Consider the following 57,671-nt stretch of genomic DNA (forward strand, 5'->3'; position numbering starts at 1 on the left):
CGTTCGAGGACTTAACCAAGTCATAGCAATATGAACAAGGTGAACTCGTTTTTACAAACTTCTTCTGGATTATCTAGTTTTGAGGGAATGAAATTTTTTAAAATTACCTCTTGAAAAATATTAAAAAGACATTATAATAAAATAGTGTCGTATAAATGGTCTGGTAATAATGGCGAGAAGGTCACACCCGTTCCCATACCGAACACGGAAGTTAAGCTTCTCAGCGCCGATGGTAGTTGGGGCATGCGCCCCTGTGAGAGTAGGACGTTGCCAGGCTGTTACACTATAATTATTCCGCAGTAGCTCAGTGGTAGAGCTATCGGCTGTTAACCGATCGGTCGTAGGTTCGAGTCCTACCTGCGGAGCCATTTATATGGAGAGCTGTCCGAGTGGCCGAAGGAGCACGATTGGAAATCGTGTAGGCGGGTAACCCTGTCTCAAGGGTTCAAATCCCTTGCTCTCCGCCATTTAAATTACTGATATGGCCCCTTGGTCAAGCGGTTAAGACACCGCCCTTTCACGGCGGTAACACGGGTTCGAATCCCGTAGGGGTCACCAAATAACTTTCATAAATTTGGAGGATTAGCTCAGCTGGGAGAGCATCTGCCTTACAAGCAGAGGGTCGGCGGTTCGATCCCGTCATCCTCCACCATAATTCATAAAATATTTTAATCGTCGCGGGGTGGAGCAGTCCGGTAGCTCGTCGGGCTCATAACCCGAAGGTCGCAGGTTCAAATCCTGTCCCCGCAATACGGTCTGGTAGTTCAGTTGGTTAGAATGCCTGCCTGTCACGCAGGAGGTCGCGGGTTCGAGTCCCGTCCAGACCGCCATTTTAAATGGAAATGGCTCAATAGAATTTATTAATATGGCTCAGTAGCTCAGTCGGTAGAGCAGATTGCTTACATCATCGATTAAGCTTCAGAGGCAATCTGCGAGAAAGAACGAGAGTTCTTTTGAGCAAAGGCCTTACCTCATATTAATTGTAGGAAATTGATTTAATATGGCTCAGTAGCTCAGTCGGTAGAGCAAAGGACTGAAAATCCTTGTGTCGGCGGTTCGATTCCGTCCTGAGCCACCATTTGATTCTATATTGCTGGCACCATAAATTGTATTGTGTATATTATATGTGGAGGGGTAGCGAAGTGGCTAAACGCGGCGGACTGTAAATCCGCTCCCTCCGGGTTCGGCGGTTCGAATCCGTCCCCCTCCACCATTTATAGGGGTATAGTTTAAAGGTAGAACGAAGGTCTCCAAAACCTTTGGTGTGGGTTCAATTCCTACTACCCCTGCCAATTATATTGTGGCGATTGTGGCGAAGTGGTTAACGCACCTGATTGTGGTTCAGGCATTCGTGGGTTCGATTCCCATCAGTCGCCCCATAATATTTTCAATAAAAATATTTCTAATTTGTTTTAACATTGGGCTATAGCCAAGCGGTAAGGCATCGCACTTTGACTGCGACATGCGTTGGTTCAAATCCAGCTAGCCCAGCCATTTTCGCGGAAGTAGTTCAGTGGTAGAACACCACCTTGCCAAGGTGGGGGTCGCGGGTTCGAATCCCGTCTTCCGCTCCAATAATTATATGGCGGCATAGCCAAGTGGTAAGGCAGAGGTCTGCAAAACCTTTACCACCGGTTCGAATCCGGTTGCCGCCTCCATAATTTTTATGTTTAGTTTAGTTTAGAACAGGTTATTATATTTAGCCGGGGTGGCGGAACTGGCAGACGCACAGGACTTAAAATCCTGCGGTAGGTGACTACCGTACCGGTTCGATTCCGGTCCTCGGCATTAGCTTTATTAAAACAATTTCATTACGCCGGTGTGGCGGAATTGGCAGACGCGCACGACTCAAAATCGTGTTCCTCTGGAGTGTCGGTTCGACCCCGACCACCGGTATCACAAAAACGTTTCTCATTTTTATGAGAAGCGTTTTTTATTTTGGATTGTATCTAAATTTCAAAAGTAATTGACAATTTTTTATCCCTCTTTTATATTCAGGTTAAGTTTATTAATGTTTAAGAGAAAACGAGACTCACACAATGTTCTTTATAATGAGCAAATGCGGGAGTTTTTTTCTATAATAAACACTCGTATAAAGGATGGGTGCCATGAAATCATTTACCTTTAAATCAGATGATGGTGTTGAAATTTTTACGAGAAAATGGGATTCAGAAAGTAAAACAAGGCCAAATGCAATTATTCAAATTGCTCATGGAATGGCCGAGCATATAGAGCGTTATGATAATTTTGCAAACGAATTAGTTTCCCATAACTTCATTGTATATGGCAATGATCATCGTGGACATGGAATAACTGCTCAATTAAATAATTGCAGCGGCTATTTTGCAGATGAGCAGGGATTTGAAAAAGTAGTACGCGATATGCATCTACTCACCACCAGAATAGAAAAAGAATATCCCGATGTCCCAATTATTTTATTTGGGCATAGTATGGGTTCATTTTTATCAAGACGGTATATTCAGTTATATGGGGATAATCTAGCTGGTGTAATATTGAGTGGGACTGGTGGTAATCCTGGAATCATGGGGAAAATCGGCCAGCTAATTGCTGCAAGGGAAATGAGAAAGAAGGGACCTCAGACACCTAGCTCACTGTTAAATAATTTGACGTTTGGAAGTTATAATAAAGGTTTCAAACCCACCCGTACAGAATTTGATTGGTTAAGTAGGGAAGACCGAGAAGTTGATAAGTATATTGAGGATCCTATGTGTGGTGGAATATTCACTTCAGGTTTCTTTAATGATTTACTTACAGGAATTGAATCCATTAATAAACCAGAAAACCTTAAGATGATTCCTACTAAATTACCAATCTTCTTAATTTCTGGCAGGGAAGATCCTGTTGGAAGTAATGCCAAAGGTGTTTTGAAAACATTTAAGGCATATCAACAGGCAGGAATTGAAGATGTAACTTATCAGTTGTATGAAGGTGCTCGTCATGAGATATTGAATGAAACGAATAAAGAAGATGTTTATGCTGATATTATCAATTGGATTGGGAGACATGTTTGAGTACAGCACCGGGCACTCTGAGCCATTGATAGTGCCCGGAGGATTACTTTTTAGTAAGTCCTGGGCACTATGAACGCATGTTGTTTCCCATAAATTATGTTTTTCTATTTTATTCGACAAAAACTGCAGATATCACTTGACTTTATGAAGAATTGGGTTTAATATTATAAAAGTCAACACGATATTTAAATCTTGTATATAAATGCGGGTGTAGTTTAGTGGTAAAACCTCAGCCTTCCAAGCTGATGTTGTGAGTTCGATTCTCATCACCCGCTCCATACATATTAACTAACGCAGTGTACCGTTTCAATGGAGAACGATGCATTGCGTTTTTTTATTATCAACCCAAAACTCGAAACGTACCTTCTCCGCCGTGTATTTGAATAAACATATTCATTAACGATTCCGTCAGTCTATTAGCATTTTCCAAATCTGTTGATGGTCTCAAATAAATAATTTGAAGAGCATTTTTGGTATCTAAGGTTACTGGTGTTCTTACAGAATCAACGAAAGGACTCCCAAACGGTCCAATCAAATCAGATGCTATTATAAGCCGGTCCAATGAATTAGAGCGACCATTTAATCCAATGTACTCCTGGCCCTCCACACCTACCCGAACCTCCACAGGTCCTTCCAAACAATCCAGATCGTAAATACCGATAGGAACTTGATATTGTAACGAGAAAAAATTATTAATATCAATTGCACTTTGAACAGATGAAAGATAATTTTGCTTTTGAATCCTCTTGAAAAGAGCCTCCGCAGAAGGACGGTACCGATTTGGATCCTTGCCAAGCTTTTTAAAAATAGAACGCCATTCTTTAATGCCGGGAAAATCCGTTACCGTTTTATCCTCTAATTCAAAAAATATAGACTCCTGAAACATCTGGAGTCGTCCCTTAAGCATTTGTGGTGAATCACCAACCGTAATCCCCTTATATTCGATAACGCCTAATTTAAAATTAGGAATCTCCATGAAAAGGTCTGATGAAACTTGAATTTCCAACATTCCCACCTCCAAAAATCATTGAAAATAGTTTATCATAAAGTGATGTCCTAACAATAATTAAACGACCTCTAAAATAGATCAATATTCGGGAAGGGTGGGGAAAAAAGTGGAGATTAACAAATTGAAAGAGGAACTTATTGCTTACAGTAAAGAAATCGGTATTGATAAAATCGGTTTTACTAGCGCTGACCCATTCACTGAGTTGAAAAATCGACTAACAAAACAACAAGAACTTGGATACCAATCTGGTTTTGAAGAGCCTGATATTGAGAAACGAGTTAATCCATCTAATCTTCTGGAAGAACCTAGATCCATTATTTCGATTGCCCTCGCATATCCTTCCAAAATGAATGAACGGGTTGAAAGTAAAAAGGGAGAAAGAAGAGGGATTTTTAGCAGGGCTTCATGGGGCCTGGATTATCATCATATTCTCAAAGACAGGCTCCAAAAGCTGGAAGAGTTTATTTTATCAAAGGTACCGGAAGCTCGTTTAAAATCAATGGTCGATACAGGCGAGCTCTCAGATCGTGCGGTTGCAGAAAGAGCAGGAATTGGCTGGAGCGGGAAAAACTGCGCCATTATCACCCCTGAATTTGGCTCCTATGTTTATTTAGGTGAAATGATTACCAGCATCCCATTTGTGCCAGATACACCAATAGAAGATCAATGTGGGACCTGCACAAAATGTTTGGAAGCCTGCCCAACAGGTGCATTGATCCAGGGAGGGCAAATTAATGCACAACGTTGTATTTCATTTTTAACGCAAACAAAAGGAATTATTCCAGATGAGTTTAGAGAAAAGATTGGAAATCGCATTTATGGCTGTGACTCCTGCCAAACAGCTTGTCCTCATAATAAGGGAAAAAACTTTCATTTTCATAAAGAAATGGAGCCAGACCTTGAGATTGCAAAACCATTATTAAGACCGATATTAAAATTAAGTAACCGTGAATTTAAAAATCAGTTTGGTTCTGTAGCAGGATCGTGGAGAGGGAAAAAGCCAATTCAACGGAATGCCATTATCGCTCTTGCCCATTTTAAGGATGAAACGGCAGTCCCCGATTTAATTACCATTTTAGAAAATGAACCAAGCGCTGCAATAAAAGGGACGACAGCCTGGGCACTTGGTAAAATTGGCGGTGAAACCGCAAATGCAGCATTGAAAAAGGCAAAAGAGCAGGAAACCGACATAGAAGTGCAAATTGAGATTGAAAAAGGATTAAGCTTTAAAAATTGATCTATCGGAGCGGCCAAAGGGTTTCGCTCTTTTTTTTCATCTTCTTTCATATGTATGAAAGGAAAGGGGTGAAGAAAATGCGTGAAATTCTTCAGGAACTATTTGAAAAAAGGGCACAGCAATTTGTTGCGAACCATAGAAGTCCTAAGGATTATTTTTCAAAAGCAGAGAGGAAACTAGAATCATTAGCAAAAAGGTCTGCAGAAATCGTGAAAGTGAAGGCAGCTGGAAGGATTATCGAAAAAACGAATGAAGAGGAATTCCAATCTATAAGATACAATGCACATTATCAATATTTAATTAAACAAAAAGGCAATCTTTACATGGAGGAAGAAGTTGAAGAAAGATTAGCCAAATTTTATAAGGAAACATTAATAATGGATGGGGAGATAAAGCCTGTAGAAAATGGATCCCTACATGTGGGGGATTCTCAGCCTTTCATTGCTGATAACCATGACCGCTTAAGTTTTCAATATAACCGCTTAAAAGCAATTCAATATGCTGAACGCTGGTGGAATAGCTATAATCCTGCCTATAAAAAGTTTGAAAATGATTGTACGAATTTTATCTCCCAATGTCTCCATGTAGGCGGAGCGCCTATGAGAGGCTACCCGAGCCGTGGTGCTGGATGGTGGATGCAAAATCATAACTGGAGTTTTAGTTGGGCCATTGCTAACTCATTAAGATTGTATTTATCTAACTCAACAATCGGTTTAAGGGCAAAGCAAGTTAGTAGTCCTGACCAATTGGTATTAGGAGATGTAATTTGCTATGATTTTGAAGGGGATGGCAGGTTCAACCACAATACGATTATCACGGCTAAGGATGCAAATGGAATGCCGTTAGTTAATGCACACACGTACAATAGCCGAATGAGATATTGGGCATATGAGGATTCTTCAGCCTATACACCGAATATTAAATATAAGTTTTACCATATCCTCGATTGAGGCACTAATGTTGAAAGCAGTCAACATAGTGGTATAATTTTTTATAGAGTTATTTATCTGAGGTGAAATTCGTGTCCATACATGTAGTACTATATCAACCACAAATCCCATCTAATACAGGAAATATTGCCAGAACTTGTGCAGGAACCGATACCAATTTACATTTGATTCGGCCACTCGGCTTTTCAACAGATGATAAGATGTTAAAAAGAGCGGGCTTGGATTATTGGGAGCATGTAAATATTGTATATTATGATTCATTAGAGGAGTTTTACGAAAAAAATGCTGGCGGGGAATTTTTCTACCTAACAAAATTTGGACAAAAGCCGCATAGTAGTTTTGATTACAGCAATCCAGAGAAAGATTATTATTTTATCTTTGGGCGTGAAACGACGGGTCTTCCAAAGGACGTTATTGAAAAAAATAAAGAGGTTAGTTTAAGGATTCCAATGAATGAAAACATTCGCTCACTAAACCTCTCCAATACAGCAGCAATACTAATTTATGAAGCACTGCGCCAGCAAGACTATGCCCATTTAAAGTAAACAAAGGAGGCCTATTATTAGGGACCTCCTTTCGTTTATAGAAAGGAACAAAGATATGAACAACGTTATTGAAACCATTCTTAATCATCGCTCACTCCGGCACTTTGAGGACAAGCCTTTAACTAACGAGCAAATCAGGACAATTGTATCGTGTGCCCAATCAGCATCAACCTCAAGCTTTATTCAAGCTTACTCAATCATTGGTGTAAAGGATAAGGAGAAGAAAAGAAAGTTAGCTGAACTAGCAGGCAACCAAGAATATGTAGAGAAAAACGGACATTTTTTTGTTTTTTGTGCAGACCTGTTTCGCCATACCCTTATTGGAGAAAAAGAACAAAAAGATGTGAGCCTATCGATTGAAAGTACGGAGAAATTTATGGTTTCTCTCATCGATGCTTCGCTAGCAGCACAAAATGCCGCTATTGCTGCGGAATCTCTGGGACTAGGAATTTGTTACATAGGTGGTATTCGCAATCAGCTGGAAGAGGTTCAAAAGGTATTAAAAACACCAGAGCGTGTAATTCCTTTGTTTGGACTAGCTGTTGGATATCCCACAAAACAGACAGACCGAAAACCAAGGCTTCCGTTTGAACATATTTACCATGAGGACGAATATGAACAAGATCCAGAAATTTATGACCGTCAGCTTGAAGAATATGATGATCTGATTTCTAACTACTATAATCAAAGAACAGGCGGAAAAAGAAGAGACCGCTGGACAGAGCAGATGGGCAAAATGCTTGAAAAACAAAATAGAATGTATATGAAGGAGTTTATTCAAAAGAATAAATTGGACTTACGATGAAAAAAGGGCTGCTAGAAAAATTAGCAGCCCTTTTGTATGGAAGGATTAATTTATTTTGTTCCTGGTTTGTCATTATATCCTGCAGTGAAGATTGCTGCTAAAAATACAACAAAAACTAAAATTACGATGAAAGTGTTCATGTTATGTATTGCCCCCTTCGTCATACATTTTATCATTTTTAATTCATATAGCTTTATTATAGCCTAACTTTTAAAAATGAAAAGTGCAATATTCCTTTTATCGAAACAAAAAAGATAGACAGTATCTCATCTTGGGTACGCATGTTCAATAGACAACGTGCATAGAGTATATTAATCGTCTCTGATTAAGCTACAGGGGGAGGGCCTTATGGATATTTTAAAAAAAATCGAGATGTATCGAGAAGAAGAGGAAAAACTGCGTTGGGAAGGATCATTCGCTGATTATCTATTGATGTTGAAGGAAAAGCCATGGGTAGCACAATCTGCACATTCTCGAGTTTATAATATGATTAAGGATGCAGGAATTGAAGAAGAAAAAGGGACGAAGAAGTACAATTTCTTTAGTAATCAATTATTTGGCTTAGAAGAAGCATTAGAGCGACTTGTTGAAGAATACTTCCACCCAGCCGCCAAAAGGCTAGACGTTAGAAAACGTATTTTATTATTAATGGGTCCAGTGAGTGGAGGAAAATCCACACTTGTAACAATGCTGAAAAGAGGTTTAGAAAGCTACTCTCATACAGCAAGAGGGTCTGTATTTGCCATTAAGGGCTGCCCGATGCATGAGGATCCACTGCATTTAATTCCACATCATTTGCGGGCGGATTTCTATGAAGAGTATGGAATTCGAATTGAAGGAAACCTTTCGCCATTAAATATGATGCGGCTTGAACAGGAATATGGCGGAAGAATTGAAGACGTGCTAGTCGAGAGAATCTTTTTCTCAGAAGACAAACGGACAGGAATTGGAACCTTTAGTCCATCTGACCCGAAATCACAGGATATTGCGGATTTAACAGGTAGTATTGATTTTTCAACGATTGCTGAATTTGGTTCAGAATCAGATCCGCGAGCCTACCGCTTTGACGGTGAACTGAATAAAGCAAACCGTGGGATGATGGAATTTCAGGAGATGCTGAAATGTGATGAAAAATTCCTCTGGCATTTGTTGTCCTTAACTCAGGAAGGTAATTTTAAGGCAGGCAGATTTGCACTCATCAGTGCTGATGAGTTAATAGTAGCGCACACGAACGAGACTGAATATCGTTCCTTTATCTCCAATAAGAAGAATGAAGCCTTGCATTCTAGGATCATTGTCATGCCGATACCTTATAATTTAAAGGTCTCCCAAGAAGAGCGAATCTATGAAAAAATGATTCGAGAAAGTGATGTTTCGGATGTTCATATTGCACCGCATACCTTAAGAGTTGCTGCGATGTTTACGATACTTACCAGGTTAAAGGACCCTAAAAAAGGTGATATTGATTTGGTTAAGAAAATGCGCCTTTATGATGGTGAAAGTGTGGAAGGCTTTAATAGGGCAGATGTAGAAGAGCTTAAGAAAGAATATCCGGATGAAGGGATGAGCGGTATCGATCCGCGTTATGTAATTAACAGGATTTCTTCCACTATCATTCGTAAAGAAGTTCCTTCGATAAATGCCCTTGACGTTTTACGGTCATTAAAGGATGGTCTCGATCAACACCCATCTATCACGGCAGAACTCCGTGAACGATATATGAATTATATCTCCCTAGCACGGAAAGAGTATGACAATATTGCTAAGAATGAAGTGCAAAAAGCCTTTGTGTATTCTTATGAAGAATCAGCTAAAACACTTATGGACAATTACCTTGATAACGTCGAAGCGTATTGCAATAAAGCGAAGCTACGTGATCCGTTAACAGGAGAAGAAATCAATCCAGATGAAAAATTAATGCGTTCTATTGAAGAACAAATTGGTATTTCTGAAAATGCAAAGAAAGCCTTCAGGGAGGAAATTTTAATTAGAATCTCTGCTTTTGCAAGAAAAGGCAAGCGTTTTGATTATAATTCCCATGATCGACTCCGTGAAGCGATTCAGAAAAAGTTGTTTGCTGATTTGAAAGACGTTGTCAAAATAACAACTTCTACAAAAACCCCAGATGAGCAGCAGTTGAAAAAAATCAATAATGTGGTGGAACGCTTAATTGATGAACATGGCTATAATTCGACATCAGCCAATGAATTGCTCCGCTATGTTGGAAGTTTATTAAACAGATAAAAGATCTTGGACTGGTAGAATGACTGCCAGTCCGTTTTTTTCCTATTTTTATAGGCAAATACCCAATTGTCAAAATTATTTGTAAATTATTCGAGGTTTCTGCATAGGATAAAGTAATCCATATTTTATCTGATTTTTTTATTCGGGATATTGTATGTATTTGATAAAAAATGTGTGCATTTTGAAAAAATTTATAATTTCATAAGGAGGGGTTTACATTGTCAGATAATAACCATCAATTTGTCATTTCAAGAGAAGATTGGTCCCTCCACCGTAAAGGCCACGATGACCAGCAGCGGCATCAGGAAAAAGTCCAGGAGGCAATTCGAAACAATCTTCCAGACTTAATTACAGAAGAGAGCATAATTATGTCTAATGGTCGAGATGTAGTAAAAATCCCGATTCGTTCATTGGACGAATATAAAATTCGGTATAATTATGACAAAAACAAACACGTGGGCCAAGGTGACGGTGACAGTCAAGTCGGTGACGTAGTAGCACGTGACGGTTCCAGCGGGCAAAAAGCTCCCGGTAAAGGGCAGGGAGCAGGGGATCAGGCAGGCGAGGATTATTTTGAAGCTGAGGTATCTTTAATGGAACTAGAGGAAGCTTTATTTAAACAGCTAGAGCTTCCAAATCTTAAGAAAAAAGAAGAGCAGGAACATCTTGTTGAAAACATTGAATTCAATGATATCCGTAAAACAGGGCTGATGGGGAACATCGATAAGAAACGGACGATGATGTCTGCTTTTAAGCGGAATGCCATGAGCGGAAAGCCAGCATTCCATCCGATTTACCAGGATGATTTGAAATTTAAGACCTGGAATGAAGTGGTCAAACCAGATTCAAAAGCGGTAGTTATCGCGATGATGGATACGAGTGGATCCATGGGAATATGGGAAAAATATATGGCCCGGAGTTTCTTCTTCTGGATGACCAGGTTTTTACGAACCAAGTATGAAACAGTTGAAATTGAATTTATCGCCCATCATACTGAAGCAAAAGTAGTTTCTGAAGAAGACTTCTTCTCGAAAGGAGAAAGCGGTGGAACGATTTGTTCATCCGCATACCGCAAAGCCCTGGAGATTATTGACGCCAAATACAATCCGCGTAAGTTCAACATTTACCCATTCCACTTTTCAGACGGTGATAATCTTACATCGGATAATGCCCGATGTGTAAAGCTAGTTGAAGAATTAATGAAAGTATCCAATATGTTTGGGTACGGAGAAGTAAATCAATACAATCGCCATTCGACCTTAATGTCCGCCTACAAAAACATCAAGGATGAGCGTTTCCGCTACTATATCCTAAAACAAAAAGCAGACGTATTTCATGCCATGAAAAGCTTTTTTCAAAAAGAAGAATCAAAACAATATGCATAACAAAAACGACAGGTGCCTGACACCTGTCGTTTTTCATCCTATTCGATTGATAGAATGCCGCTTTCGCCTTGGGAAGAGTGTCCTTGTTTCTTTACATTTAATTTGCTTAAATTAGTAAAGATAACTGGCGTTACAGCGGATGGTACTGATTTCTTAATGAATTCTAGATCAAAGTTCAGGATTTCCTGCCCTTTAGTTACTTGCTGCCCTTCTTTTACAAGTACTTTAAAGCCTTCACCTTTTAAATTGACCGTATCCAAGCCAATATGAATCAGGATTTCATGGCCTTGCTTAGATTTGATTCCGATTGCATGCTTTGTAGGGAAAACGTTCATGATTTCACCGTCAACTGGAGAAACAACTGTACCTTTTGAAGGGACAATACCAAATCCATCTCCCATCATTTTTTGCGAGAAAACTTGGTCTGGCACTTCAGTTATCGGGATAATTTCCCCTTCGATTGGCATTACAAAGTCCTTTTCAGAAAGTGGTGCGAGTCCATTAACTTCCACCGGAACTACGAAATGATCTTTGTTTGTATCAATTTTCTTCATAGCATTTGGATTATGACGAAGTTTTGAAATTTCGTCTGCGACAAATTGGACATTGGTTCCTACGATAACTTGAATACTTTGCTTCCCGACTATATTAATTCCAGGTACACCAGTCGCTTTTATTTTTTGTTGATCGACGGTGTTCATGTCTTTGACTTCCATTCTTAAGCGGGTTACACAATTGTCGACAGAAGTAACATTAGCGTCTCCGCCTAATCCTTCATAAATCTGTGCTGCCATTACGGCAAACTTGCTATCACCTGTTGGAACGTTAACATCAGAAGATTCCTCATCATCTTCTTCGCGTCCCGGAGTCATTAAGTTAAATTTCGTAATGATAAATCTGAATAAGAAATAATAGATAACGGCAAACACTAAACCTTGAACTAGCAACATATAAGGATGGTTTGCTAACGGCAATCTTGAACTTAAAACAAAGTCAACTAAACCTGCACTAAAACCAAACCCTGCTGTCCAGTGGAATGCAGCAGCAATTGCTAATGAAATACCTGTTAAAACAGCATGTACTACATATAGCATTGGAGCAACAAACATAAAGGCAAATTCAATTGGCTCTGTTACGCCAGTAAAGAATGCTGCGAAACCTGCTGCCAACATTAAGGATGCAACAGTCTTTTTCTTTTTGTCTTTAGCAGTATGGTACATCGCTAATGCTGCAGCTGGTAAACCAAACATCATGACAGGGAAGAATCCTGCTTGGTACATACCAGTAACGCCCTTTGTTCCTTTTCCAGCCCAGAAATTACCGATATCATTAATTCCCGCTACGTCAAACCAGAATACAGAGTTTAAGGCATGGTGCAGACCTGTCGGAATCAATAGACGGTTAAAAAATCCATATAAACCTGCGCCAAAAGCACCTAAATGAGAAATTCCTTTACCGAATGATACAAGTCCTGTAAAAATCACAGGCCATAAGAAGAATAAAATTGCTGAAACTATAAGCATAGATACTGCAGTCATGATTGGCACAAGGCGTTTACCAGAGAAGAAGGCTAAAGCATCTGGTAATTTAACATGGCTAAAGCGATTGTACATCATGGAAGCAACAATACCGGAAAGAATACCAACAAATGCATTTCCGATTTTTGCAAATGCAGGATCAACCTCTTCCGGTTTAATCCCCTCAAGCAATGCAACTGACCCTGTGGAAAGTAAGGTTGTCACAACCAGGTAGGCAACCAAACCACTTAACGCTGAAGAACCATCTTTTTCTTTCGCCATTCCAAGTGCTACACCAACAGCAAAAAGGATTGGGATATTATCAATAATGGATGCACCCGCTTTAATTAAGAAAGCTGCAAGCGGACTATCCGCACCCCAACCAGTAGGGTCGATCCAATAACCAATACCCATCAAAATAGCAGCAGCAGGCAAAACAGCTACAGGTAACATTAATGAGCGACCAATTCTTTGTAAATATTTCTTCATGATAATACCTCCTATAAAAATTTTTAAAAAACAAACAATAAAATCAATAATTTCATCAAATTGTTGAAGCAAGGTGTAAGCGCTTTTCCAAAGTAAATATACCATTAAATATCTATAGACGTCTATACCAATTTTAAAAATTTTATTATCAGATGATATCGTTTTAAAGAAAATTACCTTAATTTTAGGGAAAATAATTATTTTTTCCAATTTACATTGTTAAAATTGGTATAGACAACTATATAATGGTGATGCTAACATTTAGGTATAACCTGAAAGGAAGTATTGAAGATGAGTCTAAAAGTTAATCTTATTTTACTTAAGGGTATACGGGTTTATTCAGATAACCAAATAATTGAAGATGGCTATATAAAAATAGAAGACCAAAAAATCATCGAAATGGGACCCATAAGCGAGCTAACTATTGAAGAAAGCTATCACGTTATTGACTTGCCTAGTCATTTTAATGCAGTTCCAGGCTTCATCGATGTCCATATTCATGGAGTAGCAGGTGCTGATACCATGGATGCAACACAGGAAGCACTGGATACAATGGTTAGGGCGCTTCCACAGGAGGGAACAACGAGTTTTTTGGCTACTACAATGACACAAGAAGGAAAACAAATTGAACAGGCATTACAAACTGCTGGAAAATATATCAGAGATCAGCATTCTCCAGGAACGGCTGAAATACTGGGCATTCACCTGGAAGGACCATTTGTAAATGCAAAAATGGCAGGGGCACAGCCGATACAGCATATTGTTGACCCTAATCTTGAATTATTTAAAGAGTGGCAGAAGCTATCAAATGGAACGATAAAACTTGTTACATTAGCTCCTGAGCAACCAGGCGGACTTGAAATGATAAGCTACTTAAAGGAAAACGGTGTAATTGCATCCCTTGGCCATACGGATGCAACCTATGAACAGGTTGTGGATGCAATGGAAGCAGGGGCGAACCACGTTACCCATCTCTTCAATCAAATGAGGGGGCTTCATCACCGTGAACCAGGTGTAGTCGGGGCTGCATTTTTACATGATGAATTAAAAGCAGAAATAATTGTTGATGGAGTACATGTTCGCCCAGAAATGGTCCATCTTGCTTATAAACAAAAGCGGAGTGATGGTTTAATTTTAATTACTGATTCAATGAGGGCAAAATGTTTAAAAAACGGCATGTACGATCTTGGCGGTCAAGAAGTTACGGTTAAAGATGGAAAGGCAGTTCTGGCAAACGGAACACTAGCCGGAAGCATTTTAAAATTAGGGCATGCCGTTAAAAATATCCTAACCTATACGGGATGTTCACTAGAAGAAGCCATTGAAATGGCTTCTGTAAATCCTGCCAAGCAGTTAAATATTTTTGAGCGAAAAGGCAGTATCGCCGTCGGCAAAGATGCAGATATAGTCATCCTTGATGGTAATATGGAGGTTTATATGACTTTTTGCCGCGGAACTCTTGCCTTTAATAAGGAGGGTCCTACCAATGAAAATTATTGAAGTGAAAGATTATACAGAAATGAGTCGAAAAGCGGCTGAATATATAATTGATAAGGTTTGTCATAATCCAAAGATCAAACTAGGACTTGCGACAGGTGGCACACCTATTGGAACTTATAAGAATTTAATTGAAGACCATAAAAAGAAAGGGACTTCCTATCAAGATGTAACAACTTTTAACTTAGATGAATACGTTGGTCTTTCAGGCGACAACAAGAATAGCTACCGCTATTTTATGGATGAGCAACTGTTTAATCATATTGATATTAATAAAAGTAAAACAAATGTCCCTAGAGGGGATATTATAAACTTTGAAGCCGAATGCCTGCGTTATGAGGATTTAATCGAGAAACATGGCGGCATTGATTTGCAAATTCTTGGGATTGGCAGTAACGGACATATAGGGTTTAATGAACCTGGAACCTCATTTAATTCGAATACCCATATGGTCGAATTAGCACAGTCAACGATTAATGCCAATGCCAGGTTTTTTAATCGTATTGAAGAAGTGCCGACAAAAGCAATAACGATGGGGATATCCTCTATTTTAAAAAGTAAAGAAATTCTTCTTTTGGTTTCTGGTGAAAACAAAAAAGAGGCATTATTTAAGCTTTTAAATGGAGAAATAAATGAAAGTTTCCCTGCATCTGTGTTGAAAAAACATCCATGTGTTACAATTATTGCAGATAAAGCGGCGGTTGCGGGATTAAAGGTTCATTGTTAAGTTTTTTAATAATAAAGTGCGAAACTGTAATTGCCCTAGTTTAAACGAGAAAGGTGTAAGTAGGAGATGATTAATAAAAACTCCCCCATTCCACTTTATTATCAATTGGAAGAACATATTAAAGAGTTAATTGAAAATGGTGAATTAATGCCAGGTGATGCTCTGCCACCTGAAAGAGAGTATGCTGAAAAATATCAAATTAGCCGGATGACAGTAAGACAGGCCTTTACTCAGTTAGTGAACGAAGGATACTTACATCGTTTGCAGGGAAAAGGAACCTTTGTGGCTGAACGGAAAATTGAACAGCCATTACAAGGGTTAACGAGCTTTACGGAGGATATGAAATCAAGAGGCCTGACCCCTGGAAGCCAATTGATTCATTTTGAAATCATTCCTGCATCGATTCAAGTCGCTGGTCAGTTATCCATTCAAGAACATGGGCCCGTTTATGAAATTAAGCGGATTCGGCTTGCAGATGGAGTCCCAATGGCTTTAGAAACCAATTATATTTCAGCAAATTTGATTAAAGGGCTTACCGATGAGATTGTAAATCAATCTTTATACGCCTACATTGAAGATCAATTGAATTTGAGGATCGACAGTGCTTCTCAGGTTATTGAGTCGTCGATTGCTAATCAAAAAGAAGCTAATTTTTTAAAAATCAGCAAAGGGGCTCCGGTGCTGCTGATTCAACGAAATACTTATCTGCAAAATGACACCCCTGTTGAATATGTAAAATCGGTATACCGGGCCGATCGGTATAAATTTATGATACAAATGAAACGTTAAACAAAAACTTCATGGAGATAATCAACATGTTTAATCTTTATTTTCAAAAGCTGAAGGATCTTTTAAACACGATAGAAACGGCTGAAAGTGGGAATATTCAACTAGCGGCTCATAAAATCGCTCGGTCTATTCAAAAGGATGGAATTGTCCACGTTTTTGGCTGCGGCCACTCCCATATGTTTGGCGAAGAACTCTTTTATCGTGCAGGAGGCCTTGTGCCTATTAACCCGATTCTAATTGAAGATGTTATGCTCCATAAAGGGGCAGTAAGATCCTCTCAATTCGAGAAAAAAAATGATTTTGCAGACCAATTTATGGGGAATGTGGATATTCAACCAGATGATGTGATTATTGTGATTTCCACCTCAGGGAGAAACCCTGTTCCAATTGATGTGGCTGAATTTGCCAAGAAAAAAGGCGCCTATGTTATTGCAATTACCTCGATTGTTTATACAAAGAGTGTATCATCAAGGCATAAGAGAGGGATTTATTTAGCAGATACTGCAGATGTTGTCATTGATAATCATATAATGGTCGGTGATACGCTTATGGACCTTGAAGCGTTGCAGGTATCCTTTGGATCAGGGTCAACAGTTGTAGGAGCAGCAATTGTAAATGGGATCATGGTAGAAGCCATTGAATTAATGGTAAAAAACAACTTTTATCCGCCCATCTTTAAAAGCAGCAATGCTGATGGAGCAGACGAACATAATCTTGAACTTATCAATAAATACAAACGAAGAATTCCTTTATTAAATAATTAACATCAACAGTTGCATTTTTGCACCTGTTTTTTTTTATTGCTAAAACCATGTGATTAAGACGATTATTACCATTAATACTTTCCTTAAAAAAATCAAAAATAAGGAGGCAAGAGAATTTTTGCATAGAGGAGGTATTTCAATTGATAAAAAAACCAGTGGGGTTACTTGTATCAGCTTTCCTGACAATGGGACTTGCTGCTTGTAATAACAATGATAAAAATGATATTAATGATCGAACTTCAAATCGGGTTGGAATGAATGTTACCGACCAGAATAATCGGATAATCGATGTCCGTAATGGCAGGGATGATGGAATCGACCATAATGGACCGCTTACCGAGGATTACACAAATAGAAATAACAATGACCGCGATGATGTAAATCTGTTTACTGATAATCGGAAAATCAGACGAAATAATGACGACATGATTTCGGCTTACCAAACTAATCTCGATAGCAGTCAATATCCACATACAAGAGCGGTTTTAATGAGAGATGCAAAATATCAATTTGTTCGCCTCGATCCAAGCCAGGCTACCAATTGGTCGGGAATGATGCAGCAAATTCAGCCGTATATTCAACCATTTCTAAATCAGCAGGGTCCAACTGGAATGGCACCTGGACAGCCGGCACCAAATGTAACAACGCCAACACCAAATGTAACAACGCCAACACCAAAGGTAACCACACCTGCTCCTAGCCAAACAGCACCTGCACCTGTGCCGGCACAACCAGTTCCTAAGCAAACTGCTCCGACACCGGCACCTAAGCAGCCTGCACAAACCCATGTTCCAGCACCAACTACTGGGGCAGTCAGCCAATATGTGCAGCAGGTTATTGATTTAACGAATGCACAAAGAAGTAAAAATGGATTATCTGCATTAAAGGCAGATAATCAATTAAGCGGAGTAGCTCAAAAGAAAGCGCTCGATATGCAGCAAAACAATTATTTTTCTCATACAAGCCCAACATATGGGTCCCCATTTGACATGATGAGAGATTTTGGAGTGACATACAAATCAGCTGGTGAAAATATTGCCCAAGGGCAGCGCACACCGCAAGAAGTCGTAACTGCCTGGATGAACAGTCCTGGACATCGCGCCAACATTTTAAGCTCCAAATTTACTCATATTGGCGTCGGCTATGAAGGAACCGGTAAACATTGGTCACAAATGTTTATTGGAAAGTAAACACAAAAAACGACGGGCGTACTTAATCCCGTCGTTTTTTCATTCACTTTTTATAATGGAAGAAATAGTAGGAAACTCAAAATGATAGGTCGTACCCAATCCAAGTTCACTTTCGACCCATATGCTTCCATCCATGGCACGTACAATACTATAGACAACCATCATTCCAAGACCCGTACCATTTTTCCCTTTTGTCGAATAAAAGGGTTCTCCTAATCGTTCGAGCTGTTCACTTGTCATTCCAATTCCAGTATCTTTCACACGGATGGTTACATTGCTTTGAGAGTACTCTGTTGTGATTGTTAAATATCCGCCATTTTGCATTGCTTCTATTCCATTTTTGAACACATTCACAAAGCATTGGCGAAATTTCTGCTGATCTCCCTTTATGAAACCTATTACGGAAAAATCGGTCAAAATTTCCACAGAATTTTGATTTGCTAATGGCTGAAGAATGTTAATAATTTGTTTAAGTTCACTTTTTACATTAAGTTCTTCAAACGTTTCTAATGAAGGCTTGGCAAAGGTTAAGTAGTCTTGTATAACTCTTTCCACTGAAATTAATTCTTCTTTAACAATCATTAGATATTCTTTTCTTTTTTGCCTTGAGAGGTAATCATCCTGTAGTAGTTGAACAAATCCACTTGCGGCAGTTAGCGGGTTTCGTATTTCATGTGATATTGCGGCACCCATTTGTTCAACAGCTTTTAATTTTTCCGCTTTAATCAACTGTTGCCTCATTTCAATATTTCTTTGGACAAATTCAATAGAGTAAGAAATAATCCCAATACCAAGAGGGGGGATCACTAAGTAAGCAAACAGTGCATCAAATAAATTGGATTGAGTATTTTCAAATTCCATTCCAAAAACTGTTAAGGCTCCAAGGATTATACCCATAACCACTGATATCAGGATTCGGCGAGCAGGAACTTGTTTTGAGAACCAAGGATAAAGCCTCCATAAAACGATACTAAGTGGAATATAAAGCAGTAATGTTTGATAAAACCCTAAATTGACTCCATAGAAAAACCTTAAAACAATAACGGCAGCAACAAGAATTGGACCAATGCCAACATACAATCCACCAATAACCAACGGAATAATTCTTAAATCATATCTAGCAAAGGGAACAGGATTATAAGAAAATTGAATAAATAACCAGAGGATAAAAATAGAAAGAAATATAATATATGGTTTCGATAAATTTGTTTTTTTACTTTTTTCAAAAAAAATGACACAAAAAAATAGAAGAATGATCAAAATGGTGAGATTTAAGAAAAAGTGTTTCGTAATTTCCATTTACTTCACCGTCCCATAAAAGGCTCATAGGAAAATTTTACAGGTATTTTCCACAAGTTACAACAAAATTTGCATAATATTTTGAAAAAACACACCCAAAGCTTTACATCGAAGATAAATAAAAGGAGATTTGCATTTGCAAACCTCCTAATGAACAGATGAAACGGTGTTTCTACCCTTAGTTTTGGATAAATATAGTGCTGAATCCGCCTTTTCAATTAATGCATGCGGTCTAGATGAAGAATTTGGAACCATTGTTGCAGTACCGATACTTATTGTGACAATATTTTCAATCTCCGAACTAGAATGAGGAATACGAAGTGAATGGACAATTTCCTGAATACGCTGTGCCATTTTTTTAGCTTTCTCCTCAACGGTTGAAGGCAAAATAAGTGCAAATTCTTCACCGCCATATCGACAAAATGAATAGCCAGAATCAGATGGAAACAGCTGTTGAATTGCTTGGGCTATTGATTGTAAACAAAAATCACCAGATAAATGACCATATGTGTCATTGTACTTTTTAAAATAATCAATATCGAACATGAGCAATGTAATAGGTGATTTCATAGAAATAGATTTGGACCATTCGTTTTCTAATGTTTGGTCAAAAAATCTTCGATTGGCGATTCCTGTTAGACCGTCCATAAATGATAGGCGATTAAGGAGCTCATTCGCCTCGTGTAATTTTTGCTCTGTTAGTTTTCGGTCAGTTATATTCCTTGAGACAATAATGACTCTTTGTTTGCTGCCATCTTCTTGAAAATGGACACTTTTCAAGGTAGACTCAATCCACACATAATCTCCTAATTTTGAGCGGTAACGATAGGTGGCTTGAGCAACACCTTCATTTAGTGCTTTGTTAAATAATTCATGAGTTTGACCTAGATCATCAGGATGGATAAATTCGTCAAAATTCTTTCCTAGCAGCTCGGGATATTCAAATTTAATGATTTCTTTAACTGCTGGTGATATATAGATAAATTCACCATTTTCATTATGCATCGTTATCATATCACTAGAATATTCAGCTATTAAACGAAATCTTTCCTCTGTTTCCTTCAGTTTAATCACACTAATCTGCAATTCTCTTTGCACCGTGTTTGACTTTGCTACAAACTCCAAAAAATGATAGGCAATAAAGCCGCCGATAAAAGAAAATGTATAATGCACAAGTAATACATCTTTTAAAATGTTTAAATCATCTATTCTAATAATAAAAATGATTGAAATGATTAATAATCCAATCAGGTTCATAACAAATGCTTTAGTTTTCGGATGATATTTTAATTTGGAGATCCCACCACAAAGCAGGCCAGTTAAGAGCGCCCCAAAAGATGGCAGCAATGAAGCTTGATTAAAGCCAAAAAATACGATTCTACCGATAGCAATTAGCAAAGATGTAATTAAAGCAGGTATAAATCCTCCAAAAGCAGCTGCTATGACTATTGCAATGTGCCTTAAATCAGCAATAATATTGGTGTTTATTTGAATACCAAACAACATTAATATGTTCCCAAGAATTCCAAAGGAAAGTCCCCAATTAAGCTTCGTTGAAAAAGGAGATTTGAGATTTAACGGTTTATTTTTAAATATCTGCCCCATTAGTGAGAAGGATGCAATTAATAGTGCAGCATTCGTAAAAAAATCTTTGAACATGTATATAATCTCCTGGAAGGTAAATGATGAATTTCAGTTAATCCTTCCAATTATACTATAAATTAACTATTTTCGACAAAATTTGATATGAATGATTTGGAAAATAAAGAAAGAAACTCCATAAGATCTGGAGTTTCTTTTATTAACTAGTATACCTCAATCTTTTTTTGGGGCAATTCCTTTGCTGCGATAATTGCTTTTTGTTTAGCTGCATTGATAATTTCAGGGACCCTTTGTGGATATAAATCCAATCCTTCAGCAATGATAGTCTCCATTACCTCAATGCCAAGGAAGCGAAGCGCTATTTTTAAATAACGATCGCCAGATTCTATATCCTGCATAGGGGTTCCTGTATAATGCCCGCCTCGGGTTTGAATATGGATGGCTTTTTTATTTACTAGAAGCCCTTTAGGACCATTCGGTGTGTGGGCAAAGGTCTTGCCGGCAATAAACAAATTGTCCAAGAAGGCTTTCAAGACCGCTGGTGAGTTTAGGTTCCACATGGGGGAAACAAAAGCATAATAGTCATAGCTTATAAACTCATCGGCAAGAGCATGCATCTTAAGGATTTTCTTTCTTTCAATTTCCGATAGCTGGTCTAATGTGTAACCATATCCTGCTAACTTCCCACGTGCAAAGACTAAATCAGCATCCATTTGAGCAAAGTCTAATGTAAATAAATCTAGCCTTTTTATTTCCACATCCGGATATTCTTCATGAAAGGATTGAAGAAACGCTTCGCCAATTTGAAGGCCCTTTGATTTCTCCAGCCCTTTAGGATTTGCCGTAATATACAGTAATTTTTCCATAGGAACACGCCCCAATAAATAGTATTTATTACATTTATTATAAAGAAAATATCTTTGTTCAATATTGAACAATAGGTGAATTTCTTGACCAAAAAGTGTCTAAAAACAAGCTTTTTCTGAAAACGATTTCCAACTTTTAAAAATTTTCTATAATAGCGTTATTGACGAAAAAAAATTTCTTATATATTGTAATTAATAGAAATAAATTTTTAAAACAGCTAAGAAAGAAGGGCTTGTATGTCACGCAAAGAATTCTATTTAGGTGTAGACCTTGGAACAACTAGTACAAAAGCAGTCTTATTTAAAAGAAATGGTGAGGTTATTTGCAGTCACCATGTAGAATACCCTCTTTATAGCCCAACACCTGCAACTGCTGAACAGGACCCAGAAGAAATCTTTCGGGCAGTTGTAGAAACGATTAAAGTCACCATTGAAAAAAGCAAAATCAATAAAGATGAGCTTGCATTAGTGTCATTCAGTTCAGCGATGCATAGTGTCATCGCAGTTGATAGAGATGGAAAAGCATTGACTCCCTGTATAACATGGGCAGATAGCCGAGCAACAAAATGGGCGGAGAAAATTAAAAATGAGTTAAATGGGCATGAAATCTATATGCGGACGGGAACACCGATACACCCAATGGCGCCACTAGCTAAATTAGCGTGGTTAAAGGAAGAAAACTCTGATTTATTCTCAAAAACTAGCAAGTTTATCGGCATAAAAGAATATGTTTTCCATAAATTTTTCAATCAATTTGTGGTAGACCATTCAATCGCTTCTGCCACTGGCATGTTTAACTTGAAAAAGCTTGCATGGGATGAGGAAGCATTAACAGTAGCCGGTATATCAGAGGAACAATTATCAACACCGGTACCAACAACTTATTATTTACAAGATTTGCAGGAAAACTATGCAGCCGAAATGGGGGTATCCACTGAAACTCCGTTTATCGTCGGGGCAAGTGATGGGGTTTTATCCAATCTTGGCGTAAATGCTATTGACCCAGGTGTTGTCGCTGTGACGATTGGGACAAGCGGTGCTATTCGAACTGTAACGGATCATCCGGTTACCGATCCGAAGGGCAGGATTTTTTGCTATGCCTTAACAGAAAACCACTGGGTCGTTGGTGGACCGGTTAATAACGGAGGCATGACGTTCAGGTGGGTCAAAGATCAGCTTGCCTCATCCGAAGTGGAAACAGCTAAACGGTTGGGTATTGACCCCTATGAGGTGCTTACGAAGATTGCCTCCCGTGTATCTCCTGGCTCGGATGGACTTATTTTTCATCCGTATCTAGCTGGAGAAAGAGCACCGCTTTGGAATGCGAATGCGAGAGGGTCATTCTTTGGACTTGGGCTGCATCATAAAAAAGAGCATATGATTCGTTCGGTTTTAGAGGGGGTTATCCTCAATCTTTATACAGTCCTGCTTGCCCTTCAAGAAGTGATTGGGACGCCTAATAAGATACAAGCAACTGGAGGGTTCGCACGTTCAGAACTATGGCGCCAAATGATGTCAGATATATTTAATCAAGATGTAGTGGTACCAGAGAGCTATGAGAGTTCTTGTCTTGGAGCAGTAGTTTTGGGAATGTACGCGTTAGGGGAAATTGAGGATTTTTCCATCATGTCAGAGATGGTAGGCTCAACACATTCGCATGCACCAATTGACCAAAATGTTGAAATCTATGAAGAACTTATTCCAATCTATATCCGACTTTCAAGAAAACTTCAAGATGAGTATGAAGGAATTGCCGCCTTTCAGGAGAAGTGGGTTAGATAACATTTATGAAAGCTTCCTATTTAGTGGGAAGCTTTTTATTGTTCCAATAAATTGCAGAAAATTTCAAATGGAAAATTTTTTTTATTAGCGCTTTCAAAATGTTGTTGACGGTAATAAACAGAGGATGATAATATACATATATGTTAATTAGTTCACTAAACTAATTAATTAATTATCGAGATAATTTTTTTTAAAGGAAAATGAAAAGGGTTTCAAATTATTAAAAAGTCAGTCAAATGTTTTGGGGTCAAAAAGTTTTGGTATTATTTATTTCTTTTTTCAAAATAATTTAGTATGGAGGGTTAAAAATGGCACTAGCAAAAAAACAAGAATTCTCACCAAATAATTCTGCAGTCACAGCACGTCCTTTTGGTTTCAAGGATAAACTAGGTTATTTATTTGGTGATTTTGGAAACGATTTCTTTTTTATTTTAGTAGCCGCATTCTTAATGGTTTACTACACAGACGTATATGGCCTTAATCCAGCTTTTGTAGGAACTCTCTTTTTAATCGCAAGACTATGGGATGCAGTAGCAGACGTTTCATGGGGTCGTTTTATTGATACAAGAAAACCAGGCAAAAATGGAAAGTTTAGACCATGGATCTTTAGAATGTCTTTCCCGCTTGTTATTACAGGGGTGTTAATGTTCGTTCACATTCCAGGCATGTCCACAGGATTTTATGAAGCATATGCTTTTGTAACTTATATTTTATGGGGAACTTTATATAGTACTGTTAATATTCCATATGGTTCCATGGCATCAGTTATTACAAGTGATCCTGTTGAACGTACAAGCTTATCAAGTTTCCGTGCGTTAGGTGGCACTTTAGCTGGTTTAATCATTAACGTTGTTGGTCCAATGATCTTGTTCGTAAATAATAAAGCGGATGCAAATCACTTTTTAGTAGGAGCTATTATTTTTGCGGTTCTTTCTATTGCTTGTTATATGGCCTGTTATAAATTGTCAGTTGAACGTATCGTAATGGATAAAACTGATAAACCGAATGTTAATATGGGTCAAACAATAAAAGGTCTAGTAAAGAATAAGCCATTAATTTGGATTTTAGTCGCTTCGTTAACCTTTATGATTTGTTTTATGTTAATCGGTACAGTAAATGTGTATTTATTTAAAGATTATTTTGGCAATGCAAAAGCATTAAGTATGGTGGGACTAATCCAATCGATTGCTGTATTTATTGGTATGCCTTTAGTCAAACCATTGGTAGCTAAATTCGGTAAAAAAGAAATTGCCTCTGCGGGTATTCTCCTTTCAGCAGTTGTTTATGGTGCATTATATTTATTACCTAACTTAACTGCAACGCAATTTATTGGAGTTTTATCAATTGCCATGTTTGGTTATGGAATATTTAACTTAGTTGTTTGGGCATTTGTAACCGACGTAATTGACTATCATGAATATTTAACAGGTTTACGAGAAGATGGAACCGTTTACTCTATCTATTCCTTCTCTCGTAAAGTGGGCCAGGCTATTGCTGGTGGTCTTGGAGGTTATGCCATTGCATCTGTTGGTTATAATCAAACTCTCAAAGCTCAAGCTCAAAGCACATTAGATGGAATCCATACTTTGGGCACATTGGTTCCTGCAATTGTTATGGTAGTTATTTTCTTAATCTTGGTATTCTTATATCCATTAAACAAGAATAAAACAAAACAGCTTGCTATTGATTTAGCTGAAAAAAGAAAATCTAAATAATAAATAAAATTAGTATAATTAATGGAAGAGCTCCGATGACCAAAAAAGGTGATCGGAGCTCTTTTTGTTGAAAGTTTGACAAACTTTTATGTAACGCTTTCATTGACGATTAAAAACGAAAGTGATATTATACAAACAGAAGTAATTTGTAAGTTTATTAAACAAATTAAAAAAATAAAAGAATTTTAGATTATTTTTTTATCTATCTTTGAAAAGGGTTTCAGGAGAGCTGCACACAAGAAAGGAAGCGAAGCAAGATGGAGACAACAGGCACAAAGAAACTAACTTTAAAAGAAAAAGTGTCCTACGGTTTAGGTGATGTTGGAAACGGTTTTATGTTTGATATGGGGCAATTATACTTGCTCAAATTTTATACGGACGTGTTAGGAATCTCAGCTTATTGGGGCGGTTTAGTCTTTTTAATTTCTAAAATATTTGATGCATTTGCGGATTCGTCTGTCGGAGCTTTTGTGGATAGAAGGAAAATAGGTAAACGTGGAAAATTCAGGCCATTCATCTTGTTTGGATCGATTCCATTAGCGGTTATGACGGTGATTTCCTTCATAGCACCTGATTTCTCTAGTACAGGAAAAATTGTCTTTGCATTTGTAACCTATATGCTTTTCGGACTTGCCTATTCGTTTGTAAATATTCCATACGGATCCCTTGCAGCCTCGATGACTCAAGATTCTGTAGACCGTGCCTCCTTGGGCTCATTCAGAGCCATTGGGAGTCAGTTCGCGATGCTGGTTTCCGGGATGACCGTTATACCAATTGTTGCCCACTTTCCAAATCAAAAAATCGGATTTGCTGTTGGAATCGGAGTTATGGCAGTGATAGGGACGATTTTCCATTATATTTGCTATCGTAATACGAGCGAAAATATTGTAAGAGAACCTAAAGCAGATAATGAAAAGATTCCTATGTCCCGTTTATTTAAATTATTGTTAAGTAATCGTCCGCTAATTGCCCTTTGTTTTGTCTGTTTGTTTATGGTTGCAGGAAGTAATCTTCGTACCGCAGTACAGCTTTACTATTTACAGTATAATTTAAACAATCCAGGTCTAATTACAATGCTTTCTTTTACTAGTGTAGGTATTGCGGTTATTGGCTCATTTTTCATCCCAACACTAGTAAAAAGATTTGGTAAGAAAAAGACATTTATTATTGGACTTTTAATTGGGGTTGTTGCAGATGCTGCAAACTTTGTATTACCTGCTAGTGTCCCAACATTCCTGGCATTGCTGTCAATCGGCAGCCTAGGCTTAAGTTTTGCGCTTGGATTGCCATGGGTAATGGTAGCGGATACAATCGACTATCATGAATGGAAAACTGGAGAACGAACTGAAGGCGTTGTATACTCTTCATACAGTTTCTTCCGTAAACTAGCACAGGCACTAGCTGGATTTATTCCAGGGGTTGCACTTGGATTAATCGGATATGTACCGAATGTCCAACAAACAGCGAATACTCTGTTAGGAATTAAAGGATTAATGTTCCTTGCCCCAGCATTATTTAACTTAATTGCTTGTGCGATTTTAATTGTTGTTTATAATTTAACTGATGAAAAATACAAAAAGATTGTTGAAGAATTAAAAACAAAGAATTCAAAAGAACAATTAAAAAGCGCTTAATACAAAAAACCTTTTAGCCTAAAAAGCTAAAAGGTTTTTTTATTTTATTGAATGTGTGCGCTTTCAATTATTGTTGCTTGTTGATCAAACGCCAAGTTTAGCATTGGGACTTCTAAAAAATGTTTAATAGCTAAGGCACATGCACCGAGAACGCATGATTTTTTTCCAATCATGGATAATGACAACTCCCGATAATGACTGATAGAGGAATTGAGCTTTTCCTTAATTTTCGCCAAAGCATCTGGATACATTCTCAGTAATTCACTATCAAGGACGAGCACTTCTGGATTATACATATTAATCATATTATTTAATCCGATGGCAAGGTAATAAATAAATTTCTCCATCATATCGTGAACTTCCTGATCTCCCTCATCCAGCCATTTCTGAATTTGGTCGTAGGTTAGATTCTTAATGCCCCTTGTCTCTGTTAAATATTCAAAAATCCTTGATTCAGAGGAATATTTTTCCCAGCAACCTTTATTACCGCAATTGCAAGGTCTGCCTTCTGGCACAATAATCATATGACCGGCCTCGCCAGCAAATCCGTCATGTCCCCGAAAGAACTCATTATTCATCATCATTCCCAAACCAATTCCGGAGTAAAGAGATGCAGATAATAAATTATCTGTTTCATGATGGAAAAATACTCGCTCAGCAAATGAAGAGAGATTGGCATTGTTCTCAATATAGAGAGGGATATCAATCTGTTTTTCTAAATCACCTTTGAGGTTAATATCATTCCAATGTAAGCGCGGAACATAATGAATGATTTCATCTTTTGCCACAAGTCCATGGATGGCGATAACAATTCCGACAATTCCATAACGACTTTCGGAATAATTTGCTTTATATTGTTTTATTTCGGCAAGTAGCAGTGGCAGAATCTCTGAATATTCGGTTGTACTTATTTCAATGGAACTTGAAGAAATTGGATGACCCAAAAGATTGGAAAGTGTAAACGTAATTTGTCCATAATCAAGATCAATGCCAAGGGCATAGCCTGCTTGTCCATTCAATGAGAGCATTATTGGCTTCCTGCCAACAGAATAGTGTTCCAGGTGAGTTTCAATGATAAGGCCATCCTCTAAAAGGTCAGCAACCTGAGCCGAGATGGTTGCTCTTGTTAAGGCGGTTACCTTGGATAAATCTGCCCTCGAAATCATTCCTTCCTTAACAATTTCTCGGATAATTAAAGAACGATTAATTTTTTTTATATAAGCCGCATCACCGGTAATCATTAAAATCCTCCATTTCAAAAAACATCCTTAAATATATTCCTATTATAACAGGTTCTACCCATTAATTCATAAAATGTTAATTGACTAAACAAAATAAACATGATAAATTAGGTTTGTAATTAATTTGTTCATTAAACAAATTAAATGAATTAGTAGCGTTTTTTTATTAGACGATGTAAGGGTTTACAAGTATGCAGGGAATAATAGATTTACACATTTGGAGGGGATTATTATGAAAGCCTTTTTAGACAATCACTTTTTACTTAACACAGACACTGCAGTTAAACTTTATGAAAATGCTGCTGCAGGCCTATCCATTTTTGATTTTCACTGCCACTTAAATCCGCAAGAGGTTTGGGAGAACAAAGCTTATGAAAGCATTACACAAGTATGGCTTAGCGGAGACCACTACAAATGGCGTTTAATGCGGATGCATGGTGTAAGTGAACGATTCATCACAGGTGATGCGAGTGACTGGGAAAAATTTGCTGCATACGCTGAAACCGTTCCTCATATGATCGGAAACCCGCTATACCATTGGACACATATGGAATTGAAAATGTTTTTCGGGATTGAAAAAAGACTTACCCTGGAAACAGCTCGTGAAATCTATGATGAATGTAATGAGAAGCTTAAACAGCCGGATTTTAGACCAAGAGCCTTTATTGAAAGGTCAAACGTGAAGTTTATTGGAACAACTGATGATCCTGCTTCAACTCTTGAGTATCATCAATTATTAAAGAATGACGATACTTTTACAGCAATTATTGCCCCTACATTCCGTCCAGATGGTGCACTATTTATTGAGCGCCCTACATTTGCACCTTGGATTGAAAAATTAAGCGATGTTTCAGGAATTAAGGTGTACTCTTTAGAATCATTTTTACAAGCTTTAAAGCAGCGTGTTGATTACTTCCACGAAAACGGTGGCCGGGCATCTGACCATGACATTCAAAAAATGGAATTTGTAGAGCCATCCCAGGAAGAAGTTGAATTGATTTTCAATAAGAGACTGAGCGGTGAAGTTCTTTCAGAGGAAGAAGTGATTGCTTATCGGGCATTCCTATTAAAAGAGCTTGGAAAAATGTATGCAGAAAAACAATGGGTCATGCAGCTTCATATGGGTGCACTAAGAAATAATAATACAAAAATGAAAGAGCTTATTGGTCCAGATACAGGGTTTGATTCTGTAGGCGAGGAGAATTTTGCGGAGGGTATATCGCGTTTTCTTGATGCCCTTGATAAAGAGGATGCATTACCAAGAACAGTATTGTTTAATCTAAATGCGAAGGACAACGTAGTACTTGCTGGTATGATGGGGAACTTCAATGAGGAAGGTGTTCCAGGAAAAATTCAATTTGGTTCAGGTTGGTGGTTCCTTGACCATATCGATGGCATGGAAAAGCAAATGAAGGACCTTGCAAACGTTGGTCTCTTAAGCCATTTTATTGGAATGTTGACTGATTCTCGCAGCTTCCTATCCTACGCTCGCCATGACTATTTCCGCCGAATTCTATGCAATCTTTTAGGAGAATGGGTTGAAAGAGGATTAGTTCCGAATGATATGGTATTCTTAGAGAATATGGTGAGAAATATTGGCTATAACAATGCTGAGAAATACTTTTTACAACGTTAAGAAGAAAATAAAGCTTAAGAAAGATGAGGGATAAAAAGATGTCTAAACAACAAATAGGTGTAGTTGGTTTAGCTGTAATGGGGAAAAACCTTGCTTTAAATATTGAAAGCCGGGGCTATTCAGTTGCTGTGTTTAATCGTTCTTATGAAAAAACGGAAGAATTTTTAAAGAATGAAGCAGAAGGTAAAAACTTTGTCGGTGCCAGTACTGTCGAAGAGTTCGTCAATTCATTGGAAAAGCCAAGAAAAATATTATTGATGGTAAAAGCAGGAACCGCAACAGATGCGACCATTGATTCTCTTAAACCATACCTTGAAGAAGGCGATATTCTTATCGATGGTGGAAATACATTCTTCCAAGATACAATCAGAAGAAATAAAGAATTAGAAACAGCAGGTTTCCATTTTATTGGAACAGGAGTATCTGGCGGTGAAGAAGGAGCATTAAAGGGTCCTGCGATTATGCCTGGTGGTAAACAAGAAGCTTATGAACTAGTAAAACCTATTTTTGAAGCCATTTCCGCAAAAGTAAACGGAGATCCATGCTGTACTTATATCGGTCCAAATGGCGCTGGTCATTACGTAAAAATGGTTCACAATGGCATTGAATATGGCGATATGCAATTAATTTGTGAAGCATATTTTATTTTGAAAAATGTCCTTGGTTTAAATGCAGATGAGCTTCATGGAGTATTTGCAGAATGGAATAAAGGCGAACTAGATAGTTACTTAATTGAAATCACAGCTGATATTTTTACAAAAATAGACGAAGAAACTGGAAAGCCACTAGTTGACGTCATTTTGGATACAGCTGGCCAAAAAGGTACAGGTAAATGGACAAGCCAAAATGCTTTAGATTTAGGAGTGCCGCTGCCAATCATTACGGAATCTGTATTTGCCCGCTTTATTTCCGCTATGAAAGAGGAACGTATTCTAGCTAGTAAAACCTTGAATGGACCTGAGATTAAACCATTTGATGGAAATAAAGTAGAATTGATTGAAGCAGTTCGTAAAGCATTATACATGAGTAAAATTTGTTCTTATGCACAAGGCTTTGCGCAAATGCGTGCGGCATCTGAGGAATATGATTGGAATCTTCGCTACGGAGATATCGCGATGATTTTCCGAGGCGGCTGTATTATTCGCGCACAATTCCTGCAAAAAATTAAGGATGCTTACGACCGTGAACCTGAATTAGCCAATCTTTTATTAGATTCTTATTTTAAAGAGATTGTTGAAAGCTATCAGAATGCACTCCGTCAAGTTCTAGCTGTTGCAATCGAACGCGGAATTCCGGTTCCTTCATTTGCAAGCGCGATTGCTTACTATGACAGCTATCGTACAGAAACGCTTCCAGCTAATTTACTGCAAGCACAACGTGACTACTTTGGAGCTCACACGTATCAACGGGTTGATAAAGAAGGAGTTTTCCATACAAACTGGATGGAATAACTTGGTCTACAAAAAGAGACAAAACTAACCAATTAATGGTCGGCTTAGTCTCTTTTTTTTTCTGAAATTAATATATAAAAAGCAATTTCAGTCAAAAATAACTAAAAATAACGCAGTTTAAGAGAATGATTTTTATCATCATTTTTAATAAAATAAAAGTATGTTCAGTTAACAAACAAATATGTTAACGCTTACTCAAGAAGGTGTGAGATCATGAAACTAATGGATGATTGGATAAACGCTAATTATCGGGTTCAAGGTGTAGAATCCAGTACTTTTCAATTTCATTCACACCAGGAATATGAGATTTACTTTTTCCATTCTGGAGATTGTAAGTATTTAATTAACAATCGAATTTATGAATTACAGCCGGGGGATATCATCCTATTGGATGGTTTAACCCTGCATAAACCAAATCCAAGGCCTGGAAGCACGTACACTAGGAGTATGCTTCATTTTTCCCCCACCTGGTTAGATGAGATTTTGTCAGCTCTTGGAATGCCTTATTTGTTGGATCCGTTTCAAAAGTTAAATAATTATTTGCTTCGTACCGGGTATGATGAATCAGGGCAATTTGTTGATGGAAGAATCAAGAAAATTGCAAGCCTAACCTCAAAAATGGATGAGGAAAAACAGCGAACTGGCGAGAAATGCAACCACATTGAAGCAGAAGTGAGACTTGAACTCGTTCAATTGTTGTTAGGAATCTATAAAATGAGTCAAAAGGATTTGGCACAGCTCCCAAGCAAAAAGACTGATAAGGAGCTTCATGCCGAGTCGATTGCCTCTTGGATTAATGACCACTATTCCGAAAAAGTTACGTTAGATCGAATGGCGGATGAACTGAATTTGAGTAAATATTATACTTCTCATGTTTTTAAAGAAGTAACAGGATTTACGATCATGGAATATGTGATGGGCTGCCGTCTAAACCAAGTAAAGTATTTACTTGAAATGGAACCAGATCAAACGTTATCTGAAGTTGCTCGTGCAACAGCCTTTGAAAGTATGGCCCATTTCAGCCGTTTTTTTAAAGAAAAGGTGGGGATAACACCGTCTAGTTATCGAAAGAATAAACGAGTTACTGTAAAAAGGGAGGATTCGAATTCATGAATCAGGATTTATGGATTTCTGGTTTTTCAGATGAAATCTCATCTGATTTTGATACTCAACTCAGGGTTGTTTCAAACCTTGGTATGCGTTATCTATCATTACGTGGAATTGATGGGAAAAATATTGGCGACTACTCTGTCGCTGAAATCAAAGATAATGTACAACCACGTTTACAAAAAGCCGGGATTAGCGTTTCTTCAATTGGTTCGCCAATTGGAAAGATATTTATCAATGATGACGAGGGTTTTGCCAAACAAAAGGTGATGCTTGAGGAGCTTTGCCAAATTAGTAATTTACTAGATTGTAAGTATATCCGTATTTTCAGTTTCTATATTCCAAAGGGTGCGGACGCTGATTCTTTTCGAGAGGATGTAATCAGTAAGTTAAAGCATTATGCAGAGATTGCTGCGAAATATAATGTCATATTATTACACGAAAATGAGAAAGACATTTATGGCGATATTGCAAGACGCTGTCATGAGATTTTGAAAGCGGTTGATTCTCCAAATTTTAAGGCGATATTTGATTTTGCTAACTTTGTTCAATGTGGCGAGAACACTCAAGTTTGCTACGACTTACTTAAAGATGAAGTCGTTTATATACACATTAAAGATGCTGTAACAGCCGATAATCAAAATGTTGTCTGCGGAACAGGAGAAGGAAAAATTCCAGAACTTCTTTCACAATTTATTAAAGCAGGCTATAAAGGCTTCTTAACTCTAGAGCCTCATTTGGTTCGGTTTGATTCTTTAAAGGATTTAGAGTTGGAAGATGCTACTGAAATTATCAAGGATAACAAAGACCTTGATGGGGCAAGCGGATATAAGCTTCAATATGAAGCACTTTTAGACATTCTTAAAAAAATTGAAAGCGAGGGAATTTAATTATGGCAGATGTAAGATTAGGGATTATTGGATTAGGTGCAGAAGGTGGTATGTATGCTAACTTCATCGCTGAAGGCAAAGTTAAAAACATGGTAATTGGTGCGATCTGTGATAATGATCCTGCTAAAAAACAAGTAGCAGAAGAGAAGTATCCTGGTGTTCCTTTCTACGATAATTATATCGAAATGCTTGGAAGTGGTGACGTTGATGCAGTCGTTACAACTGTTCCGCATTATCTACATCCTGAAATGGGAATCGAATCACTAAAAAGAAACATTCATGCATTAGTGGAAAAACCAGCTGGTGTTTATACAAAACAAGTGAAAGAGTTAAACGACTTTGCAGCAACAAAGCCTGAACTTAAGTTTGCAATCTTCTTTAACCAGCGTACAAATCCACTTTATAAAAAAGTAAAAGAACTTATTGATAATGGTGAGATTGGCAACATTCGCAGTACCAACTGGATTATTACTACCTGGTGGAGACCTCAAGGGTACTACAATCAAAGTGAATGGAGAGCAACTTGGGGCGGAGAAGGCGGCGGTGTCCTTGTAAACCAAGCACCACACCAAATTGATTTACTTCAATGGATTTGCGGCATGCCGAAGAAGGTTTATTCAAAAGTAAACTATGGCTATCAAAGAGATATTGTTGTTGAAGACGATGTGACTGCAGTATTTGATTATGGAAATGGTGCTACCGGTGTATTTGTAACTCGTACACACGATGTAGTGGGGACTGACCGTTTAGAAATCCTGGGCGATAAAGGAAAAATCGTGGTAGACGATAGTAAGAAAGTAACCATCAAGCGCCTGAAGAAATCTGAAAATGAAATGAGCAATTCCATGGATATGTCAGATGTTATGAAGCTGTTTATGGGCGGCGGTGCAGGTGATATTTTCACTGAGGAAGTACTTGATTTTGGTAATGTTTGGGGCGAACAGCACATTGCTGTATTAGATGACTTTGCTTCTGCTATTGTGGAAGGCACCCCATTATTAGCACCTGGCAGTGACGGTATTAATGGTGTTAGACTTGCAAATGCTATGCACTTGTCAAGCTGGTTAGGCAAAGAAGTAGAAATCCCATTTGATGAAGATTTATTCTTAGAAGAATTAAATAAACGTATTGCCGAAGAAGGCAAATATCCGGTTAGAAAGTAATCAATCACATGAAACGAACTCGGGGCGTCCATCCATGGCGCCTGAGTTCGTTTCAAAAAGGGGGAAAAGCTTATGTTAAAAGCAGCATTAATTGGGCTAGGAGACATTTCTACTATCCATCTGCCAGCCATAAAAGCAAACCCGAATGTTGAACTGATTGCAGTTTGTGATTTGGACGAAGGTGCTAGAAACATTGTTCCGGAAGCGCGCTTTTATACAGACTATCAAGAAATGTTGGAGTCGGAAGAGCTAGATGTCGTTCATATCTGTCTGCCACATTATCTGCACAATCCCGTGACGAAGACATGTGTCGAAAAAGGGGTCCATGTATTTCTCGAAAAGCCGCTTGGATTAAATACGGAAGAAGCGCTAGAGATAGTAGAACTTGAACATAACCATCCGGATATAAAAATTTGTGTTTGTTTTCAAAACAGATACAATGAGTCCTTTGAAATGCTCCAAGAAATTGCACAAAGTGGTGAGTATGGCAAGATTGTTGGAATTAAAGGACTTGTTGCTTGGCATAGACCTAAATCCTACTATGATGTGAAGCCATGGCGCGGTCAAATGAAATATGCCGGCGGCGGGGTTATGATTAATCAAGCGCTTCATACGATGGATTTAATGCAGCTGCTTGGGGGAAGGATTGAATCGATCCGCGGCAATGTTGATCAGTTACTGGACTATGAAATCGAAGTGGAAGATTCAGCGTCAGCACGCATTCAATTTGAAAACGGTGCCACTGGCTTATTTTTTGCTACTAATGCAAATGCCGTGAATTCGAGTGTGGAACTTCAAGTAATTTTTGAAAAAGGTAAATTCACGATTAAAGATAGTATTTTAACTAGAGTAAATGAAGACGGAATGAAGGAAGAATTAGTTGAGGATGCAAAAGTCCCAGGAACTAAATTTTATTATGGTGCCAGTCATAAGAAGCTAATTCACTTATTTCATCAATGTATTGAAGATGGTACGAACAACTATGTACACGCCAAAGATGCAGCGATATCGATTCAAATGATTGATGCAATCCGTAAGTCTTCTGAATCAAAACAAACAGTCAAAATGGAGGGATAAACAATGGAAAAAGGTAAAATTGGCGTTCAAATGATGATGCTTAAGGACAAAGTGGAAGAACTGGGTGCCTATGAAACCATGAGAAAAGTTAGTGAGCTTGGCTATCATTCAGTAGAAGTTTCGCAAATTCCCATGACTCCAGAAAATGTTTCAGAATTAAGAAGAGCAAGTGTAGACTTTGATATTAAAATTGCTGCAATGTCAGCTGCTTTAGAGCCAATGCTTCCAGGAGCTCCTGGAGAGACCTTGACGAATGATTTTGATAAAATTGTGAGTGATTGTAAGGCGCTAGATTGTAATTTCCTACGTATCGGTATGCTTCCATTAACCGTTATGGGCCATAAAGATAAAATTATGGAATTTATTGAAAAAGCAGAAGCAATGGCTCATAAATTAGCTGAGCAGGGTATCGAATTATACTACCATACCCATCACCTTGAATTTCAAAAATATGATGGAGTCTATCTGTTGGATCTCATGAAAAATAACACATCGAAGCTTGGCTTTGAACTGGATGTTCACTGGATCCAAAGAGCTGGCGAAAATCCTGTCGAGTTCGTTAAACAATATACTGGTCGAATTTCGTTATTGCACTTAAAAGATTATCGTATCGGACAGATGGATTTAAGTAACGTCGACTTTAAAGATATGTCCAAATTTATGCAAATCTTTACGAATACAATTGAATTTGCAGAGCTTGGCGAAGGGAACCTTGATATTAAAGCAATTGTGGAAGCGGGACTTGAAAGCGGGGCACAGTATTTCTTAGTTGAGCAAGATAACACTTACGGCCGCGATCCGTTTGAGTGCCTTGAGATCTCTGCTAAACATTTGAGAGAATTGGGTTATTCCGACTGGTTTTAAGAATAAGTGAGAAGTAGGCAGATGTAGGATGCTGTCTGCTTTTTTTATTTTTAAATAAAGAAAAAACCAATTCACTATTATTTTTGTGAATTGGTTCTTACTAGTTGTGAAAGATATTTTTCCATTTATTTTTAAATTGAAGCCACGGACAAACTTATTTCCGAAACCTCTAAAAAATTCTTAATTCCTAATGCACAGGCTCCCATGATACAGGCCTTTTTTCCAAATTCTGAAATCACCAGTTCTCGATAATGGCCAACTGAAGAATTCAATTGCTTCTTAATTTCTAATATGGCATCAGGATACAAACGGAGCAACTCGCTATTGATCACGATAATCTCAGGATTATATAGATTAATAATATTATTTAGTCCGACGGTTAAGAATTTAATAAACTTTTTAATTTGACAACAAGTAATGGGTTCCTGATTGTAAATCCAATCTTTCAATGCTTCAAAGCTAATGACGTCAATATTTTTTATTTCGGCTAATTGCTTAAAAAAACTGGCTTCAGAAGCATATTGTTCAAAACAACCCAACTTTCCGCATCTGCATGGTTTTCCTTCCGGAACGATAATCATATGCCCAATCTCTCCCGCATAACCATGATATCCTTTCAGCCATTGGCGATCCACCATCATTCCAAGTCCAATCCCTGAATACAAACTTACCGATAATAAGTTTTCACTTTGATGGTGTTTATAGACGATTTCAGCAACGGGAAATCATCCCATGCTCGAAAATTTTGCTGAGAATTAAGGAACGATTGATTTTTTTGATATATGCAGCATCTCCGGTGACCATATTTTCCTCCTTGAAAAGAACATATCCATTGACGTTTTTAAGCTATAATGATAATATACAAGTAATTAATTTGTTTAGTAAACAAATTATATGAAAACATTTTTTAAACTTCATTATGTAAGGGATTACACCTGAATTTAATTTTAAAAAAAGAAATGATTACATGGAATATTATCCCGTGTGGAACACTTTATACGACGAAAAGGAGTGAGATATCCATGGGTATTCTGCAAGAATTATTAAAAGATATTCCGGTACCTAAAATGGCCAAAGTGCAAGTAAAGTTTGATGATGCTATGATTGATAATCTCGGTAAAGAACTGTTGGAAAAATTGCAGCGGGAAGATATCGAGAAACAAATCAGGCCAGGGATGGAAATCGCGATAGCGGTGGGAAGCCGAGGCCTTGACCGCCTCGTCGAACTTACTGCTGTAACCGTCCAATTTTTAAAAGAATTAGGAGCAAAACCCTTCATTGTGCCAAGTATGGGAAGTCATGGCGGTGCGACAGCAGAAGGACAGCGAGAAGTATTAGCGCATCTTGGAGTTACAAAGGAAAGTGTCGGCTGTGAGATTCGCTCATCGATGGAAGTCATAAAAATTAGCGAATTGCCGAATGGGCTGCCAGTTTATATTGATAAATACGCTTCTGAAGCTGATGGAATTGTGGTTATCAATCGAGTGAAACCACATACGGCATTCAGGGGACCAGTAGAAAGCGGCATCATGAAAATGATTAGTATTGGTCTAGGCAAACAAAAAGGGGCAGAAGCCTGCCATCAAATGGGATTTAAGTATATGGCCGAAAATGTACCGGCAATGGCAAAAATTATTATGGAAAAAACACCATTCCTTTTCGGAGTGGCATCGATTGAAAATGCCTTTGACAAAGTCGCCATAGTAGATGTATTGACAATAGATGAAATTATCGAAAAAGAACCGGAACTACAGAAACAAGCGAAAGCATTATTACCGAAATTATTTTTTGATCAAATAGACGTCCTTGTAATCGATGAAATTGGAAAAAATATCTCTGGTGATGGAATGGACCCAAATATCACGGGCCGCTATCCAACCCCATATGCATCAGGTGGTCCTGATGTAAACAAAATGGTCGTGCTTGATGTTACTCCGCAGTCTGAAGGAAATGCCAACGGGGTGGGAACGGCGGATTTTACCACCCAGCGCCTGGTAGACAAAATGGATTTAGAAGGAACCTATGCCAATGGTTTAACGTCAACCGTTGTCGCTCCTACAAAAATTGCAACCACCTTGCCTACCGATAAGCAGACGATTCAAGCGGCTATAAAGACATGCAATATCTTGGATTTTAAGACAGTTAAACTCGTACGAATCAAGAATACGTTAAAGCTTAGTGAAATCGAAGTGTCGGAACCGTTGCTCGGATATATAAAAAATCATCCAAATATGGAGCAAGTATCAGAAGTCTATGAAATTCCTTTTGATGAAAAGGGAAATTTATTCTAAAAAATATGGGGGAGAAGAAATATGACAAACTTATTTGATTTGACTGGAAAAACAGCAGTAGCAATTGGGGGAAATGGTGTTTTAGGTTCGGCGATGGCAAAAGGATTAGCAGCCCACGGTGCCAAAGTAGCAATTGTCGGCCGTAATAGTGAAAAAGCAGAAGAAGTTGTCAAGGAAATTGAACAAAGCGGCGGAGAAGCAAAAGCATTTGCTGCGGATGTCAGTTCTAAGGATTCACTATTGAATGCTGCAAACGAAATAGAACAATGGTCCGGCGGCTGGGATATCCTTTTAAATGCACCAGGTACAAATAGTGCGACTCCATTCTTTGAACTAGGAATGGATGAGTATGATAAAATCATGGATATTAACCTAAAAGGGATTGTGTTAACCTGTCAAATTTTCGCCAAAAGAATGATCGAACAGGAGAGAAAGGGCAGTATTATTAATATTTCATCTGTCTCTTCCACAACACCTCTTTCTAGAGTATTTACGTACTCCGTATCTAAAGCAGGACTAAACAGTGTTACTCAATTTTTAGCCCGTGAATTTGCTCCAAACGGAATTCGTGTGAATGCCATCATTCCAGGTTTCTTTCCGGCTGAGCAAAACAGAAAAATATTAGATAAAGAACGAATTGAGTCCATTATGAGACATACTCCAATGAATCGTTTTGGGGAAGCGGAAGAGCTTCAAGGAGCAACCGTTTGGCTTGCATCAGAAAAAGCTTCAAGCTTTGTAACAGGAGCTATGATTCGAGTGGATGGCGGCTTTGGAAGCATGACAATTTAATAAGACACATAAATATATAAAAGTCAATGTCTTTAACAAGAGAGGAGAGGGGACCATGCAGATAGAAAAGTATGAAAACCTACAGTCTATTCTCCGGGATATGAAATCAGTAGTTGTCGCATTCTCAGGCGGTGTCGATAGTACGTTTCTCTTAAAAGCAGCGGTGGAAACTTTAGGGCGTGACCAAGTATTAGCCGTAACGGCAGACTCAGAAACCTATCCTTCCAGCGAACTTGAAGAGGCTAAAATTCTCGCTGGAAAAATTGGTGTTAAACATCAGGTAATTGAAACATCAGAATTAGCGATTCCTGGCTATGCAGAAAACAATAAGAATCGATGCTATTTTTGTAAAAGCAGTTTATTTGATCACTTAATTCCGGTTATGGAAGAAAAGGGATTTCAAAATGTGATTTATGGTGTTATTGCCGATGATATGAATGAACACCGACCAGGTATGCAGGCTGCAAAAGAAAAAGGAATCCGCGGACCGCTTCAGGAAGCAAATCTTTTTAAAGAAGAAATAAGGGAACTTTCCCGGAATTTCGATTTACCGACCTGGGATAAACCATCGTTTGCCTGTCTATCTTCACGGATTGCCTATGGTGAATATATCACGAAAGAAAAGTTGACGAAGGTTGAAAAAGCGGAGAGCTTTTTAAAATCATTTAATATCCGTCAGGTACGTGTTCGAACACATCAAGAGATTGCTAGAATTGAAGTAGAGCCAAACGATATGAAAATCCTTCTGGAAAACCATGATTCAATTGTCAAGGAACTTCAAGCATATGGCTATAAATATATAACATTAGATTTACTTGGTTATCAGTCTGGCAGTATGAACAAGGTTTTATCCTAATTTCAGCAACTAAATGAAAAGGCTTTGGAATCATCCAAGGCTTTTTCTTTTAACAAGTAAAGAAGGAAGATGAAACATGTTAAAAGAGTATGTAATGGGTCTTGATATTGGAACAACAAGTGTAAAAGCATGTGTTTTTAATTTAACTGGAACATTAATCGCGGAAACAGAAGAGATGATTACATCCTATTATCCTCAGCAGGGGTGGGTGGAGCAAGATCCAGTTGAAATCGAGCGATTAGCTGTTCAAGCGATCAGGAATTCTATTAAGAAAGCAAACATCGATAAGAATGAACTACTGTCGATTGGAATTTCAGCTGCGATGCATTCTCTCGTTTGCGTTGATAAAAATAAAAAGCCGCTATCACCAGCGCTCATTTGGGCGGATGGAAGAGGCCATGAACAAGTTGACAAAATTTTGGAGACCACTGGGAATAAGCATTATTTAAACACTGGTGCACCAATTCATCCGATGACACCATTCATAAAACTTATATGGATGAAAGAAACAAACTATGAACCTTATAAACTAGCAGAATACTTTATGTCGATAAAAGAGTATCTGCTTCAATGTTGGTTTAACAAGCGGGTCATTGATTATTCGATGGCATCTGCTACCGGGCTGTTTAATCCAACGACCCATACCTGGGATGAGGAATTATTAACTTTAACGGGAGTAGACGAACATCAGCTATCGGAAATCGTTCCGCCTACTAAAATATTAACTGGTATTAATTTGGCCATATCGGAAGAAATGGGCATTCAGCCTGCTATGCCTTTCGTGATTGGAGCGGCTGACGGGCAGTTGGCAAACTTAGGAATTGGGGCGATTCTCCCTGGTGAGGCTGCTGTTTCAGTAGGGACAAGCGGAGCGATTAGACAATTTACAAAAGGCGTAAAAATTAGCAGTAACCAAGAAACCTTTTGTTATTCCTTTACCGAGAATACTTCCATCATTGGGGGTCCAACGAATAATGGCGGAATTGCCCTACAATGGTTAAAGGATCTCTTGAACTACGAAGGAAGTTACGATGAGTTTCTTGCAGAAGCTGACAAGGTTGCACCTGACGCGGATGGGATTATTTTTCTACCCTATTTAAACGGAGAAAGAGCACCGCTTTGGAATCAGCAGGCCAAAGGGAATTTTTATGGAGTTTCCATTACTCATAAAAAAGAACATTTTATTCGTGCTGTGCTAGAAGGAATTACTTTTAATCTATATCAAATTGGGAAAGCTTTAGAAAGGTTAGTCGGTGAGCCCCATAAGATTTATGTAAATGGCGGTTTATCAAGGTCTCCTTTATGGCTGCAAATGATGGCAGATGTATTTGAGGCTGAAATCTATGTTTCAGAAAGTCATCATAGTGCAGCATGGGGGGCAGCATGGACAGCTTTAGTGGCAACAGGAAAAGTAAATTCTTATGAAGAGATTAAAAGTAATATTCCAATGGGAGAAGCCATTATTCCAAACAAGGAAAACAGTGAAATTTATAAAAAGGTTTTTGAGAAATATGAAAAGCTGGCACAAGATATAGCAAAGTATTTTTAAAGAAGTTTATGAAATATTAAATAAAGAATAAAAAAAGAGTTACTGTTCAGATTAATGATAACAGTAACTCTTTTTATTTCCTAATATTTCATTAAATATTTTTTTAAAAAAAGTATTGCATAAAGAAATTTTTTTTCATATAATCAATTTACACATGAAAGTGCTTTCAGAAAATGTTTACAAATTGTTATAAAGAAATTTAGGGGGTCTCATTAATGTTATTAGTAATTGTTTTTGCCGCAATTGTCGCGCTTCTATTGTTAATTACAGTTGCAAAGTTAAATCCATTTGTGGCGCTTATTATTACCGCAATCGGAGTAGGGTTGGCAACGGGAATGCCTTTAATCGCTCCAGATCCAGAACACCCTGGTATTATTGATTCTATTAAAGCAGGAATGGGTAATACATTAGGTTTCCTTGCGATTGTCCTTGGACTTGGAACAATGCTTGGTAAAATGATGGCTGAATCTGGCGGTGCTGAACGAATTGCACAAACGCTGATTAACCGTTTTGGTCAAAAAAATGTCCACTGGGCAATGATGTTTGTTGGTTTTATCGTAGGTATTTCTGTATTCTTTCAGGTTGGATTTGTACTATTAATTCCATTAGCTTTTACGATTGCGCGTCAAACTGGAGTTTCATTAGTTAAAATCGGTGTACCTTTAGTAGCAGGTCTTTCAGTCGTACATGGATTAGTACCGCCACATCCAGCAGCAATGGCAGCAGTAGGAATTTTTAAAGCCGATGTTGGTAAAACTATCCTATATTCGATTATCGTAGGTCTACCAACTGCAATCCTTGCAGGTCCTGTATATGGAAGCTGGATTGGAAAACGTATCCATAAAGATGTTCCAAAAGAATTAGCAGAACAAATGGCAGCTCCAAAGGATTTAAAGGAATTACCAAGTTTTTTCAATACTATTTTTACAGTCCTTCTTCCTGTTATTCTAATGCTAATTGCATCTATAGCGGAAATCCAATTAGACAAAGCAAGCTTTGGCTATAAAGCACTTAAATTCTTGGGAGATCCAGTTGTTGCATTATTGATTGCAACTGTATTCTCATTCTTTAGCCTTGGTTTCGCTCGTGGTATGAACCGTGAAAAAATCTTGAAATTTACAAATGACTGTTTAGCGCCAACTGCTTCCATCATATTAGTTATTGGTGCAGGTGGAGCATTTAATAAAGTATTACTTGATTCTGGTATCGGAACATATATCGCTGACTTAGCAAAAGAATCGCATATGTCACCAATCCTTTTAGGTTGGGGAATCGCAGCGATGATTCGTGTGGCAACTGGATCAGCTACCGTATCGATGATGACAGCAGCAGGTATTGTTGCACCAATTGCAGCAGCTATGCCTGGTTCAAGTCCTGAACTTCTAGTATTAGCAACAGGTGCAGGCTCACTTATTCTTTCACACGTTAATGATGCAGGTTTCTGGATGTTCAAAGAATATTTCGGTATGTCTGTAAAAGAAACATTAATGACATGGACTGCACTTGAAACCATCATTGCAACAGCAGCATTAGTTTTTATTCTCATTCTGAATGTCTTTGTTTAATATGTAATATAAAAAAGATGAATCCGTTTATGGGTTCATCTTTTTGAGTTGAAAAATTATTAGATTCGCGTATCGGAAATAGCATCTCTAATTTTTTCGATGGCTGTCTTTGCTTTTTCCTTATTTAAAATCATTAAATTTACATATAGGGCATCAATGAGGCTTAACTGAGCAATTCTAGAAGCCAGTGCCTCTGAGCGATATTCTGTCTCGTCTGAACTTGTGTATAAGGCGACATCAACATTTTGGCTGATTGGCGACTTAGGGAAACTTGTTATACCTATCGTTTTGGCACCGCTTTCAATGGCGGTGTTTAAAATATTTGTAGAATCTTTATTTGTTCCAGAATGGGAAATGACCACAGCGACATCATTCTTCGTTAATTGTGATGCGGACATTAGCTGAAAATGAGAATCTGGAAACGCAAATACTTTTAACCCAGATCGAATAAACTTGTGATACGCATCCATTGCGATAACAGCAGAACCTCCAGTACCGTAAAGCTCCACTCTTTCGGCATTATGAAGCAGGTCAACTGCTTTTTGAAGAGAAACGCTGTCCAGGATTTGTAATGTATTTTCAAGGGTTCGAATATTGGATTTAAACACTTTTTCTGAAATGGTTTTGGCACTGTCGTGTTCTGTTATTTCCTCATGAATTTGCTTCATCGGTGTAATTATCTCTGATGCAAGCGCAATTTTCATGGCTTGATAGCCTTTAAAGCCAATTCGTTTACAAAAACGGAATACAGTGGCATCGGCAACATTTAAATCTTCGGCCACTTCATTGATGGTGCTATGGATAATTTTATCGGGGTAATCTAAAATATAATTGGCAATTTTCTTTTCTTTATCACTAAATCTTGCGTAATAAGAGCGAATTTTTCCGAGACAACTTTCTGTCATTTTGCGGATGTCCTTTCTAAATAAGTGGATACTATCAGTATAACATAATAATAGGCGTGGAAAAAAATTTCTTGCAAACGATTTCAATTTTAAAAAATATTAATTAGTGTGAAATTGGAGGAAGAATAATGAATGCAAAATATGTTATTGGCGTTGATATTGGGACGACCAGTACAAAATCGGTTCTGTTTGCGACGAATGGGACCGTCATAGCCACTCATGGAATTGAATATCCGTTATTTTCACCGACTCCTGCAACAGCAGAACAAGATCCTGAAGAAATTTTTCAAGCGGTGATCGATACCATAAAGACTGTTATCAAAAAAAGTGAGACTTCACCTAGTGATATCCTTTGTATTTCCTTTAGTTCTGCGATGCACAGTGTTATTGCAGTGGATGAATCCGGCAAACCAATTACGAGGTGTATAACATGGGCAGATAATAGAAGTGCAGAATGGGCAGAGAAATTATTAACTGAAATGAATGGACACGACATTTATCTTCGAACTGGTACTCCTATTCATCCCATGTCACCTCTATCAAAATTAGTTTGGTTAAAAGAAGATCAGGCTGAGATTTTTAATCGTACATATAAATTTATTTCTATTAAAGAATACGTTTTTTATAAACTGTTTAACCAATACGTAATTGATTATTCTATCGCTTCAGCTACAGGTATGTTTAATTTAACCACGTTACAATGGGATGAAGAAGCTCTGAAAGTTGCTGGGATTTCTAGTGATAAGCTATCCAAGCCTGTCTCCACTACCTTTAGCCTTAGCGGTTTGGATGAGAACTTTGCAGACGAAATGATGCTTCCTAAGTCCATTCCGTTTGTTGTCGGAGCAAGTGATGGTGTGTTATCAAATTTAGGCGTAAATGCCATCGATCCAGGTGTAGTGGCTGTTACTATTGGGACAAGCGGAGCAATCAGAACTGTTACAGATAAACCTGTTACTGATCCAAAGGGAAGAATTTTCTGCTATGCCCTAACGGAAAATCATTGGGTCATTGGTGGTCCTGTGAATAATGGGGGAATGTTATTTAGATGGGTCAGGGATCAACTTGGTTCTGCTGAAGTAGAAACTGCTAAACGTTTGGGAAAAGACCCATACGAAGTGTTAACCGAGATTGCTTCCTTAGTATCGCCTGGTTCTGACGGACTATTATTTCACCCTTATTTTGCCGGGGAACGTGCACCAATTTGGGACGCGAATGCCCGTGGTTCCTTTTTCGGTTTAGGGTTGCATCATAAAAAAGAACACTTAATCAGGGCTGTTTTAGAAGGAGTTATTCTTAACTTGTATACGGTTCTCCTTGCATTAGAAGAATTAATTGGGGAACCGAAAAGAATTCAGGCAACAGGAGGGTTTGCCCGCTCAGAGCTTTGGCGGCAAATGATGGCGGATATTTTTAATCAAGAGGTCAATATTCCTGAGAGCTTTGAAAGCTCTTGCCTAGGTGCTGCCCTTCTTGGTTTATACAGTTTAGGTGAAGTCGACTCATTAAATGTCGTTTCCGAAATGGTCGGGGCAACAAACCATCATGAGCCTATTCAGGAGAATGTACAGATCTATCAAGAAATAATCCCCATCTATATTCGACTCTCTCGTCTGTTAAAAGAAGAATATGCTAGCATATCTGCCTTTCAGAAAAAGTGGGTTAAATAAGAAAGCAAAAGCGGTTATCAACTTGATAGCCGTTTTTTATTGTATAATAATGGGATTGATTTCATTAAATTGTTATAAATGAAAAAAGTTTAAGAGATAATCAGTTATAAAATATAATTAAGATATTACGTAAATAAAGATATTTTACAAAAGGCGTGATAAAGAACTTGAACAACCATTCTCAAAATGATAAAAATATCGAAAATTTACAATTAAGAATAAAAGAACTGGAAGAAAGAGAAGCAGAACTGATTAAGCAACTTCGACTTAATTCATCCCTGCATTCAATGGTTTTGGATGCCTTGCCAATAAATATCTATTTAGAGGATTCTGAAGGAAAAACGATATTTGCCAATAAACAGGCATGTGAAATGAATGGAATGAAGTTAGAGGAGTTAATTGGTAAAACAGTCTTTGATTTTTTCCCCAAGAATATTGCTAAGATGAACCGTGATATAGATCTTGAAGTTTGGCGCAGACGGAGCATGGTTACAAACGAGTTAATGGCTGGATTTCAAGGGAAGGAATTTCATATGTTCAGCGGAAAAACGATTATTGAAGTCCCTGACTCCAATGAAGAATTTCTGCTGGGCTTCGGATTAGATATTACGGAATTAAAAAAAGCAGAAGAAAAGATTGCTCATATGGCGTATCATGATGCCTTAACTGGGCTGCCGAATCGCTGGTTTGTTAAATCTTTTCTTGAGAAGTTTCAAACTGGCAATAAGAACAACGAGGAAATGGCAGGGGTTATCCTCCTTGATTTAGATCATTTCAAAATCATAAATGACAGTTTAGGGCATCAAGCCGGCGATATCTTATTAAAGGCCGTTGCCCAAAGGTTAAGTGATTGCATTTGCGGAGAAGATATTCTTGCAAGGTTCGGAGGGGACGAATTCGTTCTTTTACTCCCAAATCTTGAATCCATGGAAAAAGTTTATGAAGTTAGTAAGTTTATTCTAAAGGTGATGAAAGAACCCTTTACAATTTGCGGTCAAAAATTTACCATCTCACCAAGTATCGGCATCAGCTTATATCCCCAACATGGTGAAGACATCAATGATCTCATAAAGCATTCTGATCTTGCAATGTATCATTCGAAAAGGAATGGAAGAAATTGTTATTCGTTGTATAATTCCAAAATGGATATAAAGTTATGCAGCATGAAAGACCATGAAAAAATTGAAACTCTTTGTAAATAATTTAAATAATCGGCTGCCACTTTCATGGCAGCCGATAGTTATACCCATTTCAATTCTTGCAAAAGTTGTTGCCGAAATAATTGAATGATAAATTCATTATAATAGTCTTTTCTCACGATGATCTGATATCTGTTATTAGGATGAATGTAATAATAAATATCTGAGATGACTTTATTTTCATCAAAATATTCACGAACTTTTTTGAGGTTATTCTTTAATTCACTATCAAACAGTGTAATGGAAATTTCAATATCTTCCCCGTTAGCCGTTTCTTTTATCTCAAGTTGTTTCTCGTCATATTTATACTCTACCATCATTCCAATTTCCCCCTAAATTAAATATCTAAGATAAATATAGACGGTACAAATTAAAATAGAAAGAATCATTAAGGGGAACGCGATAATCAGGAATTTACCGAACGTAATGGAATATCCTTCCTTCGCAGCAAGTCCGGCCACAATGACATTGGCACTCGCCCCAATTAAAGTTCCGTTACCTCCTAAACATGCCCCAAGTGATAGGCTCCACCACAATGGCTCTAAATTTTGAATTCCCAGATCTCCCATGTCCTTAATCATCGGAATCATTGTGGCTACAAATGGGATATTGTCAATAAAAGCAGAGGCAATTGCACTCACCCATAAAATTAATAAAGATGTGGACGTAACGTCCCCTCCAGTTAAATGAACCGAATAATCAGCTAATAACGATATTACTCCAGTCTCGATCAATCCAGAAACAAGGACGAACAATCCGATAAAGAAAAAGATGGTTGTCCATTCTACCTTTGAAAAGGCCTTATCTAGATAGCTTTCTCCTGTTAATAAAAGTAAAAGAAATGCACCTGCTAAAGCTACGGTAGCAGATTCAATATGGAACATCTGATGAAGGAAGAAACCCAAAATCGTTAGTATTAGAGCAAATAGAGACTTCTTTAAAAGACCTTTGTCCGTGATTTCTTCCTTTTCATCCAAGTCCATTAAATTCGCCCGTAATTCTGCAGAAGTTTTTAACTGTTTTCGATAAATAAAAGCCAAAATGCCTATATTGACAAATAATATAAAAAATGTAATTGCAGTAAGATTGTAAATAAATGCCATGAAGGTCAACTCCTTTACTGCACTTCCTATCATGATATTTGGCGGATCTCCGATAAGTGTTGAGGTTCCACCTATATTAGAGGCTATTACTTCAGTGATTAAGAAGGGAATCGGGTTCACCCGCAATTGTCTTGTAATACTGAATGTAACGGGCACCATCAATAGGACAGTCGTAACATTATCTAAAAAGGCCGAACCTAAAGCCGTAATAATCCCTAGGACAATCAGGATTTTAATGGGGTTTCCGTTTACCTTTTTTGCAGACCAAATCGCTATGTATTTAAAAAGCCCTGTTTCAGAGGTTATGGCGACAATAATCATCATTCCAGTTAGTAAACCAAGGGTATTAAAGTCAATATGGTGGAGGGCTTTTTCCTGCCCGACAATCCCAAGTATGACCATCATGATGGCGCCGGCCATTGCAATAATGGTGCGATGTATTTTTTCTGTAACGATGAAGGCATATGTAAAAAGAAATACGCCAATGGCGATGTAGGCTTGTGTTGACATGTTTAACCTCTTCTCCCAAATTATTTTACGGTGTCTAAAAAAATGCAAAAAGGAGCCCGATTTGACAGACTCCACCAAGATTTTACCGTATTTATTATTTACTTAATTTTATAAAAGTAAACCGGGGATGTAAAGCAAGACTTACTCTTTCCTGATTACTATAGGCCTAATTTTCTAATAAAATCCACCGTTTCTTGATGTTCGAATTTTATGATTCTAAATAAACGTTTATCAGTTTTTACAAGAGATCTCCCATTCTCATCACTAATAGCTTTAGTAGTGGAAGTTCCTTGTAATACTGTCCACTTTCCGGCTATTTTTCCGATTTTTAAATCGATAATTCCAAGACGGCTGCCGAAGGATCCGGCCATTACCACCGGCTTATTGTTTATCAAGCCCTTTGTCATATTAGTATTAGCGAGATTTTGAAAAATAGGACCTGGGAAAACACTATGAGAATGACCGGCAAGTACAGCATCAATTTCAGGAAATTTCGTTAAATAATAGACAGCGTTTTCAGTTTCAGAATTATAAGGCTCGCTGCTAATTCCTGTATGAGCAAGGGCAATAATGAGATCCGCTCCTTTAGCTTTCATCATCGGAATAAATTCCTTTGCAGCATCTATAATGGGTTTTGCATATACCTTTCCTTCTAAATTAGCTTTATCCCATTTCATGATTTGAGTTGGCATGAAGCCAATAACCCCAATCTTTAAGGTGTGCTTTGTTCCGCTTTGATCAACAACCTGCCTTTTTAAAATAATATAGGGTGTAAAATAGGGTTTATTTTTTTTAACGGAAAAAACGTTTGCATTTAATACAGGCATATTGGCCCCTTTAATAGCCGCATTCAAAAACTTTAGCCCATAATTAAACTCATGATTACCAATTGCGATAGCATCATAGCCTAAAGAATTGAAGGCCCTGTACACGGGGTGAGTTTTTCCATGATTTATTCCTCTTATCCTTGCCAGATACTCACCGAGTGGATTGCCTTTTAAATGGTCGCCGTCATCAAACAATAAGGAATTTTTAACCTCATTCCTTGCTTGATGTATGAGTGTAGCGGTTTTTACGAGACCGATGCGGTTATCCACTTTTGTTTGATAGTAATCATAATTGACCAAAGAAGAATGTAAATCAGTGGTTTCAAGGATACGCAAATCGATAATTCCTTGGTTCTCTGCTGCATATACATGGCGAGAGAAAGGAGTATAAAACAGGATGAGTGGGATTAGTAGAAAAGGAATCTTTTTCAAGAACATAAACTAAAACCTCCTACATAATCTTTCTAGAGTTATTATCCTCCTAAATATGTCATTGATACAATTATCAGTACGAGAAAGAAATGGACAGAAATTTGTCAAAAACATTTGAATAAAAAATGAATAAAACCGTTTTCACCTATTATGGAAGTGAAAATTCATTATAATGAAGCTATAAAAAGGTGGAGGTAAAACAAAATGAACATAACAACAATTATTGAATTAGAAAATCAAGAAGTTGAAAATATTACTGGCGCAAAATTAGTCTTTACACAAGAACAAATTGACGAAAACATTGTCGAAACATGTGTCGAATGTTTACAACTCGAAAATTCAGACGATAAAATTTCAACCGAAGAAGCAATGCAAAAAGTATTTGAACAATTACAGCAAAACGGAGTTATTCCAGCAAACGTTGAAGATTTTTCTTACGAAATGCCGTCATGTGAACGTTTAAAAAGAAAAACTGATAATGAGACAGATTTACCACAAAAGGTCATTCTTTCATTTATGTCTTAAAGAAGTTCTTCGGAGCTTCTTTTTACTATAAGTGTGACTTTGGTCAAAGCGTAAAGATCATTTACGCTTTATAATAAAAAGAGATTTTTGGGGAGTGTTACTTTGTAAACGCTTTCACTATTTGGAAGGAAGTGACTTTATCATTGATGCATACAGGGAGAATCACGATTTTGTCTGGTCACTTTGGAAGTGGAAAAACCGAAATTGCTATAAATTTAGCCTTAGTAGAAAGGCAGAAATATGAAAAAACAGCCATCAATGATTTAGATATAATTAATCCTTATTATCGCTCTCGGGATGTAGCAAGTATCTTTGAGCAGCATGATGTTGAATTAATTGCTCCCAAGAATCGACTAGCAACGGCGGATCTCCCCATCGTTTCTGGTGAGATTTATCGCGTCCTCCATGACAATCGGTACCGGTTAATCGTCGATTCTGGTGGTGATAAGGACGGGGCAACAGCATTAGGACAGTATTATCATGAATGGAAAGATTTACATCCAGAATTACTTTTTGTTTTAAATGGAAACAGGCCGTATGTTAGCACCTTGGATGGAGTATTGTACACAATTGAACAAATCGAAAAGGCATCTAGATTGAAGTTGAACGGAATTATTAATAATTCAAACCTTGGCAGCGAAACTACCATAACCGATATAAAAAAAGGAATGGAGTTAAGCAGTCAAGCGGCTGAAAGACTTGAAATTCCACTATTATATACAACCATTTCGTCCCATCTAAGAAGGGAAGCAAACGAATTTTCGCAGAATCATAAAGTCGTTTGGATTGAACGGTATATGAAATTGCCTTGGGAAGCTTGAAAGGGGAGAACAAGTATGGAAAAAAGAGTTGTTTTAAATGAAGACATTTGTAAATCGTGCAGCCTTTGCGTTGAAGTATGTCCGACGAATGTCATTTTTCTAGCAGACTATTTAAATGGAAAGGGTTATCGACCAGCAACTGTTACAGATCAGAATCATTGCATTAGCTGTGCAAAATGTGCTCAAGTTTGCCCAGATGCTGTCATCGCAGTCTATCGTCCTGTCAAGATTTTGCAAACTGTGTAACTGGAAGGAGTATTCAAAATGGGGAAAGTGTTGATGAAAGGAAATGAAGTAATTGCCGAAGCGGCAGTCCATGCCGGTTGTAAGTATTTTTTCGGCTATCCGATTACACCGCAAAGTGAGCTTGTTGCCTATATGGCAAGAAGGCTTCCTGAAGTAGGCGGTTTATTTTTGCAAGCAGAAAGTGAAGTAGCAGCCATCAATATGGTGTATGGTGCAGCGGGTACGGGTGTCAGAGTTATGACATCTTCCTCAAGCCCAGGTTTCAGTTTAAAGCAAGAAGGAATTTCGTACATGGTAGGTTCAGAGCTTCCAGCAGTTATTGTGAATGTTGTTCGCGGAGGTCCGGGACTCGGGAACATTCAGCCAGCCCAATCAGATTATTTCCAGGTAACAAAAGGCGGAGGGCACGGTGACTACAATATTCCAGTTTTAGCGCCAGCCAGTTTGCAGGAAATTGTTGATTTAACAAGAGATGCTTTTGATATTGCGGATCGTTACCGTACTCCTGTGATTTTGATGGGCGATGGAATGCTAGGTCAAATGATGGAGCCTGTTGAGTTTGGTGAACGTTCGGAAATACAGGAATATAACAAAGAGTGGGCGACAACTGGTACACGTGGTGACGGGGGACCCAAAATTATTACCTCGCTAGAGCTTGATGCAGATGGATTAGAAAAACGAAACTGGAATCTGCAACAAAAGTTTGCCGTAATCAAGAAGAATGAGGTTCGATATGAAACCTATCTCATAGAGGATGCCGAATTAATCATGGTTGCCTTCGGGACAGTCGCGAGGATTACGATGAATGCCATCAATAAAGCAAGAAATGCTGGCGTAAAAGTAGGTTTAATCAGGCCAATCACACTATGGCCGTTCCCTGAAAAGCCCTTCCTTGAAACAAGGGAAAGGGTTAAGACCTATATTTCGGTAGAGATGAGTGCAGGGCAAATGATTGAGGATGTTAGGCTAGCTGTAAATGGTCATGCGGAAGTGGATTTCTATGGCCGAACAGGCGGCATTGTACCAACACAAGAAGAAATTTATGAAAAAATCATGGCGGTTGCTAGAGGTGTATCAGTATGACAATGAAAACAGTGTTTAAAAAAACATGCGGGCTGACAGATAAGCCCACCCACTATTGTCCGGGCTGTACGCATGGCGTCATCCACCGTCTAGTCGGTGAAGTTTTAGAAGAGATGGATATTTTAGAGGAGACCGTCGGAGTTGCTTCTGTAGGTTGTTCCGTTTTATCCTACGAATATTTTAATTGTGATATGACACAGGCAGCACATGGGCGGGCACCTGCAGTCGCTACTGGAGTAAAGCGGGTGTTGCCTGACCGTTTTGTCTTTACCTATCAAGGTGACGGAGACCTTGCTTCTATTGGCATAAGTGAAGTCATTCATGCTGCAGCAAGAGGTGAAAATATTACCGTCATTTTCGTCAATAACGCCATTTATGGAATGACCGGCGGGCAGATGGCTCCGACGACTTTGATTGGCCAAAAGACTGCTACGACACCATTCGGCAGGGATATCAGCATTCAAGGTTCGCCGATTAAAGTTTGTGAAATGATTGCTACACTAGATGGTGCTGCCTATATTGAACGGGTTTCAACGCATGATATACCTCATATTTTAAAAGCGAAAAAAGCTATTCGAAAGGCATTTGAAACTCAGAAAAAAGGCCTTGGATTCTCCATGATCGAAATATTATCTACCTGCCCAACCAACTGGGGACTGGATCCAGCTGAATCCCTGGAGTGGGTAAAGGAAAATATGGTTCCCGTTTATCCTCTTGCTGTTTACAAAAACAAAGAGGGAGTGAAATAGCCATGCTTGAAGAGATTATTATTGCCGGTTTCGGAGGGCAGGGAGTGATGTCGATGGGGCAGCTCATCGCTTATGCTGGGATGCTGGAAGGTAAGGGGGTTTCCTGGCTTCCTTCCTATGGACCTGAACAACGCGGGGGAACGGCGAATTGTGCAGTTGTTGTGAGTGATGAACCAGTTGGTTCTCCGTTAGTTACGAGGCCATCAACTGCAATTGTTTTGAATAATCCGTCATTTGATAAATTTGAGCAGAAAGTCCGATCAGGAGGCTTACTCATTGTAAACTCATCATTGGTTACTCGTGTGTCAGACAGAGAAGACATAAAGATTATCGAAGTAACAGCAACTGACATGGCGAATGATCTTGGAAATTCTCGAGTTGCTAATATGATTTTATTAGGAGCATTTTTAGAAACATCAAAGATTGTTTCATCTGATTCAATTCTCGAATCTCTAAAAAAAGTTCTTTCTGCTGATAAGCATCATTTACTTGAAATCAATAAGCAGGCATTAGAAAAAGGTGCTTTGCTTGTAGGAATGAGAATTTCATAAACAAAAAAGCCAGTGCTGTCAGGCTGGCTTTTTTCGAGTTTCTATTTGGTTTTTGTTTTTTAATCCAAAGAACCACCAATTCCAGTCACCTAGCAGCTTCATTAAGGCGGGAACAAGAACCATCCTGACAATGGTGGCATCGATAAAAATGGCTGTTGCAATACCAACACCCAATTGCTTTATCGGCATGACACCTGTGAAGGCGAAAGCCCCTGTTACAACTATCATGATGGCCGCTGCAGAGGTAATAATCTTGCTTGTATAGGTTAAGCCATAGATAGTTGCTTCACTGTTATTCCCTGTTTGATGATAAAATTCTTGAATTCTTGAGATGAGAAAGACCTCATAGTCCATCGAAAGTCCAAAAACCAGGGTAAAAACAAATACTGGCAAAATTAAAGCAATATTTGCGGGTGTTACGCCTAAATGTCCCTGTTGGAATACCCAAACGACAATTCCAAATGTACAGCCAAGGCTTAAAATATTCATTAAAATGGCTTTTATTGGAATAAGGATAGAATGAAATGCTGCCATCAGAATCACAAGGGTAGATATAACAATTAATAGTAATCCATAGGGAGCCTTTTTATAAATCTCTGTAAAAATTTCCTGTTCAAGTTGAATCGAACCGCCAAAGGATGATTTTAAGCCTAAATCCTTAGATGACCATTCTTTAACCCAGTCTCTTGCTTTTGAAGAATGCTCTCCTGTTTTTAAATAAACCTCAAAAAGCATTTTGTTTCCTCTAATAAAGTAGTCCTTTATTGGAGCAACCTTTGATTTGTCACCGTATGTTAAAAATTGAAGAAGTTGGTCAGAATCCTTTATTTTTGTTGCTGAAAATGGTGAATTAACGGTAAAGACAAGTGGGTCTTCTTCTATACGATTTATTACCTTACCTATTTTGTTAAAATTGTTCTTATCAAGGATTTTTCCATTCGCTGTGAGAACAATCGTTACTTTTTTCTCGTCGCGTTTTTCCTTGGCAATAAATTGGTCTCTAAATGTCTCTAAAGCCACTCTTGAAGGGTATTTTGGCGGTAGTGAATCTGTCCCTGGTATGGTTAAGACCATTTGCTTTACAGGGATAAGGCCGGCAAGCAATATAGCAAGAGCTGTAATTGACATAAGAACAGGACGCCTCATTACAAATTTGGCAAACTTATACCATAAACTAGTTTGTTTTTCTGTGACCGGAAGGACACTTAATTTATTTACTTTTTTCCCTAATAAAGATAAGATTGCCGGGAGAAAGGTTAATGCGCACAGAGCTGATAAAAATACAACAGTCATACCACCCAAGGCGACATTTTGAAATATATCAATTTTAATAAACCAAAGGCCTGATAAACCAATAAACACGCAAAGTCCTGAGAAGATAATCGAACGGCCGGCAGTCTCCACAGTGATTTCTATTGCTTCTTGAGTAGGTTTCGTTTCGATTTCTTCTTTAAATCGGTTTATAAATAACAAGGCGAAATCAATGCTTAAAGCAAGACCAATCATCGGGATAATATTTAGAATAAAGATAGTTAAATCAGCACCATAGCTAAAAAAATAAACAGTTCCCATAGTAGTTAAGATGGAAACCACCCCAATAACAAGCGGAAGAGATGCAGCCACAAGACTGCCAAACGCTAGGATAAGGACAATTAGGGCAATCGGCAAGCCAATCATTTCTGCTTTAGCAAGATCTTCTTGGCTAGCGGCATTTAAATCTTGGACAATGACGGGCTCACCGGTTATGGTAACTTTTAGGCCACTTTTATTTTTTAGTAATTTTTTTAATTCATCAATTTCATTTCCAAGGCTTTCCGATTGTTTATTAAATGTAAGAAGCCCATAGGCATAGCTCCCCTTTAGCATCCCCTCATGGTCAAAAGGAGTAGTTATCTTGTGTGCTCCATCAAAATTTCTCAATTCTTGAAATGTATTTCGAATAAAACTATGGAATTTAACTTCACTTATTTGTTTTTCTTTTTCAAAAACCATGATAATCGAGGACTTTGACTGCCCAAAATCCTGCTCTAAAACCCTTCTTGTTTCATTATACTCCCCTTTATATTCAAAGCCGTTTCCACTTAATACTGATGGCAGTTGTAATGCGAAAAAGCCAAAGAAGATAATGACAGCTATCCAAAGTCCTAAAATCCATTTTCTCCTTCGATATATGTATCTTCCAAATTTTTTCAATGTATCACTCCCCCATCCAAAGGAAAACAGTTAGTCAATAAATTTTCCCCCTATTTCAAAGTGAAAATTCATTGTTATTTTTAACGCACCTGTTGTTAATAATTAAAATATGTTCATGTTAATTTTTACAAATGTAAAATTATTTATGATTCGACGATTTTTTTGTTACAATAAAGAAAATATCTTATGTTTTAGGTGGGACCTATGGATAGAGAAAAATTAAGTAAGGTGATTGAGGCAGCCAAGTTATACTATTTACTGGATTATAATCAAAATGAAATAGCCAAGGTTTTAGGGGTTTCTCGCCCGACCGTTTCCCGGTTATTACAGCAAGCAAAAAGTGATGGTATCGTTCAAATCAGCATCATGGACCCTACAGAAAATGTTGAAAATTTGTCAGAACAATTAGAGAAAAAATTCAATTTAAAAAAAGCCATTGTCGCTTCAATTCCGCAATTTGAAAACCATATTGTTAAAAACTATCTTGGCGAAAAAACCGCACAATTTCTCGATGAAATTGTGAAGGATGATGACATTATCGGTGTAACATGGGGAACAACCCTTTACCATATCGCCATCGAACTGAAACAGAAATTTGTTAAAGATGTAAAAGTGGTCCAGCTTAAGGGCGGGGTCAGCCATGCAGAGACTAATACGTATGCCTCAGAAATTTTATATCTTTTTGGCAAAGCCTATAATACGACCCCACATAATCTTCCACTTCCTGCTATTGTGGATCATGTGGTGGTAAAGCAGGCGATGGAGGCGGATCGGCATATCCGTAAAATCCTTGAGCTTGGCAGGCAGGCGAATATTGCCTTGTTTACAATTGGACCAATAAAAACGGACTCATTACTATTTCAGTTGGGTTATTTTACCGACAGTGACTTGGAATCACTGTATGGAACAGCTGTCGGTGATATTTGCTCTCGTTTCTTTGATAAAGATGGCAGAGTCTGCAACGAGAGTCTGAATGATAGAACCTTAGGCGTCAATTTGAATGATTTAAGGGCGAAGGAGTATTCCATACTAGTTGCTGGTGGTCCTAACAAAATTGACGGTATATACGGTGCTTTAAAAGGCGGCTATGCAAATGTTTTGATAACCGACCAATTTACCGCCCAATTCTTACTTGATAAAAAGGAATAAAAGCTCAAAAACAGCGTTCGCGCTGTTTTTTTTGTCTTTTGTGTGAACCATCGATAAATATTTTTACATTTGTTCATAAAAGTATTTACAAATGTTCAAAGTCTTTGTTATAGTTACAGTGTGATAATTAACCATGAATATTTAAATA

General features: G+C 38.0%; 48 protein-coding genes, 16 tRNA genes, 1 rRNA gene and 1 pseudogene. 53 read left to right on the forward strand and 13 right to left on the reverse strand.

Annotation, left to right across the window (positions count from 1 at the left end; translation table 11 throughout):
- Window positions 1-159 precede the first annotated feature (159 nt).
- The 18 genes from rrf (at window position 160) to ABES02_RS06700 (ending at window position 3,310) form a co-directional block, all read left to right on the forward strand.
- Window positions 160-276: ribosomal RNA gene (rrf, locus tag ABES02_RS06615) — 5S ribosomal RNA — on the forward strand.
- A 17-nt stretch (window positions 277-293) separates the two neighbouring features.
- Window positions 294-368, forward strand: a tRNA-Asn gene (locus ABES02_RS06620).
- A 7-nt stretch (window positions 369-375) separates the two neighbouring features.
- Window positions 376-467 (forward strand) — tRNA-Ser (locus ABES02_RS06625).
- A gap of 16 nt (window positions 468-483) precedes the next feature.
- Window positions 484-558: transfer RNA gene (locus tag ABES02_RS06630), tRNA-Glu, on the forward strand.
- Window positions 559-576: 18 nt separating this feature from the next.
- Window positions 577-652: transfer RNA gene (locus ABES02_RS06635), tRNA-Val, on the forward strand.
- 24 nt (window positions 653-676) lie between these two features.
- Window positions 677-750, forward strand: a tRNA-Met gene (locus tag ABES02_RS06640).
- Window positions 751-753: 3 nt separating this feature from the next.
- A tRNA-Asp gene (locus ABES02_RS06645) sits at window positions 754-830 on the forward strand.
- A gap of 172 nt (window positions 831-1,002) precedes the next feature.
- Window positions 1,003-1,078: transfer RNA gene (locus tag ABES02_RS06650), tRNA-Phe, on the forward strand.
- A 50-nt stretch (window positions 1,079-1,128) separates the two neighbouring features.
- A tRNA-Tyr gene (locus tag ABES02_RS06655) sits at window positions 1,129-1,213 on the forward strand.
- A 5-nt stretch (window positions 1,214-1,218) separates the two neighbouring features.
- Window positions 1,219-1,292: transfer RNA gene (locus tag ABES02_RS06660), tRNA-Trp, on the forward strand.
- A gap of 11 nt (window positions 1,293-1,303) precedes the next feature.
- A tRNA-His gene (locus ABES02_RS06665) sits at window positions 1,304-1,379 on the forward strand.
- Between the two features lie 40 nt (window positions 1,380-1,419).
- Window positions 1,420-1,494 (forward strand) — tRNA-Gln (locus tag ABES02_RS06670).
- 5 nt (window positions 1,495-1,499) lie between these two features.
- Window positions 1,500-1,574, forward strand: a tRNA-Gly gene (locus ABES02_RS06675).
- Window positions 1,575-1,584: 10 nt separating this feature from the next.
- Window positions 1,585-1,658 (forward strand) — tRNA-Cys (locus tag ABES02_RS06680).
- A gap of 44 nt (window positions 1,659-1,702) precedes the next feature.
- Window positions 1,703-1,788: transfer RNA gene (locus tag ABES02_RS06685), tRNA-Leu, on the forward strand.
- Window positions 1,789-1,815: 27 nt separating this feature from the next.
- Window positions 1,816-1,896, forward strand: a tRNA-Leu gene (locus tag ABES02_RS06690).
- 212 nt (window positions 1,897-2,108) lie between these two features.
- The gene (locus ABES02_RS06695; RefSeq protein WP_430132403.1) at window positions 2,109-3,032 is read left to right on the forward strand and encodes a lysophospholipase; all 924 of its coding nucleotides are present in this window, start codon (window positions 2,109-2,111) and stop codon (window positions 3,030-3,032) included.
- Between the two features lie 204 nt (window positions 3,033-3,236).
- Window positions 3,237-3,310: transfer RNA gene (locus ABES02_RS06700), tRNA-Gly, on the forward strand.
- A gap of 62 nt (window positions 3,311-3,372) precedes the next feature.
- On the opposite strand, the gene ABES02_RS06705 is transcribed toward ABES02_RS06700, so the two are convergent.
- Window positions 3,373-4,038, reverse strand: a complete 666-nt coding sequence (locus ABES02_RS06705) for a B3/B4 domain-containing protein (protein ID WP_430132560.1) — start codon at window positions 4,036-4,038, stop codon at window positions 3,373-3,375.
- 109 nt (window positions 4,039-4,147) lie between these two features.
- Here ABES02_RS06705 and queG point away from each other — a divergent pair, with 109 nt between their 5' ends.
- The 6 genes from queG (at window position 4,148) to yhbH (ending at window position 11,207) form a co-directional block, all read left to right on the forward strand.
- Window positions 4,148-5,278, forward strand: coding sequence for a tRNA epoxyqueuosine(34) reductase QueG (gene queG, locus ABES02_RS06710; RefSeq protein WP_430132405.1), 1,131 nt, complete (start codon window positions 4,148-4,150; stop codon window positions 5,276-5,278).
- A 77-nt stretch (window positions 5,279-5,355) separates the two neighbouring features.
- Window positions 5,356-6,228 (forward strand): amidase domain-containing protein, encoded by an 873-nt coding sequence (locus ABES02_RS06715; RefSeq protein WP_430132407.1) that lies wholly within the window; start codon window positions 5,356-5,358, stop codon window positions 6,226-6,228.
- Window positions 6,229-6,299: 71 nt separating this feature from the next.
- Entirely contained in the window at window positions 6,300-6,773 is a 474-nt protein-coding gene (trmL, locus tag ABES02_RS06720; protein WP_430132409.1) for a tRNA (uridine(34)/cytosine(34)/5-carboxymethylaminomethyluridine(34)-2'-O)-methyltransferase TrmL, read from the forward strand.
- Between the two features lie 55 nt (window positions 6,774-6,828).
- Window positions 6,829-7,578, forward strand: coding sequence for an oxygen-insensitive NADPH nitroreductase (nfsA, locus tag ABES02_RS06725; RefSeq protein ID WP_430132411.1), 750 nt, complete (start codon window positions 6,829-6,831; stop codon window positions 7,576-7,578).
- A gap of 348 nt (window positions 7,579-7,926) precedes the next feature.
- Window positions 7,927-9,822, forward strand: coding sequence for a PrkA family serine protein kinase (locus tag ABES02_RS06730; RefSeq protein ID WP_430132413.1), 1,896 nt, complete (start codon window positions 7,927-7,929; stop codon window positions 9,820-9,822).
- Window positions 9,823-10,040: 218 nt separating this feature from the next.
- Window positions 10,041-11,207, forward strand: a complete 1,167-nt coding sequence (gene yhbH, locus ABES02_RS06735; protein ID WP_430132415.1) for a sporulation protein YhbH — start codon at window positions 10,041-10,043, stop codon at window positions 11,205-11,207.
- Window positions 11,208-11,245: 38 nt separating this feature from the next.
- Here the strand turns inward: yhbH and ABES02_RS06740 are convergent, their stop codons facing one another.
- Complete coding sequence (locus tag ABES02_RS06740) at window positions 11,246-11,761, reverse strand: PTS sugar transporter subunit IIA (protein WP_430132562.1); 516 nt, start codon at window positions 11,759-11,761, stop codon at window positions 11,246-11,248.
- Between the two features lie 15 nt (window positions 11,762-11,776).
- Window positions 11,777-13,213 (reverse strand): annotated as a pseudogene (nagE, locus tag ABES02_RS06745) (N-acetylglucosamine-specific PTS transporter subunit IIBC); the annotation flags it as partial.
- A gap of 291 nt (window positions 13,214-13,504) precedes the next feature.
- Between nagE and nagA the strand changes: the two are divergent.
- The 5 genes from nagA to ABES02_RS06770 all read left to right on the forward strand — a co-directional run bounded on the left by nagA (window position 13,505) and on the right by ABES02_RS06770 (window position 18,180).
- Complete coding sequence (gene nagA, locus ABES02_RS06750; protein WP_430132417.1) at window positions 13,505-14,713, forward strand: N-acetylglucosamine-6-phosphate deacetylase; 1,209 nt, start codon at window positions 13,505-13,507, stop codon at window positions 14,711-14,713.
- Entirely contained in the window at window positions 14,700-15,437 is a 738-nt protein-coding gene (nagB, locus tag ABES02_RS06755) for a glucosamine-6-phosphate deaminase (protein ID WP_430132419.1), read from the forward strand. Before nagA ends, nagB begins: the two co-directional genes overlap by 14 nt.
- Before the next feature lie 66 nt (window positions 15,438-15,503).
- Window positions 15,504-16,226, forward strand: coding sequence for a GntR family transcriptional regulator (locus ABES02_RS06760; RefSeq protein ID WP_430132421.1), 723 nt, complete (start codon window positions 15,504-15,506; stop codon window positions 16,224-16,226).
- Between the two features lie 26 nt (window positions 16,227-16,252).
- A complete protein-coding gene (locus ABES02_RS06765; protein ID WP_430132423.1) occupies window positions 16,253-16,990 on the forward strand; it encodes an SIS domain-containing protein in 738 nt (245 codons plus the stop codon).
- 140 nt (window positions 16,991-17,130) lie between these two features.
- Entirely contained in the window at window positions 17,131-18,180 is a 1,050-nt protein-coding gene (locus ABES02_RS06770) for a CAP domain-containing protein (RefSeq protein ID WP_430132425.1), read from the forward strand.
- Between the two features lie 39 nt (window positions 18,181-18,219).
- Here ABES02_RS06770 and ABES02_RS06775 read toward each other — a convergent pair whose 3' ends face one another.
- The 3 genes from ABES02_RS06775 to ABES02_RS06785 form a co-directional block, all read right to left on the reverse strand.
- Entirely contained in the window at window positions 18,220-19,479 is a 1,260-nt protein-coding gene (locus ABES02_RS06775; RefSeq protein ID WP_430132427.1) for an ATP-binding protein, read from the reverse strand.
- A gap of 147 nt (window positions 19,480-19,626) precedes the next feature.
- Window positions 19,627-21,138 carry a diguanylate cyclase domain-containing protein gene (locus ABES02_RS06780; RefSeq protein WP_430132429.1) on the reverse strand — a complete coding sequence of 504 codons (1,512 nt, stop codon included), beginning with the start codon at window positions 21,136-21,138 and terminating at the stop codon, window positions 19,627-19,629.
- A gap of 146 nt (window positions 21,139-21,284) precedes the next feature.
- Window positions 21,285-21,947: an FMN-dependent NADH-azoreductase gene (locus ABES02_RS06785; protein WP_430132431.1), complete on the reverse strand. Its 663-nt coding sequence runs from the start codon at window positions 21,945-21,947 to the stop codon at window positions 21,285-21,287.
- Between the two features lie 237 nt (window positions 21,948-22,184).
- On the opposite strand from ABES02_RS06785, the gene gntK (ABES02_RS06790) reads away from it, so the two are divergent.
- The 3 genes from gntK (ABES02_RS06790) to ABES02_RS06800 all read left to right on the forward strand — a co-directional run bounded on the left by gntK (ABES02_RS06790) (window position 22,185) and on the right by ABES02_RS06800 (window position 27,078).
- On the forward strand, window positions 22,185-23,729 hold the full coding sequence (gene gntK / locus ABES02_RS06790) for a gluconokinase (protein WP_430132433.1): 1,545 nt from the start codon (window positions 22,185-22,187) through the stop codon (window positions 23,727-23,729).
- A gap of 308 nt (window positions 23,730-24,037) precedes the next feature.
- Complete coding sequence (locus ABES02_RS06795; protein WP_430132435.1) at window positions 24,038-25,444, forward strand: MFS transporter; 1,407 nt, start codon at window positions 24,038-24,040, stop codon at window positions 25,442-25,444.
- Between the two features lie 257 nt (window positions 25,445-25,701).
- Window positions 25,702-27,078: a glycoside-pentoside-hexuronide (GPH):cation symporter gene (locus tag ABES02_RS06800; RefSeq protein ID WP_430132437.1), complete on the forward strand. Its 1,377-nt coding sequence runs from the start codon at window positions 25,702-25,704 to the stop codon at window positions 27,076-27,078.
- Between the two features lie 44 nt (window positions 27,079-27,122).
- On the opposite strand, the gene ABES02_RS06805 is transcribed toward ABES02_RS06800, so the two are convergent.
- Window positions 27,123-28,319, reverse strand: a complete 1,197-nt coding sequence (locus tag ABES02_RS06805) for an ROK family transcriptional regulator (protein ID WP_430132439.1) — start codon at window positions 28,317-28,319, stop codon at window positions 27,123-27,125.
- A 232-nt stretch (window positions 28,320-28,551) separates the two neighbouring features.
- On the opposite strand from ABES02_RS06805, the gene uxaC reads away from it, so the two are divergent.
- From uxaC to ABES02_RS06840, 7 genes are all read left to right on the forward strand, one after another.
- Entirely contained in the window at window positions 28,552-29,955 is a 1,404-nt protein-coding gene (uxaC, locus tag ABES02_RS06810; protein ID WP_430132441.1) for a glucuronate isomerase, read from the forward strand.
- A 38-nt stretch (window positions 29,956-29,993) separates the two neighbouring features.
- Window positions 29,994-31,406, forward strand: a complete 1,413-nt coding sequence (gene gndA / locus ABES02_RS06815; protein ID WP_430132443.1) for an NADP-dependent phosphogluconate dehydrogenase — start codon at window positions 29,994-29,996, stop codon at window positions 31,404-31,406.
- 213 nt (window positions 31,407-31,619) lie between these two features.
- On the forward strand, window positions 31,620-32,519 hold the full coding sequence (locus tag ABES02_RS06820; protein WP_430132445.1) for an AraC family transcriptional regulator: 900 nt from the start codon (window positions 31,620-31,622) through the stop codon (window positions 32,517-32,519).
- Complete coding sequence (locus tag ABES02_RS06825) at window positions 32,516-33,403, forward strand: sugar phosphate isomerase/epimerase family protein (protein WP_430132447.1); 888 nt, start codon at window positions 32,516-32,518, stop codon at window positions 33,401-33,403. The genes ABES02_RS06820 and ABES02_RS06825 overlap by 4 nt, the downstream gene beginning before the upstream one ends.
- 2 nt (window positions 33,404-33,405) lie before the next feature.
- Complete coding sequence (locus tag ABES02_RS06830; RefSeq protein ID WP_430132449.1) at window positions 33,406-34,566, forward strand: Gfo/Idh/MocA family protein; 1,161 nt, start codon at window positions 33,406-33,408, stop codon at window positions 34,564-34,566.
- A 72-nt stretch (window positions 34,567-34,638) separates the two neighbouring features.
- The gene (locus ABES02_RS06835) at window positions 34,639-35,643 is read left to right on the forward strand and encodes a Gfo/Idh/MocA family protein (RefSeq protein ID WP_430132451.1); all 1,005 of its coding nucleotides are present in this window, start codon (window positions 34,639-34,641) and stop codon (window positions 35,641-35,643) included.
- A gap of 3 nt (window positions 35,644-35,646) precedes the next feature.
- Complete coding sequence (locus ABES02_RS06840) at window positions 35,647-36,507, forward strand: sugar phosphate isomerase/epimerase family protein (protein WP_430132453.1); 861 nt, start codon at window positions 35,647-35,649, stop codon at window positions 36,505-36,507.
- A 131-nt stretch (window positions 36,508-36,638) separates the two neighbouring features.
- On the opposite strand, the gene ABES02_RS06845 is transcribed toward ABES02_RS06840, so the two are convergent.
- Window positions 36,639-37,172 (reverse strand): ROK family protein, encoded by a 534-nt coding sequence (locus tag ABES02_RS06845; RefSeq protein WP_430132455.1) that lies wholly within the window; start codon window positions 37,170-37,172, stop codon window positions 36,639-36,641.
- 357 nt (window positions 37,173-37,529) lie between these two features.
- Here ABES02_RS06845 and ABES02_RS06850 point away from each other — a divergent pair, with 357 nt between their 5' ends.
- From ABES02_RS06850 to ABES02_RS06870, 5 genes are all read left to right on the forward strand, one after another.
- Window positions 37,530-38,798, forward strand: a complete 1,269-nt coding sequence (locus ABES02_RS06850) for a lactate racemase domain-containing protein (RefSeq protein WP_430132457.1) — start codon at window positions 37,530-37,532, stop codon at window positions 38,796-38,798.
- A gap of 21 nt (window positions 38,799-38,819) precedes the next feature.
- On the forward strand, window positions 38,820-39,590 hold the full coding sequence (locus ABES02_RS06855; RefSeq protein WP_430132458.1) for an SDR family oxidoreductase: 771 nt from the start codon (window positions 38,820-38,822) through the stop codon (window positions 39,588-39,590).
- A 55-nt stretch (window positions 39,591-39,645) separates the two neighbouring features.
- Window positions 39,646-40,446 carry an ATP-dependent sacrificial sulfur transferase LarE gene (larE, locus tag ABES02_RS06860; protein WP_430132460.1) on the forward strand — a complete coding sequence of 267 codons (801 nt, stop codon included), beginning with the start codon at window positions 39,646-39,648 and terminating at the stop codon, window positions 40,444-40,446.
- A 76-nt stretch (window positions 40,447-40,522) separates the two neighbouring features.
- Window positions 40,523-41,995: a gluconokinase gene (locus ABES02_RS06865; protein WP_430132462.1), complete on the forward strand. Its 1,473-nt coding sequence runs from the start codon at window positions 40,523-40,525 to the stop codon at window positions 41,993-41,995.
- A gap of 215 nt (window positions 41,996-42,210) precedes the next feature.
- Window positions 42,211-43,560, forward strand: a complete 1,350-nt coding sequence (locus tag ABES02_RS06870; protein ID WP_430132464.1) for a GntP family permease — start codon at window positions 42,211-42,213, stop codon at window positions 43,558-43,560.
- A 59-nt stretch (window positions 43,561-43,619) separates the two neighbouring features.
- Here the strand turns inward: ABES02_RS06870 and ABES02_RS06875 are convergent, their stop codons facing one another.
- Entirely contained in the window at window positions 43,620-44,465 is an 846-nt protein-coding gene (locus tag ABES02_RS06875; protein ID WP_430132465.1) for a MurR/RpiR family transcriptional regulator, read from the reverse strand.
- 128 nt (window positions 44,466-44,593) lie between these two features.
- Here ABES02_RS06875 and gntK (ABES02_RS06880) point away from each other — a divergent pair, with 128 nt between their 5' ends.
- Both gntK (ABES02_RS06880) and ABES02_RS06885 read left to right on the forward strand, forming a co-directional pair.
- The gene (gene gntK, locus ABES02_RS06880; RefSeq protein ID WP_430132467.1) at window positions 44,594-46,135 is read left to right on the forward strand and encodes a gluconokinase; all 1,542 of its coding nucleotides are present in this window, start codon (window positions 44,594-44,596) and stop codon (window positions 46,133-46,135) included.
- A 167-nt stretch (window positions 46,136-46,302) separates the two neighbouring features.
- Window positions 46,303-47,337 (forward strand): diguanylate cyclase domain-containing protein, encoded by a 1,035-nt coding sequence (locus tag ABES02_RS06885; protein ID WP_430132469.1) that lies wholly within the window; start codon window positions 46,303-46,305, stop codon window positions 47,335-47,337.
- A 38-nt stretch (window positions 47,338-47,375) separates the two neighbouring features.
- Here ABES02_RS06885 and ABES02_RS06890 read toward each other — a convergent pair whose 3' ends face one another.
- From ABES02_RS06890 to ABES02_RS06900, 3 genes are all read right to left on the reverse strand, one after another.
- Complete coding sequence (locus ABES02_RS06890) at window positions 47,376-47,654, reverse strand: hypothetical protein (RefSeq protein ID WP_430132471.1); 279 nt, start codon at window positions 47,652-47,654, stop codon at window positions 47,376-47,378.
- Between the two features lie 12 nt (window positions 47,655-47,666).
- Window positions 47,667-48,947: an ArsB/NhaD family transporter gene (locus ABES02_RS06895; protein ID WP_430132473.1), complete on the reverse strand. Its 1,281-nt coding sequence runs from the start codon at window positions 48,945-48,947 to the stop codon at window positions 47,667-47,669.
- 158 nt (window positions 48,948-49,105) lie between these two features.
- A complete protein-coding gene (locus tag ABES02_RS06900) occupies window positions 49,106-50,212 on the reverse strand; it encodes a metallophosphoesterase (protein WP_430132475.1) in 1,107 nt (368 codons plus the stop codon).
- A gap of 198 nt (window positions 50,213-50,410) precedes the next feature.
- On the opposite strand from ABES02_RS06900, the gene ABES02_RS06905 reads away from it, so the two are divergent.
- The 6 genes from ABES02_RS06905 (at window position 50,411) to ABES02_RS06930 (ending at window position 54,181) form a co-directional block, all read left to right on the forward strand.
- Window positions 50,411-50,731: a hypothetical protein gene (locus tag ABES02_RS06905; protein WP_430132477.1), complete on the forward strand. Its 321-nt coding sequence runs from the start codon at window positions 50,411-50,413 to the stop codon at window positions 50,729-50,731.
- A gap of 170 nt (window positions 50,732-50,901) precedes the next feature.
- The gene (locus ABES02_RS06910) at window positions 50,902-51,552 is read left to right on the forward strand and encodes a hypothetical protein (RefSeq protein WP_430132479.1); all 651 of its coding nucleotides are present in this window, start codon (window positions 50,902-50,904) and stop codon (window positions 51,550-51,552) included.
- A 15-nt stretch (window positions 51,553-51,567) separates the two neighbouring features.
- The gene (locus ABES02_RS06915) at window positions 51,568-51,798 is read left to right on the forward strand and encodes a 4Fe-4S binding protein (protein ID WP_430132481.1); all 231 of its coding nucleotides are present in this window, start codon (window positions 51,568-51,570) and stop codon (window positions 51,796-51,798) included.
- An 18-nt stretch (window positions 51,799-51,816) separates the two neighbouring features.
- Window positions 51,817-52,881 carry a 3-methyl-2-oxobutanoate dehydrogenase subunit VorB gene (locus ABES02_RS06920; RefSeq protein WP_430132483.1) on the forward strand — a complete coding sequence of 355 codons (1,065 nt, stop codon included), beginning with the start codon at window positions 51,817-51,819 and terminating at the stop codon, window positions 52,879-52,881.
- Window positions 52,878-53,630 (forward strand): thiamine pyrophosphate-dependent enzyme, encoded by a 753-nt coding sequence (locus ABES02_RS06925; RefSeq protein ID WP_430132485.1) that lies wholly within the window; start codon window positions 52,878-52,880, stop codon window positions 53,628-53,630. Before ABES02_RS06920 ends, ABES02_RS06925 begins: the two co-directional genes overlap by 4 nt.
- 2 nt (window positions 53,631-53,632) lie before the next feature.
- Window positions 53,633-54,181: a 2-oxoacid:acceptor oxidoreductase family protein gene (locus tag ABES02_RS06930; protein ID WP_430132487.1), complete on the forward strand. Its 549-nt coding sequence runs from the start codon at window positions 53,633-53,635 to the stop codon at window positions 54,179-54,181.
- Between the two features lie 18 nt (window positions 54,182-54,199).
- Here ABES02_RS06930 and ABES02_RS06935 read toward each other — a convergent pair whose 3' ends face one another.
- Window positions 54,200-56,374, reverse strand: a complete 2,175-nt coding sequence (locus ABES02_RS06935; protein ID WP_430132489.1) for an MMPL family transporter — start codon at window positions 56,372-56,374, stop codon at window positions 54,200-54,202.
- Window positions 56,375-56,578: 204 nt separating this feature from the next.
- On the opposite strand from ABES02_RS06935, the gene ABES02_RS06940 reads away from it, so the two are divergent.
- Window positions 56,579-57,523: a sugar-binding transcriptional regulator gene (locus ABES02_RS06940; protein WP_430132491.1), complete on the forward strand. Its 945-nt coding sequence runs from the start codon at window positions 56,579-56,581 to the stop codon at window positions 57,521-57,523.
- Window positions 57,524-57,671: the final 148 nt, after the last annotated feature.

The organism is Neobacillus pocheonensis (assembly GCF_050477905.1).
Lineage (GTDB): Bacteria > Bacillota > Bacilli > Bacillales > Cytobacillaceae > Neobacillus > Neobacillus pocheonensis_A.

What these genes read in the sequence shown, in the direction of transcription:
- ABES02_RS06695 (WP_430132403.1), top strand. Translation starts at nt 2,109, where the DNA reads ATGAAATCATTTACCTTTAAATCAGATGATGGTGTTGAAATTTTTACG.
- ABES02_RS06715 (WP_430132407.1), top strand. Translation starts at nt 5,356, where the DNA reads ATGCGTGAAATTCTTCAGGAACTATTTGAAAAAAGGGCACAGCAATTT.
- nfsA (WP_430132411.1), top strand. Translation starts at nt 6,829, where the DNA reads ATGAACAACGTTATTGAAACCATTCTTAATCATCGCTCACTCCGGCAC.
- ABES02_RS06730 (WP_430132413.1), top strand. Translation starts at nt 7,927, where the DNA reads ATGGATATTTTAAAAAAAATCGAGATGTATCGAGAAGAAGAGGAAAAA.
- ABES02_RS06740 (WP_430132562.1), bottom strand. Translation starts at nt 11,761, where the DNA reads ATGAAGAAAATTGATACAAACAAAGATCATTTCGTAGTTCCGGTGGAA.
- nagA (WP_430132417.1), top strand. Translation starts at nt 13,505, where the DNA reads ATGAGTCTAAAAGTTAATCTTATTTTACTTAAGGGTATACGGGTTTAT.
- nagB (WP_430132419.1), top strand. Translation starts at nt 14,700, where the DNA reads ATGAAAATTATTGAAGTGAAAGATTATACAGAAATGAGTCGAAAAGCG.
- ABES02_RS06760 (WP_430132421.1), top strand. Translation starts at nt 15,504, where the DNA reads ATGATTAATAAAAACTCCCCCATTCCACTTTATTATCAATTGGAAGAA.
- ABES02_RS06765 (WP_430132423.1), top strand. Translation starts at nt 16,253, where the DNA reads ATGTTTAATCTTTATTTTCAAAAGCTGAAGGATCTTTTAAACACGATA.
- ABES02_RS06775 (WP_430132427.1), bottom strand. Translation starts at nt 19,479, where the DNA reads ATGGAAATTACGAAACACTTTTTCTTAAATCTCACCATTTTGATCATT.
- ABES02_RS06780 (WP_430132429.1), bottom strand. Translation starts at nt 21,138, where the DNA reads ATGTTCAAAGATTTTTTTACGAATGCTGCACTATTAATTGCATCCTTC.
- ABES02_RS06785 (WP_430132431.1), bottom strand. Translation starts at nt 21,947, where the DNA reads ATGGAAAAATTACTGTATATTACGGCAAATCCTAAAGGGCTGGAGAAA.
- gntK (WP_430132433.1), top strand. Translation starts at nt 22,185, where the DNA reads ATGTCACGCAAAGAATTCTATTTAGGTGTAGACCTTGGAACAACTAGT.
- ABES02_RS06795 (WP_430132435.1), top strand. Translation starts at nt 24,038, where the DNA reads ATGGCACTAGCAAAAAAACAAGAATTCTCACCAAATAATTCTGCAGTC.
- ABES02_RS06800 (WP_430132437.1), top strand. Translation starts at nt 25,702, where the DNA reads ATGGAGACAACAGGCACAAAGAAACTAACTTTAAAAGAAAAAGTGTCC.
- ABES02_RS06805 (WP_430132439.1), bottom strand. Translation starts at nt 28,319, where the DNA reads ATGATTACCGGTGATGCGGCTTATATAAAAAAAATTAATCGTTCTTTA.
- uxaC (WP_430132441.1), top strand. Translation starts at nt 28,552, where the DNA reads ATGAAAGCCTTTTTAGACAATCACTTTTTACTTAACACAGACACTGCA.
- gndA (WP_430132443.1), top strand. Translation starts at nt 29,994, where the DNA reads ATGTCTAAACAACAAATAGGTGTAGTTGGTTTAGCTGTAATGGGGAAA.
- ABES02_RS06820 (WP_430132445.1), top strand. Translation starts at nt 31,620, where the DNA reads ATGAAACTAATGGATGATTGGATAAACGCTAATTATCGGGTTCAAGGT.
- ABES02_RS06825 (WP_430132447.1), top strand. Translation starts at nt 32,516, where the DNA reads ATGAATCAGGATTTATGGATTTCTGGTTTTTCAGATGAAATCTCATCT.
- ABES02_RS06830 (WP_430132449.1), top strand. Translation starts at nt 33,406, where the DNA reads ATGGCAGATGTAAGATTAGGGATTATTGGATTAGGTGCAGAAGGTGGT.
- ABES02_RS06835 (WP_430132451.1), top strand. Translation starts at nt 34,639, where the DNA reads ATGTTAAAAGCAGCATTAATTGGGCTAGGAGACATTTCTACTATCCAT.
- ABES02_RS06840 (WP_430132453.1), top strand. Translation starts at nt 35,647, where the DNA reads ATGGAAAAAGGTAAAATTGGCGTTCAAATGATGATGCTTAAGGACAAA.
- ABES02_RS06850 (WP_430132457.1), top strand. Translation starts at nt 37,530, where the DNA reads ATGGGTATTCTGCAAGAATTATTAAAAGATATTCCGGTACCTAAAATG.
- ABES02_RS06855 (WP_430132458.1), top strand. Translation starts at nt 38,820, where the DNA reads ATGACAAACTTATTTGATTTGACTGGAAAAACAGCAGTAGCAATTGGG.
- larE (WP_430132460.1), top strand. Translation starts at nt 39,646, where the DNA reads ATGCAGATAGAAAAGTATGAAAACCTACAGTCTATTCTCCGGGATATG.
- ABES02_RS06865 (WP_430132462.1), top strand. Translation starts at nt 40,523, where the DNA reads ATGTTAAAAGAGTATGTAATGGGTCTTGATATTGGAACAACAAGTGTA.
- ABES02_RS06870 (WP_430132464.1), top strand. Translation starts at nt 42,211, where the DNA reads ATGTTATTAGTAATTGTTTTTGCCGCAATTGTCGCGCTTCTATTGTTA.
- ABES02_RS06875 (WP_430132465.1), bottom strand. Translation starts at nt 44,465, where the DNA reads ATGACAGAAAGTTGTCTCGGAAAAATTCGCTCTTATTACGCAAGATTT.
- gntK (WP_430132467.1), top strand. Translation starts at nt 44,594, where the DNA reads ATGAATGCAAAATATGTTATTGGCGTTGATATTGGGACGACCAGTACA.
- ABES02_RS06890 (WP_430132471.1), bottom strand. Translation starts at nt 47,654, where the DNA reads ATGATGGTAGAGTATAAATATGACGAGAAACAACTTGAGATAAAAGAA.
- ABES02_RS06895 (WP_430132473.1), bottom strand. Translation starts at nt 48,947, where the DNA reads ATGTCAACACAAGCCTACATCGCCATTGGCGTATTTCTTTTTACATAT.
- ABES02_RS06900 (WP_430132475.1), bottom strand. Translation starts at nt 50,212, where the DNA reads ATGTTCTTGAAAAAGATTCCTTTTCTACTAATCCCACTCATCCTGTTT.
- ABES02_RS06905 (WP_430132477.1), top strand. Translation starts at nt 50,411, where the DNA reads ATGAACATAACAACAATTATTGAATTAGAAAATCAAGAAGTTGAAAAT.
- ABES02_RS06915 (WP_430132481.1), top strand. Translation starts at nt 51,568, where the DNA reads ATGGAAAAAAGAGTTGTTTTAAATGAAGACATTTGTAAATCGTGCAGC.
- ABES02_RS06920 (WP_430132483.1), top strand. Translation starts at nt 51,817, where the DNA reads ATGGGGAAAGTGTTGATGAAAGGAAATGAAGTAATTGCCGAAGCGGCA.
- ABES02_RS06925 (WP_430132485.1), top strand. Translation starts at nt 52,878, where the DNA reads ATGACAATGAAAACAGTGTTTAAAAAAACATGCGGGCTGACAGATAAG.
- ABES02_RS06930 (WP_430132487.1), top strand. Translation starts at nt 53,633, where the DNA reads ATGCTTGAAGAGATTATTATTGCCGGTTTCGGAGGGCAGGGAGTGATG.
- ABES02_RS06940 (WP_430132491.1), top strand. Translation starts at nt 56,579, where the DNA reads ATGGATAGAGAAAAATTAAGTAAGGTGATTGAGGCAGCCAAGTTATAC.